The sequence below is a fragment of the Sphingobium sp. TA15 genome (assembly GCF_037101235.1).
In the GTDB taxonomy this organism is placed as follows: domain Bacteria; phylum Pseudomonadota; class Alphaproteobacteria; order Sphingomonadales; family Sphingomonadaceae; genus Sphingobium; species Sphingobium indicum.
In genome coordinates, this window is record NZ_AP025355.1 from 1,684,102 (window position 1) to 1,739,753 (window position 55,652).

A 55,652-nucleotide genomic window follows, 5' to 3' on the forward strand; every position below is an offset into this window, starting at 1 on the left:
CGTTGCCAAGGTTTGCGGCGACCTGAGCGGGCGTGCCCTGGAATTCCGTGATCCTGCTGTCGAGCAGCGTCCCACCCGCTTCCAGGCGGAGGCTGTGCCGATCATTGTCGAACAGGCTCAGTCCGACCTGCAAATCGACGCCGTAGAGGATCGACTTGCCGACATTGATGCGGACGTTCGGCGTGTTGGGCGCAACGATGGTGAATGCCTGCAATTCCGACAGGTCGTAATAGAAACCGTCGACCGATGCATAGAAGCCGGCGGCGGTCGAAACCTTGAAGCCTGCCTCATAGGCCTTGACGTTTTCAGGCTTGAGCGGCAGCGCCTCCACCGCGCTGAAGATCGACGATCCGTCGAAGCCGCCGGCCTTGTAGCCCGTGCCGTAGGACGCGTAGACCTTGATCTCCTCGATCGGCTTGTAGGACAGCGTCAGCCGTCCCGACACATTATTGTCGTGCGCCCGGTTGTCGAAGAACACGGGCACCGCGGGAAAGCGGCTGGCGCCCTGCGAGATGCCATAGGGATTGAGGTCGATCGTCGATCCGGCGAACCGCGCCTTGTCGTCCGTGTAGCGAAGGCCGCCGGTAACGGTGAACTTGTCGGTGATCGGCCATTCGACCTGGCCGAAGACGGCGCGGCTTTTGCGCGTCTGGGTATAATTGGTCCGGACGCGGGTCGCCGCGACATCGGTATAGTCCAGATCGGTCATGAATTTGACCTTGTCGTTGATCGCATAGACGCCGACCACCCAGTCGATCGGGCCAAGGTCGCCCGCCAGGCGGGCTTCCAGCGACTTCTGCCGCACGCGGTCGTTGAAATCCCAATCGAATACGCGCGCCGGGCCGCCGGTGGCCCCCTCCACGAAGCGCTTGCCATATTGGTAGCCCAGGATGGTGGTGAGCGTGATGTCATCGGTCAGCGGCTGCTCATAGTTCAGCGAACCGCCATGCATCCGGATGTCGCGCATCGGATAGCGGGACGAATAGAAGGTGTAGGGATCGTTGTCGGGTTCCAGCCAGCCGTTGTTGTTGATGCCCTGGACGCTGTCGGTGATCTGGTTCTCGCCCTTGTCGCGACTCATGAAGGCCTTGAGCTTCAACTTGCCGCCGGTGGGCATGGTCCAGAGCAGCGTGCCGCGCAGGGCCAGCATGTCGCGGTCGCCCCATCCGCTGCGAGCGCCCGGATCGGGAACCACCGGCGTGCCCGCGAAGACCCGCGTGCCGGCGAGCGAGCCGGCGCCCTTGCCGTTCATGTAACCGCCGCCCCATTCGCGCAGGACGGCGATGCGGGCGGAAATATCCTGCGTGATCGCACCGCCGACCGCGCCCTCGATGCGATAGCGTTCGTAACTGCCCAGTTCGGCCGTCACATAGCCGTCGAGATCCTTGCCCGGATCGCGCGTGAGCACGTTGATCACGCCCGCCGTGCTGTTGCGGCCGTAGAGCGTGCCCTGCGGCCCCTTCAGCACCTCCACGCGCTCCACGTCGAAAAAGGGAAGCGAGAGGAAGAGATTGGACGTCTGGTAGACGTCGTCGATATGCAGCGCCGCCGACGAACTGCCGTTCGGGCGATAATCGTCGCTGCCGCCCAGGCCGCGAACCGAAATCACCTTGGACGCGCTGCCCCCGAAATCGGACGTGATGCTGACGCCGGGCGTCTGCTCCACGATCCCTTCGAAGTCGCTGACGCCGCGCTCCTGGATATATTGGCCGCTGAAGGCGGAGATCGCGGCCGGGACGTCCGACAGGCGCGACGCGCGCTTCTGCGCGGTGACGACGATGTCCTGACTTGAATCCCTGGGGGCATCGGCGCCGCCCGGAACGGCGTCCGACTGCGCATGGGCCGGCATGGCGCCCACCAGTGCAATGGCGGCCGACGCCGCCGCAAAGACCAGCCTGCCCCGCAAATGAAGATTCGCCCTTTCAGTCATGTCCATCTCCCACTTCCCCTTTATACATTATTCCCTGGCCCCAAGGCGGCCACGCGCATTTCCAGACGGAAAACCGGCGCCGCGCCGACCTTCGGCGGCAATGCGCAAAAAATGCCTTGGCGTTCATCCATAAAATGAACTTTCTATCGTTTATAGTTTCATATATCGAAACTGTCAAAGAGATTTCGACGATATATTAAATTAACATTGCGCATGAAAGCAGGGCAAAGGAGCCGCCGCCCATTGCCTGCCGCGCACATGGCGCGATCTTCGCTGCCAGCCTGACGAAGCCCCTTCCCGCTTCCGCCGAGAGCATTGCCGTTACATCGGGATCAATGGCGGCGGCGCGCTCTTCAACGTTCCGGCGGCCGTTTTCCGCAGGGCGGATGGACGTTCGTTTCCCTAAAATCGGATGGAGACCAGGGAGCCGCGCTTCCGGGGCTTGTCGGACCTCGACGGCCGCATTGAGAACCCTATGCCTGCTTCGCCATCCTTGCGGTCAGATCGGCCCTCAGTTCGTCGCGCAGCGGCTTTGCCTGCCCGTCCGTGCGGCATATGATGACCGTATCGCAGGTCGCGATGATGCGGCCGTTCTGGAACATCGCCTGATGGATCGTCCAGCTCGTGCGGCCAAGGCGGCCGAAGCCCGACGCGATATGGACGAGATCGGGAAAATTGCCTTCGCCCAGATAGCTTATGTGGAGGTCGCCAACCACAGTGCGCTCGTTCGACGGCCGGTTGGCCAGGGCGTCGACCTGCCGGTTCAGCATGACGCGGCCGCCCTCGAACAGCGCGGCGAAGGCGACATTGTTGATGTGGCCATTGACGTCCAGGTCCTGGAACCGCGTCTGGAAGTCTCCGCGCACCGGGTAATTGCCGGGGTCGAGCCGCCAGCCTTCCGGCTTGGTCATGATCAGCGCGCCCCCATATGACCGTCGCTCCGCCGCGCATGCCAATCGGCGATGGCGCCGCGGACGTTGTCGACGTGCCGGCGGGCCACCGCCTCCGCCAGCGCCGCATCCTTCTTCATGACGGCGGCCGCCATATCGGCATAGTCGCGGCGCCGGACCTTCTGGAGTTCGGGCATCGAATATTGAACGTGGATGATGTGCATGCCCACGGATGGAAAGAGCCTGCGCAACTCGCGATTGTCGCCGATCCGCAGCAGCACGCGATAAAATTGACGCCGCGCCGCGTTGAAGGCCCCCTCCTCCCGGTCGGCCGCCGCCATGTCGAGGCGCTGCAGCACGTCGCGCAGGAGCTTCGCGTGCAGGCGCTCCACATATCGGCCGGCCGCGGTGCGGGCGGCGAGCGCCGTCATCGCCTCCGCGACGTCGAGCACCTCCATGCTCTCGGCCAGGTCGAGCTTCCGGATCGAGGGCGACCGATTGGCCTCCAGTTCGATGATCCCGCGCACCGACAGATGCTGCATGGCCTCCCGCACCGCGTTACGGCCGACGTCATAGCGAAGCGCGAGGTCCGTTTCCGCAAGCCGCTGGCCGGGGACGAGTTGCCGCTCGTCCAGCCCGGCCAATATGCCCAGGACCACCTTGCGCGCCGTGCCAGCAGGCTCGAACTCCAAACCGGCCTCCATAGGACCCCTCTTGATTGTTCTACAATCATGTTCCATACATGCTTTGGCCGGGAGTGCCTAGCGGCAAGACGGCGCCCGCGATCGCCGCCCCGCATTCCGACGCCCACATATCGCCGCCGCCGATAGCGGCACCACCTCAGCAGCATGCGAGTCCAACGACATGGCGAGAAAATTTCACGACACGGCCAGCGAGGCTCTTTCGGGCCTGCTTTTCGACGGAATGACCATCGCGGCGGGCGGCTTCGGCCTCTGCGGCATTCCCGAAACGCTGATCGACGAGATCCGCCGCAGCGGCGTCAAGGATCTTACCGTCATTTCGAACAATGCGGGCGTCGACGATTTCGGCCTGGGCCTGCTGTTGCAGAGCCGGCAGGTGCGCAAGATGATCTCCTCCTATGTCGGGGAGAATAAGGAGTTCGAACGCCAATATCTGACCGGCGCCCTGGAACTGGAATTCAATCCGCAGGGCACGCTGGCGGAGCGGCTGCGCGCGGGCGGCGCGGGGATCGCCGGCTTCTACACGCGGACGGGCGTCGGGACGATCGTGGCGCAGGGCAAGGAGGAAAAGATATTCGGCGGCGAGCGCTATATCCTGGAGACCGGGCTGACGGCCGACCTTGCCATCGTCAAGGCATGGCGCGGGGACGAGAAGGGCAATCTCGTCTATCGCAAGACGGCGCGCAACTTCAACCCGATGGTGGCGACGTCCAGCCGCGTCACGGTCGCGGAGGTCGAGGAGCTGCTTCCCGCCGGCGCGATCGATCCCGACCATGTCCACACGCCCGGCATTTTCGTGCAGCGCCTGATCATTGCCGAACGGAACGAGAAGCGCATCGAAAAGCGCATCGTGCGCAAGGAGGTTTGACATGCCCTGGACCCGCAACGACATGGCCGCCCGCGCCGCGCGCGAACTGCGCGACGGTTTCTACGTCAATCTGGGCATCGGCATTCCGACCCTGGTCGCCGACAATATTCCCGCAGGCATGGACGTGACGCTGCAGTCGGAAAACGGCATGCTGGGCCTTGGCCCCTATCCCGATGCCGCGCATGTCGACGCCGACATCATCAACGCGGGGAAGGAGACGATCACCGAACTCGCCGGCACCAGCTATGTGTCATCGGCCGACAGTTTCGGCATGATCCGCGGCGGCCATATCGACCTTTCGGTCCTGGGCGCGATGGAGGTCGCGGAAAATGGCGACATCGCCAACTGGATGATCCCCGGAAAGATGGTGAAGGGCATGGGCGGCGCGATGGACCTGGTCGCGGGGGTCCGGCGCATCATCGTGCTGATGGACCATGTCTCGCGGGACGGCACGCCCAAGTTCCGCAAGAGCTGCACCCTTCCCCTGACGGGATCGGCGGTGGTCGACATGCTGATAACAGACCTGGCCGTCTTTGCGCGCGCCGATCGAAGCGCCCGCTTCCGCCTGATCGAATGCGCGCCCGGCGTCGACCTCGATCAGGTCCGCGCCCTCACCGAAGCCGACTTCGACGCATGAGCGCGGCCGATCCGACGATTGCGGATGCCTGAACGGACGGAAAGCGCCGTTTGAGACGGCCTTTCCATGGGCGCGAAGTCCTTTCCGCTTTGACCTGCCGCGCTTGCCCGGCAGATCGGCTTCGCCCGTCCAGCGACATGTGGCGGCGCGGACATGGCTTCCACGCCTGCGCATCGGCACCGATGCGGCAGATGGACGAAAAATCCCCGAATGCCTGCCTGTCGGGTAGGAATCCAGGACTGATCTGGAAAATGGTGGAGCCGAGGGGGATCGAACCCCTGACCTCGTCATTGCGAACGACGCGCTCTCCCAGCTGAGCTACGGCCCCGTTAAGGAGCGCTGCCTATAAGCGACGGATTGCGGCCATGCAACGGTCTTTTTGCGCAAAAAATGGAGCCGCCCTCCATCCTCCGGCGCGGCCGGTCTGCCGGGGCAAAGGCGGGACATTACTCCTGCGTAACGCCCGGAACGATGCGGCGGCATGCTCATTGGTGCGGTGACGGCATCTCAAAGGGACGTCGTGCAGAAGCAGACGCAAAGGCAGACAAGGAGACGGACAATGGGTTACCAAGGCGGACGTCGCTATGGTGACGGCGATCGTAACTGGACGGACTGGGACCGGGATTCCGACCGTTACCGTGCGCGGCGCGACTGGCGGGACGATCGCAGCTATCGATATGGCACGCGCGGCCAGTTCGGCGGGCCGGGATCGGGATATGGCGGGTCGGGCAACCGGCGTCCGGCGGATGATTATGATCCGGACGAACGGGGCTTCCTCGACCGCGCCGGTGACGAGATCCGGAGCTGGTTCGGCGATGAGGAGGCGGAGCGCCGCCGCGAATATGACGATTATTACAACCGTCCCTATGGCGATCCGCGGGACCAGAGCAGCCGGATCGGCTACGCCTCCGCCGCCAATACGGGCCGCTACCTGCCCAATCGCGGCTACGCGCCCTATACCGGCGAACGCAGCGGCTTCGGCAGCGAGGATCATGGCTATCGCGTGCGCGCCTATGGCCCGAACCATGATTATGGCGAGCATCACGACGCCAATTACCATGCCTGGCGCCAGCAGCGGATCGACGAACTGGACCGCGACTATGCCGAATATCAGCGCGAAAACCGCGAACGCTTCAACAATGAGTTCGGCAGTTGGCGCACGCGTCGCGGCGAGCAGCGTCAGGCGGTCCAGCAGGTGCGCGAGCATATGGAAGTCGTCGGCAGCGACGGCGAACATGTCGGCACGGTCGACAAGCTGCGCGGCGACCGCATCATCCTGACCAAGAACGACCAGGAGTCGGGCGGCGTCCATCATTCGATCCCGTCATCCTGGATCCGGTCGGTGGACGCGCAGAAGGTGACGCTGGAAAAGACCGCGGAACAGGCGCAGACCGCATGGCGCACCGAGCGGGAGCAGCAGGCCCTGTTCGGATCGCAGGACGATGACGCCCAGGCCCGTTTCAGCGGGGCTAGCGGTTCGACCCACGAAAAGGGCCGCTACCGATAAGGTCGCCCGGAAGCAGGAGGGCCCGGCCGCAATGCCGGGCCTTTCTTCATTGGGCGGCGGCCAGCACCCGCTGCGCCTGGATGAGATGGGGCCGGTCGATCATCTTGCCGTCCAGTTTCAGCACGCCCGCGCCGGGATTGGCGGCGAAGGCGTCGATTACCGCCCTCGCCCGCGCGATCTCCGCATCGGTGGGGGTGAAGCCTTCGTTGATGGCGGCGACCTGAACCGGGTGGATCGCCATCATGCCGGTGAAGCCGTCGCGCCGCGCACGTCCGATATAGGATTTGAGATCGTCCATCGCCTCGATCCGGGGGAAGACCGTGTCGATGGCGGGGACGCCCGCGGCATGGGCGGCGAACAGCGTCAGGCTGCGCGCCATTTCGAAGGGCGCGGTGTAGCGGCCATCCTCCTCGCGGGAGGTCGACGCGCCGATGGATGCGGGCAGATCCTCCGCCCCCCAGGTCAGGCCCGCCAGCCTGTCGCGCACCTGGCGGAAGCTGCCCAGTTCGAAAAGGGCGGCGGGGGTTTCGGTCGCGATGGGCAGGATCGGCGGCACAGGCGCGCCGCCGGACAGGGCGATCATCGCCTGGACGCTCGCCGCCCCCTCCGCCTTGGGCAGCATGATGCCGTCGGGCGAGGCGGGGAGCACGGCGGCCAGATCGGCGGCCGTGTGGTCGCCGTCCAGCGGATTGACGCGGACGAAGGCCACGCCGTTACGGGGCGACGCCAGCCATTCCGCTATCGCGTCCCGCCCATAGGCCTTGCGTTCCGGGGCGACCGAATCCTCCAGGTCCAGGATGATCGCGTCGGCGCCGCTGGCGGCCGCCTTGGCGAAGCGTTCCGGGCGGTCGGCGGGGACGAACAACAGCGAACGGAGCTTCATGCGGGCCTCTTCTTCAGCAGCGCCATGCGCAGGCATTGGCAGACGATTTCGTCCCGCTGGTTATAAAGGCGATGGGTGAATGTCACGATGCCCGCTTCGGGGCGGGAGCGGCTTTCCTTGAGGTCGGTGACTTCGGTTTCGGCCCGCATCGTGTCGCCGATGAAGACGGGCTTGGGCATGACCAGCCTGTCATAGCCCAGATTGGCGACCAGCGTGCCCAAAGTCGTGTCGCCCACCGACAAGCCCACCATCAGCGCGAAGGTGAAGGTGCCGTTGACGAGGATCTGGCCGAATTCGGAGGCTTTCGCGGCTTCGGCATCCAGATGCAGCGGCTGGGGGTTGTGGGTCATCGTCGAGAAGAGGAGATTGTCGGTCTCCGTCACGGTGCGGCGGATTTCATGGTCAATCCGGTCGCCGATGGTCCATTCGTCATAATAGCGGCCCGCCATCAGTCTTCCCCCCGTTCCACCAGCACCAGCAGCGTGCCTTCGCTGACCTGGCCGCCTTCGGTCGCATCCAGTTCCGCCACCACGCCGTCGAAGGGCGCGGTGAGGCTATGTTCCATCTTCATCGCCTCCAGCGTGACCAGTTTCTGGCCCTTGGCGACCCGGTCGCCCTTCGCCACGGCGACGGCGATGATGCGGCCCGGCATGGGGGAGAGGATCGCGCCGTCGGATGCGGCGGCGCCGCCCGCCTTGACCGGCGGGGTCTGGCTGAAGAACCAGCTTTGCCCCGCCTGGGTGACGATGATCGTGCCGTCGCGCTCCATGGCGGAACGCAGGTCGGTGCGCAGGTCGCCGGACGCGGCGTCCGCGACGACATGGCGGCCGTCCACGAACAGATCGACATGGGTCTTCGGCGCTGCGTTGAGGCGGAAGCCGAACAGCCCTTCCCTGTCCTCGCGGCCCGTCCAGTCCTTGCGGAAACGCTGTCCGGCGGCGGCGAGAACGCGGTCGGACGGGCAGTCGACAGCGGTCAGCGCCTCCCCCTGCCGCTCGATCAGGCCGGTGTCGAGGCGGCCCTCGGCAAAGTCGGCCATGGACAGGCAGGCATGCAGGAAAGGCTTGTTGGTGTGCAGCGGGCCGACGAAGCTGCCGTCCAGCCAGCGGAGCAGATCGGTGCGCGCCGCCTCCCGATCCGGGCCGCGGCAGATGACCTTGGCGATCATCGGGTCGTAGAAGGAACTGACGGTATCGCCTGCCTCCACGCCGGTTTCCACGCGCGCGCCGCTGTCGAACAGCAGCCGGTCGATGCGCCCCGGGCTGGGCAGGAAGCCTTTGGCGGGGTCTTCGGCATAGAGGCGGGCCTCTATGGCGTGGCCGTTGATCGACAATTGCTCCTGCTTCTTCGGCAGGGGTTCGCCGCTGGCCACGCGGAGTTGCCATTCGACCAAGTCGACGCCGGTAATTTCCTCCGTCACCGGATGTTCGACCTGGAGGCGGGTGTTCATCTCCATGAACCAGATGCGGTCGGCGCGCAGGCCCCCACCTTCTTTGGCGCTGGCGTCGGCGATGAATTCGACGGTGCCTGCGCCGACATAGTCCACCGCCTGCGCGGCGCGAACGGCCGCGCCGCAAATGGCTTCGCGGGTGGCGGCGTCCATGCCGGGCGCGGGGGCTTCCTCGATCACCTTCTGGTGGCGGCGCTGGAGCGAGCAGTCGCGTTCGAACAGGTGGACGACCTGGCCGTGGCTGTCGCCGAACACCTGCACCTCGATATGGCGGGGCGAGAGGATATATTTTTCGATCAGCACCTGATCGTTGCCGAAGCTGGACGCCGCCTCCCGCTGGCAGGAGAGGAGCGCGTCGGCGAAGGCTTCCGGCGCGTCGACGCGGCGCATGCCCTTGCCGCCGCCGCCCGCGACCGCCTTGATCAGCACGGGATAGCCGATGGCGTCGGCTTCGGATTGCAGGCGCTCTGCGCTCTGATCCTCGCCCAGATAGCCGGGGGTGACGGGGACGCCCGCTTCGGACATCAGCTTCTTGGCGGCGTCCTTCAGGCCCATGGCGGTGATGCTGGCGGGATTGGGGCCGACCCAGATGAGACCGGCGTCGATGACGGCCTGCGCGAAGGCGGCGTTTTCCGAGAGGAAGCCGTAGCCGGGGTGGATGGCCTGCGCGCCCGTCGCCTTGGCGGCGGCGATGATGCGGTCGCCGATGAGGTAGGATTCGCGGGCCGGGGATGGGCCGATATGGACGGCTTCGTCGGCTTCGCGGACGTGGAGCGCCCTGGCGTCGGCGTCGGAATAGACCGCGACGGTGCGGATGCCGAGGCGGCGGGCGGTGCGGATGATGCGGCAGGCGATCTCGCCGCGATTGGCGATGAGCAGGGACTGGATCACATGCGGAACACCCCGAAGCGGGGCGCCTCCTCTACCGGGGCGTTGAGCGTGGCGGCGAAGGCGAGGCCCAGCACGTCGCGGGTCTGGGCGGGGTCGATCACGCCGTCGTCCCACAGGCGGGCGGTGGCGTGATAGGGGTTGCCCTCATCCTCATATTTCTGGCGGATCGGCGTCTTGAAGGCTTCGGCTTCCTGCGGCGTCCATTTGGCGGCGTCGCGGTGGACGGTCGCCAGCACGCTCGCCGCCTGTTCGCCGCCCATCACGGATATGCGGCTGTTGGGCCAGGTGAAGAGGAAGCGCGGGCTGTAGGCGCGGCCGCACATGCCGTAATTGCCCGCGCCGAAGCTGCCGCCGATCAGCACGGTGATCTTGGGCACGCTGGCGGTCGCGACCGCCGTCACCAGCTTCGCGCCATGCTTGGCGATCCCCTCCGCCTCATATTTGCCGCCGACCATGAAGCCGGAGATATTCTGGAGGAACAGCAGGGGAATGCGCCGCTGGCAGGCGAGTTCGATGAAATGCGCGCCTTTCTGCGCGCTTTCGCTGAACAGCACGCCGTTATTGGCCAGGATCGCGACGGGCATGCCCCATATATGGGCGAAGCCGCAGACGAGCGTGGTGCCGTAGAGCGCCTTGAACTCGTGAAATTCGCTGCCGTCGACGATGCGGGCGATGACTTCGCGCACGTCATAGGGGGCGCGGACGTCCTGCGGGATGATGCCGTACAGTTCTTCGGGGTCGTATTTCGGCGCCTTGGGTTCGCGCAGGTTGAGGTCGATTTCGGGCGCGGGCTGGAGCGTCGAGACGATGTCGCGCACGATGGTCAGCGCATGTTCGTCATTTTCCGCGACATGATCGACCACGCCGGAGCGGCGGCCGTGCACTTCCGCGCCGCCAAGGTCTTCGGCGGAGATGACTTCGCCCGTCGCGGCCTGCACCAGCGGAGGGCCGGCGAGGAAGATCGTGCCCTGGTTGCGCACGATCACCGTTTCGTCCGACATGGCGGGCACATAGGCGCCGCCCGCCGTGCAGCTTCCCATGACGCAGGCGATCTGGGGGATGCCCCGCGCCGACATCTGCGCCTGATTGTAGAAGATGCGGCCGAAATGCTCGCGGTCGGGAAAGACCTCCGCCTGGTTGGGCAGGTTCGCGCCGCCGCTGTCGACCAGATAGACGCAGGGGAGGCGGTTCTCCATCGCGATTTCCTGGGCGCGCAGATGCTTCTTCACGGTCAGCGGATAATAGGTGCCGCCCTTCACCGTGGCGTCGTTGCAGGCGATCATCACCTGCCGCCCCGACACGCGGCCGATGCCCGCGATCATGCCCGCGCCGGGCACTTCGCCATGATACATGCCGTTGGCGGTGAGTTGGCCCACCTCCAGGAACGGGCTGCCCGGATCGAGCAGCCGCTCCACCCGGTCGCGGGGGAGCAGCTTGCCGCGGGCGACATGCTTGGCCCGCGCCGCTTCGCTGCCGCCGAGCGCGGCGTGGGCGACCTTTTCGCGCAGTTCGTCGCGCAGGGCGCGGTTATGCGCGGCGTTGGCGCGGAAGCTTTCGCTCTCCGCCGAAAGCTTCGTATCGAGAACGGGCGCACTCATGCCCTTGCGCTCCCCTGCCCCGTGGTTGCATATCCAGGGCCATCCATGCCGACCATCCTGCTCCTCACCATTTCCAACCTGTTCATGACCGCCGCCTGGTATTGGCACCTGAAGGGCGGGATGAACAAACCCCTGTTCGCCGTCATCCTGATCAGTTGGGGCATCGCCTTCGTCGAATATTGCTTCGCCGTGCCCGCCAACCGCATCGGCTTCGCCCATGGGTGGAGCGCGGGCCAGCTCAAGATCGCGCAGGAGGCCATCGCGCTGATCGTCTTCGGCGGGTTCATGGTGACGGTGCTGGGTGAGCCGCTGCACTGGCGCCATCTCGCCGCTTTCCTGTGCATCATCGCGGCGGTGGGCTTCCTGTTCGTGGGGCGATCCTGAGAGTGCGGCGTGCTCCTGCGGAGGCAGGAGCCTAGTCCCGCCGTCTGAACTGGGTTCCTGCCTTCGCAGGAACACGTAACAGGCTTGGGCAAGGTCAGGGCCACATTCACGCGCCGATCAGTTCGCGGCCGATCAGCATGCGGCGGATCTCGTTCGTGCCCGCGCCGATGTCGAGCAGCTTGGCGTCGCGCATATAGCGTTCGACCGGCCAGTCCTTCGTATAGCCCGCGCCGCCCAGCGCCTGCACCGCCTCCAGCGAGACCTTCATCGCATTCTCGCTGGCCAGCAGGATCGCGCCCGCAGCGTCGAAGCGTGTTGTTTTCCCCCGGTCGCAGGCCTGCGCCACGGCATAGACATAGGCCCGCGCCGAATTGAGCGCGACATACATGTCCGCCACCTTGGCCTGCATCAACTGGAAGGCGCCGATGGGCTGGCCGAACTGCTTGCGTTCGCGCACATAGGGCAGCACCACGTCGAGGCAGGCCTGCATGATGCCGAGTTGGATGCCGGAGAGCACCGCCCGCTCATAGTCGAGGCCGGACATCAGCACGCCGACGCCGCCGTTGAGGGGGCCCATGACATTATCCTCCGGCACCTCGCAATCGTCGAAGACCAGTTCGGCGGTGGGGGAACCGCGCATGCCGACCTTGTCGATCTTCTGGCCGATGGAGAAGCCCTTGAACCCCTTTTCGATCAGGAAGGCGGTGATGCCGCGCGCGCCCTCGCCCGTCTTGGCGTAGACGACCAGCGTGTCGGCATAGGGGGCGTTGGTGATCCAGAATTTCGTACCGTTGAGGATATAGCGGTCGCCGCGCTTTTCGGCGCGCAGCTTCATCGAGACGACGTCCGACCCCGCGCCCGCCTCCGACATGGCGAGCGAACCGACATGTTCGCCGGAAATCAGCTTCGGCAGATAGCGCGCCTTCTGTTCCGGCGTGGCCCAGCGGCGGATCTGGTTGACGCAGAGATTGGAGTGCGCGCCATAGCTGAGACCTATGGAGGCGGACGCCCGCGCCACTTCCTCCTGCGCGACCACATGTTCCAGATAGCCAAGGCCAAGGCCCCCGTCCGCCTCCTCCACGGTGACGCCGTGCAGGCCGAGCGCGCCCATTTCGGGCCACAGGTCGCGGGGAAACCAATCTTTTGCGTCGATCTCCGCCGCCAGCGGGGCGATGCGGTCGGCGGCGAAGCGGGCCGTCGTGTCGCGGATCATCTCCGCATTCTCGCCCAGGGCGAAATCGAAGTCGGGCATGGCGAACTCTCCTTGGCGCGCATCCTAACGTGCAACGGCGTTCAGGAAAAATTGAAACGGCGCGGGATAATGTATAGTTTCTGTCTATGATCGAACGCTATCTGCTCCGCTATTTCCTGGCCGTCGTGGACCAGGGCAATTTCTCCCGCGCCGCCGCCCATTGCCTGGTGTCGCAACCGACGCTGTCGGTGGGAATCGCCAAGCTGGAGCAGGCGGTCGGCGCGCCGCTGTTCCTGCGGAGCAACCAGCGGGTGGAACTGACCGAGGCGGGGGCGCGGCTGCTGACCCATGCCAGGCGGATCGAGCGCGAATTCAACCTGGCCGAAATGGCGGGGGAAAAGGCGGAGCAGGCCCCCGTGCTGCGCATCGGCGTGCTGCTGAGCATTGCGGGAGAGCTGGTCGCCCGCGCCATTGCGGACGGCGCCATGCCCAGGGAAGGCCGGACCGAGATCGTTCCCGGCAGCGAGCGGGAGCTGCTGGGGCGGTTGGACGCGGAGCGGATCGACGTGGCGCTCACCCTGATCAGGCCGGGCGCGGACCGTTTCCCGACGCAATCGATCATAGAGGAAGGCTATGGCATCGCCATGGCCGCCGACCATCCGTTGGCGGGACGGGCCATGGTGGCGGCCGAAGAACTCGCCTCCGAAACGATGATCGTGCGCCGCCATTGCGAGGCGCTCTCCGCCACCAGCCGCTATTTCGTCGATCGCGGCGTCCGCCCGCATTTCGCCTTGCGCTCGACCAATGACGAGCGCGTGATGCAGATGGTCGCGGCGGGGCTGGGCATCACGGTCATGCCGGACAGCTATCGCTGGCCCGGCATGGCGCGGGTCGCGCTCAAGGATTTCGGCGAGCGGCGGACTGTCGGATTTCTCTATGGCGCGCGGGCGGCAGGGCTGCGGGAAGCGCCCGCGCTCAAGGCGCTGGTGGCGTCTTTAGGGGCGGACGGCCGCCAGACCTGACCGGCGCGCGCGTCACCCGCCCGAACAATATCTGATAGACGTCGTCGCCGCCGCCCTCTTCGAAAGCCGCCATGACGCGGCGCAGGTCGCGGGGAGGAAGCGGCTTTCGCCCCTCGCTCGGCACCACGGCGCCGATGCCCTTGAGATGGGCGATCAGCCCCCTCGCGTCGCCGCATGGCAGGGCATATTCCTCGTCGAAAGCGAAGGCGTCGTCATGGCGCGCCAGTATCGATCGCAATGCTTCCAGCGAAGGATAGTCGGGGATGCCGGCGCTCAACCCGGCGGCCCGATGGGCCGAACGCCAGCGGGCGAAGCTGCCCTGCCCCATGGTCGAGAAAAGCAGGCTGCCCGCCGGTCGCAGCAATCCCGCCAGCCGCGCAACCGCGCTTTCCAGATCGTCGAACCATTGAAAGGCCAGGCTGGAAAGGATGAGGTCGAACCATTCGCCCTCGAAGATCGGCGCTTCCCCATCCATCGCCAGGAAGGTGCCCGCGACCAGTCCGCCCGTGGCGGCGCGGGCCAGCATGTCGGGCGAAAGATCCGTCACCACCAGTTCGGCGCCCGGCCAGCGCGCCTGGATGTGGCGCGTCAGGAAGCCCGTGCCGCAACCGATCTCCAATATCCGGCCGACGCCATCGGGCCTTTGCCGCTGCGCGAGATCGGCCACCAGCGCGGCGGCCAGCCGCTGCGGCCCGGCATGATCGTCATAATGCCCCGCCGCCGCGCCGAAGGCGTCGCTTATTCGTTGCTTGCGGTGGCCGTTCATGGCTAGTCGCATTGGCAGAGCCGCACCTTCTTTTCCAGCCCTTCAAAGGACAGCGCCGACCGATGACCGCCCCTTCCGCCCGGATTCCCGCCATGGACGTTCTGCGCGGCTGCGCGGTCATGGGAATCCTCTGGATGAACATCGCGGCTTTCGCCCTGCCCGAACAGGCCTATTTCAATCCCGCGGCGGCGGGGCCGCTCTCGAGGGGAGACATCGCCTTCTGGACGGTCAGCTTCATGGCTGTCGACGGCAAGATGCGGGCGCTGTTCTCCATGCTGTTCGGCGCGTCGATGCTGCTGCTGATCGACAGGGAGGAAATGGCCGGCCGCGACGGACGACGGGCGCAGGTGATCCGGGCCGGCTGGCTGTTCGTCTTCGGCCTGGCCCATTATCTGCTGCTGTGGTGGGGCGACATATTGATGATCTATGCGCTGGTCGGGCTGGCGGCGCTGCCGTTCGCGCGCAGGGATCCGCTGTCGCTCGTCAAATGGGCCTTTTTCTTCTTCCTCGCGCATTTCCTGATCTGCGCCGGCTTCGTCGGCACGCTCTACGCATGGGGCCATGCCGCCGCCGCGCCCGGCGCCCCCGGCCATGTCGGTGCGGGTTTCGCCAATTTCATCGCGTCGCTTTCCGACCCCGACCATCCGGCCATTCGCAGCGAATATGAAATCTATCGCGGCGGTTTTGCCCGCATCTTCCTGCATCATGTCGCGCTGTTCGGCGGGCAATGGCTGACCACCCTGCCGTTCGTCGCATTCGACACGCTGGGGTTCATGCTGCTGGGCATGGCGATGTTGAAGGGCGGATTCCTGACCGGCCGTTGGGAGGCTGAGCAATATTGGCGGACCGCGCGCCATTGTTTCCTGATCGGGCTGATTCCGATGGCGGCGCTCGCGGCATGGGTCATCTCCAGCCGGTTCGCTCCACTGACGGCTTTGGGATCGGCGCTGGCATGGTCCTTCCCCTTCCGCATTCCGCTGGCGGTGGGATGGGCGGCGCTGATCCTGTGGCTGTTCACGCGCCATCGCGGCGCGGCCCTGACCGCGCGCGTCGCCGCCGCGGGCCGGCTGGCGCTCAGCAACTATCTGGGCAGCAGCCTCCTCATGTGCGCGATTTTCTATGGCTGGGGACTGGGGCTATTCGGCCATGTTCCGCACCATAGGCTGCCGCTGTTCGTGATCGCGGCATGGGCGATGATGCTGATCTGGTCGCCGCTGTGGCAGCGCCGATTCGCGCTGGGACCGGCGGAGTGGCTGTGGCGCAGCCTTGCGAGGGGCCAAACGCAAAAGATTCGCAACAGCGACTGAATTCCTATTGCGACCTATTATCATCTGCGCTATCTCCCCTTTCAGGAGATTTGCATGGTTGTCTGTGTCTGCAATGCCATCCGTGAGAAGGATCTGAAACAGGTCGCCCGCGAAGGTTGCGCAACCCCGTGCAGCGCCTATGCGCGCCTTGGCCGTCGGCCCAAATGCGGCCAGTGCGTCCCCTTCGCCCGCACCATCATAGCGGCCGAACGCGCCTCCATTTGAAGTGATTGCGAATCAAGCGCATCGGATTGACGCGAACTTGACGCAATAGCGCAGCGAAAAATGGCGGATTTCTGCGGCTTTCCGGATTAACAAACGGAAGCGAAACGCTTATGCTCCCGGCACTTTCCCTACAGCCGGAGAAGAACGCCATGAAGGGCGACGCCAAGGTCATCGAATATCTGAACGAGGTTCTCAAGAACGAGCTGACCGCGATCAACCAATATTTCCTCCACTATCGCATGCTCAATCATTGGGGCATCGAGAAGCTCGCCAAGTTCGAATATGAAGAGTCCATCGACGAGATGAAGCATGCCGACAAGCTGGCGGAGCGCATCCTGTTCCTGGACGGGCTGCCCAATTTCCAGTTGCTCGGCCGCCTGAAGATCGGGGAGACGGTGGAGGAAATCCTGAAGGCCGACCTGGAACTGGAATATGAAGCCCTGCCCGTGCTGAAGGACGCCATCGCCCATTGCGAATCGATTCGCGACTATGTGAGCCGCGACCTGTTCCAGCACATCCTCGAAAGCGAGGAGGAACATGTCGACACGCTGGAAACCCAGTTCGAGATGATCGAGCGCATGGGCATCCAGAATTATATACAGCTACAGAGCAAGGCTGCGGAGGAATAAGCCCTCGACCGCGGGCCTGGCTCATATGGCGCGCCGGCCCGTCACCTCGCGTCAGATCAGCGAATCGAGCAGGCCGATCAGCGGCAGGTCGGCCGGCGGCATCTCCAGCGCATACATTTGCGCCGGCCTGACCCATCGCAGCGCGGTCGCATGCCGCGCTTCGGCTATGCCCCGCCATTTACGGCAGACATAGAGCAGCAGCAGCAGATGGCGGTCGCCCAAGGGCTCGCTCGCGAAGGTCGCGGGCGCCAGGCAACTCGCATGGGTGTGGATGCCCAACTCCTCCTCCAGTTCCCGGATCAGCGCGGTTTCGGGCGCCTCCCCCGGTTCGACCTTGCCGCCGGGAAATTCCCAGAGATGCGCCATCGGCTTGCCCGGCGGCCGCTGCTGCAACAGCACGCGGCCATCCGCGTCGACCAGGGCGGCGGCGACCACCAGCAGAGGAGAATTTATCGTCATAATGGTCCCGCTTGAGGGGTTTGTTAACTCTGCCCCTTTTACAAGGGTATCAGGGGCTGTGTGTAAATGGGGTGCGGCATGCGGGCATTATTCAAAAATTTCAGCTTCTGGAAGCTGATCTACTGCCAGCGCGGAGCGACGGCGGTGGAATATGGCCTGATCCTCGCCCTTATCTGCCTGGCCATTGTCGGCGCCCTGTCGAACGTTGCCAACAAGACCATCGGCATGTGGAACAATGTCGCGACGGAAGTCCTGGCGCATTAACCATCAATATCTGACAGATGGTTTGCTCCATTAAATCTTTATCAACCGACACCCTCTAAACCATCCGAAGCTGACCTTCATTCAAGCGGGGGGACGGCCGGGTAGTTAAACGTGAAATTTGACGCAAGGAGACTTCCAATGCAGTTCATCCGCAAGATGATGAAGAACGAGAAGGGCGCGACCGCCATCGAATACGGCCTGATCGCTGCGCTTATCGCCGTCGCCGCCATCGGCGCCATGTCCAGCCTGGGCGGCAAGCTCGGCAACACCTTCAACAATGTCTCGGGCAACCTGAAGTAAGCTCGAACCACATTGAAGAAAAAGGGGCGACGGAAGCAATTTCGTCGCCCTTCTTATTGGTCTCGACGTCTACCAGGTGATGATCTTGACCCGCTGGCCCGGCCGCAGCACGCTGTTCGCCGTCAGCGCATTGATCGTCAGGAATCGGTCCAGCGGATAATCGGTATAAGCCATGCGCTTGGCCAAGGACTGGACTGTGTCGCCAGCCTTTACAGTCACGACATCGACCCGGCGGAGCTTGATCGCGGCCGCCTCCTGCGTCGACAGGCGCTGCACCGACTGCACCATGGTGGAAAAGGGACCGATCCCCTGCCCCGCCGCAGTCAGCAGCAGGAAGTGATAGGCCTTTCCCCCGCCGAAATCATAAGCGAAGACGGTGGCATCGACCTGGCTGGACTGGGTTCTGGCGCGGATGGTGCGCCAGGCCGCGGGCAGCCCGTTAACGGTAGTGCGCCGAATCTCGCCCGGCGGAACGCCGCCATTGCCGCCGCCCAGCTTGGCGAACACCGAATCGATATAGGCGGACAGATCGCCGGAATAGGGTGCTGCGCTGAACTGCGCCTGGCCTCCCGATCCCGCGATCGTGACGGCGCTCGCACCATTTTCCATGCCGAAGCCCGATGGCGCGGCGAAGCTCACCCGCAAATCGGGATGGCGGAAGCGGCTGCCCTCGATCACGCCCTGTTTCGGATCGTCGCCATAGAGGACGCCGTTGAGCGCGTTCAGGAACGCGTCGCGGTTGCGGACCGTGCTCCTGGATCCGCTGGCGGCTGCATTGCGGGAAGCGCGCCCAACGCGCGAGGCGGGATCCGGATGGGTGCTTGCCCATTCCGGCAACGACCGGGAACTCCCAGTGACGCGGGCATCCAGGCTGCTTTGCGCCGCCAGCGAGGCCAGCATGGACGACAGGGCCTTGGGATCGTAACCGCCGGAGGCGAGATAGCGGATGCCCAGATCGTCCGCCTCATATTCCTGGCTGCGCGAGAATTTGAGCGTCAGCAACTGGCTGCCCTGCCCGATCCCCTTTTGCAGCAGGCCGGTTAGCGCCGAATCGCCCAGCAGGGCGCCCGTCAGCACTTGCAGCAGGGTGCCGCCAATGGCGTTGCGCTGCGCCGCCTGTTGCCGCCTTTGACCGTGCTGCGCCGCGACATGGCCGATCTCATGACCCAGCACGCCGGCCAGTTCCGCCTCATCGTTCATCAGCGCCATGAGCTGGCGCGTCACATAGACATAGCCGCCAGGAATGGCGAAGGCGTTGTTCACCGGCGAATTGAGCAGGGTGACGGTGAAGTCCCTCTGCGCATTGGACAGGCCGGACTGGACCGCGATGCGCCGTCCCACGCCCTCCACATATTTCGCCTGCGGTCCGGCGTAAGCGCCGCCGAATTCGTTGAGCAACTGGGGATGCTGCTTGGCGCCGGCTTCCTTTTCCTGCGGGCTGATCGACGAAACGGTGCGAATCGCCCGCTGCTGACCTTCCACAGACGGCGCGGCCGCCAGGACGGTCAGGCCCAGCCCGGCGGCAGCAAGAGATGATATTCGTTTCACGGCGCCTCCTGCATCCCTGTTACCTTCGCGTAACGAGCAATAGCAGGCGGATGTTCCCCGAAACAGAGGATGGCGCGGTCAGACGCCGATGGCCAGGAACTTGTCGGCGCGATCGGTCCGCAGCGCATCGGCGCTGAGGCCCGCCAGCGAATCCAGTTCCTCCCCGATCGCCGCGCCCAGATTGGCGATTGCTTGCACCGGCTCGCGATGGGCGCCGCCGACCGGCTCCGGCACGATGCGGTCGATGACGCCGAGAGATTTCAGATGCTGCGCCGTCACCTGCATCGCGGTCGCCGCGTCGCTGGCCTTTTCCGCCGTGCGCCAGAGGATCGACGCGCAGCCTTCGGGCGAGATCACTGAATAGACCGCATGTTCGAACATCAGCACGCGATTGGCCGCCGCCAGCGCCACCGCGCCGCCGGAGCCGCCCTCGCCCACCACGGCCGCCACCATCGGCACGCCCAGCGCCAGGCATTGTTCGGTGGAGCGGGCGATCGCCTCCGCCTGTCCGCGCTCCTCCGCCTGCACGCCGGGGAAGGCGCCCGACGTATCCACCAGCGTCACCACCGGCAGGCCGAAACGGTCGGCCAACTGCATCAGGCGGATCGCCTTGCGATAGCCCTCGGGCTTGGCCATGCCGAAATTGTGGCGGACGCGGCTGGCGGTATCGTCGCCCTTTTCATGGCCGATCACGACCAGGCGCCGTTCGTCCAGAGTGGCGAAACCACCGATGATCGCCTGATCGTCGGCAAAGGCGCGGTCGCCGGCCAGCGGCATGAAATTGTCGAACATGCCCGCGACATAATCCTTGAAATGCGGGCGGTCGGGATGGCGGGCGACCTGCGTCTTCTGCCAGGGGGACAGTTTCGCATAGGTGTCGACCAGCATTTTTGAGGCGCGCTGCTCCAGCTTGTCGATCTCGCCGCTGATGTCGATGTCGCCCGCATTGGCGGTGGCGCGCAGTTCGATGATGCGGGCTTCCAGTTCCGCGATGGGCTTTTCGAATTCGAGAAAACTAACCATGGGGCATGGCGTTAGGGCGGAGAAACGTCGCCGTCAACGCGGCGATGCGTCATGCCGGCCAGCGGATGGCGGCTGTTGACCAGTTCGACCAGGCGGCGGCTGTCGACATGGGTGTAGATTTGCGTGGTGCCGATATCCGCATGGCCCAGCATCGATTGCAGGGCGCGCAGGTCCGCCCCGCCCTCCAGCAAATGGGTGGCGAAGGCGTGGCGCAGCACATGGGGACTGACCCGTTCGGGCGCGATCCCGGCAGCAGCGGCCAGCGCCTTCACCATCTGGTAGAGGCGGATGCGGCTGACATGGCTCTTGCCGGAGGGGAAGAGCCAAAGGCTGTCGGCGGGCACATGGTGCAGCCAGGCGGCCACGGCGGCGCGGGCGCGGTCCGAAATCGGCACCAGCCGTTCGCGGGCGCCCTTCCCCTTCAGGATCAGGAAGGGCCGGTCGGACGCCAGCGCCCGGCGCGGCAGCGACACCAGTTCCGTCGCGCGCAGTCCCGATCCGTAGAGCAGCTCGATCAGCGCCGACAGCCGCAGGTCGAGCGGCGCGGGATGTTCGACGGCCAGCTTGCCCGCGATCAGCGCGAACAGCGAATCGACCTCCTGAGTGGAGAGGATCTTGGGCAGGGAGCGGCGCGTCACCGGGCGCGGCAGGGCGGACGAGGGATTGTCGGCCCGCAGCCCCTCCTCCTCCAGAAAGGCGTAGAAGGCGCGCAGGGCGGAGGATTTGCGCGCCACCGAGGATGCGGCCAGTTCCGCCCAGGCCGTCGTCAGCTCGGCCAGGCGGTCCCTGGTCGCGCTGGAGAGGCCGCCGACAATCTCCCCCGCGCCGGTCAGGTCAGCGCGATAGGCCAGCAGCGTGTTGCGGGACGCGCCCCGTTCGGCCGCCATCATCTCCAGAAAACGGTCGATAAGGGCGGCGTCGTCGCCCATCAGAGCCGCGTCATCGCCTCCGCCGCGATCATCCGCGCCTCCGGATCGAGGCCGACGCGATGCAGCGCCGCGACGATATGATAGAGGTGGAAGGCGGGCAGGCGGTTCCAGTGGGCGGTCTGCATGCCGACCGCCGCCAGCAGCGCCACGCTGCCCTTCTCGCCCCGGCCCGCCGCCGCGTCGATGGCGCGGGACCAGCGGCTGGCGGCCCCCAGGTTGAAGCCATGATCCTGCGCCAGCGACGCGCCGTCCTGCGCATCGATGCGGGAAAGGCCCGCCAGCGCGGCGATCAGCATCTGCGTCTTGCGCGGGTCGGCATCCCTGGCGAAGGAGGAGACCCGGCCCGAACCGATCTCCACGACAGGGCTGGGCGCGCCGACCGCCAGCAAGGCCCAAAGGTCCGCCGCGCCGTCCCCATCCGCCTGCGCCGCAAGGCGCGACCATTGCGCCGCGCTGCGGTCATAACCTGCGGTGAACATGGCCGCGACCAGATTGGCCGCATCGCGCGCGCTGAGCTGCGAAACCGGCAGAGCCGCCGCAGCCCGCGCCGTCGCGATCAAGCCGACGAAATCCGGCCGCGCCTCATTCTGCCAGAGCGTCCGCATAGCCTGGAGCCGCTCGTCCGTCCCCGTCCCCGCATAGGCGGTGCGCAGCGCATCCACCCGGTCGGCCGCATTGGCGGGCAGGTCGCCGTCGGACTGCAACTGGCCGTAGAAACCGACCAGCGCCCTTGAGGAAAAGACGCCGAGCCGAGCCGCCACTTCGGCGCCCGGCAGGCGACGAACCGCCGACAGGGCAGGTGCGCGCGCTTCCCAGGCGCGGACATGCGGACCGACCGTGGCATAGAGATCGTCCGGAATCTCGACATTGAGCGCTGTCGCCAGGCCGAAGCGCCAGGCGGTCAGCCGGTCGACCGCGTCCCACTCGATCTTGACCGAGCGGCGGGCGTTGAAGCCGGTGCCGACCACCTTTTCCGCCAGGCGATAGTCGATGCCGCGCACCACGCCGCGCCGCTGCGCCTGGTTGAGCGCGCCGCTGGCCAAACCCTGATCCCCCGAAAGCGCCGGGCAGATGGCCCGCGTCATGTCCCAGCCCGGCTCCTTGCTGAACCGCAGCGCGCCCGCAGACAGCGGACACAGGCCCGCCGGATCGGCCGTCGCCAGATAGGTCTGCATGGCGATGGCGTAGAGGCGCGGAGTAAAACGGTCGGAATCGACGCTCTGCACCAGCAGGCGGGCGCTGTCCGCCTCCCCCATGCGCAGCAGCAGCCAGGCGCGTTCGGCGACCCAGTCGGCGCCGTCGATGTCGCGGGGCGTATCGGTCGCGGACAGCAGCGCCCGGCGCAGCAGGATCGACGCCCAGCGCGAGGTGATCGGCGCCCGCGTCTCCTTCATCAGGGTGGCGAGGAACCGGCCCGATTGCGCGCCGAAGGCGTTGGGCGCCATGCCCTGCCGCTCCGGCGTCAGCGGCCCTATGCGGTCGAGCGAGCGGCGCGCATTTTCGGGCAGGTCATATTTCTGCTTTTCGGCGGCGAGTTCCTCCTCGCTCATCGCTTCCGCTGCATTGTCCCCCGCTTCTTCCGTGACGGCGAAGCTGGGCGGCAGGATCGGCGTCGCGGGCGCGGGGCCGACGGGCGGCGCAGGCGTGCCAGGGGCGGGACGCGGCGGCTGCGCGCCGGGTTGCGGCGCTTCGGGCGCATCGCCGAAGCCGGGCGGCAGGAGCGATTCGGGCGTCTCCTGCGCGACCACCGGCAGCGCCAGCGCGAGCGCGAGCGTGCCCAGCGCCCCTTTCGCATTCACCCGCCGCTGCTGCATGCCCTTTACTGGCCCAGCTTTTCGGCGGGAATGACCTTTTCCACGCGGGCCTGCGGCTTTTCGCCGCCGCGCGACCAGAGCAGGGCGAGGATCGCGACCAGCACGGCAACCGCGACGATGGGAAGGATCGGCAGGGATGCCTTGCGGCGGCGCGAGCTGCCTTCAAAGCTGCTGTAGGAACGATTGCGCTTCATGAGTCCTGTTCTGGCCGGGCTGGGCATAAGGAAAGTTGCGATTTGCCTTGTCGGCGCGGGGATGTATAGCCCCGCTCGCCATGCAGCGAAACAGCAAATCCGCCGATGCGCGAGCGAAGCGCGGCCCCATCGTCCTGGTGGGCATGATGGGCGTGGGCAAATCGACCGTTGGACGGCGGCTGGCGGCGCGGCTGGACGTGGATTTCGTCGATGCGGACGAGGAGATCGAAAAAGCCGCGGGCATGACGATCAGCGAGATGTTCGAGCGCTATGGCGAGGCCTATTTCCGCGACGGCGAACGGCGCGTGATCGCCCGGCTGATGGACGGCGAGCCCAAGGTCATCGCCACCGGCGGCGGCGCCTTCATGCAGGAGGAGACGCGGGCGCTGATCCTGGATCATGCGCTGGCGATCTGGCTGAACGCCGACATCGACACGCTAGTCGACCGGGTGTCGCGCCGCGAGGGGCGACCGCTGCTGAAGGGCAAGGATCCGCGCGCCGTGCTGACCGAACTGGCGGCGATCCGCAACCCGGTCTACGCGCTCTGCCCCATTCACGTGAAAAGCGCTGCCGCGCCGCATGACGTCGCGGTCGACAGCATCATGGAGCAGCTTTCCCAATGGCCATAGTCCGCGTCGCGCTGGATTCGCGCAGTTACGACATCGTGATCGAACAGGGCGTGCTGGACCGGGCGGGTTCCCATCTGGCGCCCCATGCGCGAAAAGGACGGCTGGTGGTCGTGACCGACCGGCATGTCGCCGCCGCGCAGCTTCCCCGGCTGGAGGCCAGCCTGCGCGGCGCGGGCGTGGCGGTGGAGCCGGTGATCCTGCCGCCTGGCGAGCAGACCAAGAGCTGGCGCCACCTGGAGGAACTGCTCGACGCGCTGCTGGCGCTGGAGATCGAGCGCGGCGACCATGTGGTGGCGCTGGGCGGCGGCGTGATCGGCGACCTGGTGGGCTTCGCCGCCTCGATCCTGAAGCGCGGCTGCCATTTCATCCAGGTGCCGACGACCCTGCTGGCGCAGGTGGACAGTTCGGTCGGGGGCAAGACCGCGATCAATAGCAAGGCGGGCAAGAATCTGGTCGGCAGCTTCTACCAGCCGTCGCTGGTGCTGATCGACCCCTCGACGCTCGACACGCTGCCGGCGCGAGAGACGCGGGCGGGCTATGCCGAGGTGGTGAAATATGGGTTGATCGATGACCCGGATTTCTTCGCCTGGTGCGAGGCGAAGGGGCATGACCTGCTGGCCGGCGACGCCCAGGCACGCGAATATGCCATCGAGCGCAGCGTGGCCGCCAAGGCGGCGATTGTCGCCGATGACGAGCGGGAAACCTCCGGAAGGCGGGCCTTGCTGAACCTTGGCCATACTTTCGGCCATGCGCTGGAGGCCGACACCGGCTTTTCCGACCTTCTGCTCCATGGCGAAGGCGTCGCAGCGGGCATGGCTCTTGCCTTCCGCTATTCGGCGCGGCTCGGCCTGTGCCCGGCGGAGGATGCGGAGCGGGTGACGACGCATCTGAAGGCCGTCGGCCTGCCGCACGACCTTGCCGGCGCGCATGTGAAGGCGGACGGCGCAGCGCTGGTCGCGCACATGCTGCACGACAAGAAGATGGCGGCGGGCACCCTGCCCTTCCTGCTGGCGCGTGGAATCGGGCGGACCTTCCTGTCGAAGGATGTCGTGCTGGACGATGTCGCCGCATTTCTGGACGAGGAGCAGGCGGCGGCTTGATGCCTGGGATGGCTGATGGGCGGTTAGCCGTCACTCCCCCTATTCGTCACCCCGGACTTGATCCGGGGTCCCGCTTTCTTTCGGGTGCACGCCTGGAAAAGGCAGCGGGACCCCGGGTCAAGCCCGGGGTGACGGAAAACTGATGACAGGAACTGACCAAAACCCACTCCCCCACACAAACAAAAAGGGCGCCCCTAGAGGCGCCCTTTTCTGTCCTGCCTTTGGAAAGCCGATTACTTCTTCAGCGTCAGGCCGCCGAAGCGCTTGTTGAAGCGCGCTACCTGGCCGCCCTGCTCAAGCTGGCGGGTGCCGCCGGTCCAGGCCGGGTGCGACTTGGGGTCGATGTCGAGCGCCAGCGTGTCGCCTTCCTTGCCCCAGGTGGAGCGGGTGCGGAAGGTCGTGCCGTCGGTCATCTGGACGGTGATGAAGTGGTAATCGGGATGCGTATCGGCCTTCATGGGTCTGCTCCGTCTATGGGCCGGTTTCCGACCGGCCATGGATGCGTAAAACTAGCGAAGGCGCGCCGTTACATGGGAATGCGCGCAAAAGCAAGGGGTGGAGCGGCCTTTCCCGACCACATCGATCCGTCTTCCCGCCTGCGCGGGAATGACGGGATATTCCGAGCGCCGCGGCGTCTCAATCCACCGGCGGGTCGGCGATCATCGCGACGAAGCTGGCCTCGGCGCAGAGCTTGCCCTCCACCATCGCCTTGCCCGTGAACTTGCAGACGCGGCCGCGAATCTGGACCAAGTCGACATGCAGGTCGAGCAGGCAGCCCGGCTCCACCGGGTTGCGGAACTTCGCCCCATCGATGCTCATGAAATAGACGAGCTTGCCCGAACCGCGCAGGTCCATCGTCTCGACCGTCAGCACGCCGGCGGCCTGGGCCATCGCTTCCACGATCAGCACGCCGGGCATGATCGGCCGGCCGGGGAAATGCCCCTGGAAGAAACCCTCGTTGATCGAAACCGCCTTGACCGCGTGGATCGTGCTGTTCGGCACGAGCGAAATCACGCGGTCGACGAGCAGCATCGGATAACGGTGCGGCAGCGCCGCCATCACCCCACGAATATCGATGGGGCCGACGGCGGCGGCATGGTCAACCTGATCCGTCATCCGGCGATCAGCGCGAGGCCGGCTGCTGCGACGGATTGGCGGGCGCAGCGGCAGGGGCGGCAGCGCCCTGGCCCTGACGGCCCGGCTGCCAACCGGCCGGCGGCGTAATGCCGACGCTGGGCACCAGCGCGTTGAGTTCGGCCACCACCGATTGGGTGATGTCGACGGTCGGCTGATAGGACACGGTCGCGTCGGGCGACAGGATCAGGTCGACCTTGGCCTTGGTCATGGCGGATTTCAGCGCGTCCGACAGCTTGGCCGAAATCTGCTCCTCGACATAGGCGTTGGCGAGCGCGATCGGCTGGCCCAGGCGCTGCAATTCGGCCTGGCCGTCCTGACCGGCCTTCTGATAGGCCTCATATTGCGTCTGGATCGCCGGGGTCGGCTTGCCGCCGGCGGCCTTCATCGCGGCTTCCAGGGCCGTGCCCTTGGCCTTGAGGTCGGCGTCGATGGCGTTCTTGCGCGCGGTGAAGCCGTCGATCTGCGCCTTGTAGGTGGTCTGGATCTGCGTGCGCGCGGTCGAATAGGCCGAGCTGGTGGCGACGGCGCGTTGCAGGTCGACGACGGCGATGCCGGTCTTCGACTGGGCGGCGGCCGGGACGCTGGTCAGCGCCATGGCGGTCATCGGCGCCAGAACCAGCGCGGCGGCCTTGAAAATGGTCTTCATCAGAATTGAGTCCCTACGTTGAAGCTGATTAGCTGAGTGTCGTCCCCTGGTTCCTTGAGCAGGGCCTTGGCGATGTCGATGCGGAACGGCCCGAAGGGCGAGTTCCAGTTGACGCCGAAGCCCACGGCGACGCGCGGTTTCAGCGTATCGCCCAGATATTCTTCCTCGAACGGCCCGATCAGGAGGGTCTGGCCGGTTCCGCATGTGCCCGGAGTACCCGCTTCGCTGCGCGAGCCGGTCGTGTTGTCGGCGCAGATGCCGTTCGAATCCGTCGTGCGGGGATTGCGCAATCCCGCGACCGCGCCGACGTCGGCGAAGATCGACGGGCGCAGGCCCATTTCGCGAGCGCCCGATCCCAGCGGAATTTCCATTTCCGCCCGCGCCAGATAATAGGCCTTGCCGCCCAGCGCGTCGTCGGAAACATTATTGTTCCCCTCGCCCCGAACATAGGTGATGCTGCCGTCCGGGTTGGTTTGCGACTGCAGGTAATAGCGCTTCACGCGAGGCCCGATGCCGCGAATATCGAAACCGCGAATCTGCGGATTGCCCAGGAAGAATCGGTCGGTCAGGCGAACCTTGTCGACCAGTTCGTTCGAAGCGTCGCGACGGTCGCCCTCAAGGCTGTGGATATAGCCGCCCTCCGCCGAGACGGAGAAGATGAACCCGCCGCCGACCGGCCAATATTTGGAGCCGTTCAACCGCGTGCGCACATATTTGACGCTGCCGCCCAGACCAGCGAAGTCCTGGCTCAGAACCACATTATGGCCCCGCGTTGGGCGAATGCGGTTGTCGCGGGTATCGTAGATCAGCGAATAGCCCAGGGACGACGTCGTCCGCTTGCCGATGGCGTCGCAAAGATAGCGGCCGGCGAGCAGCGGATCGCACTGAAGCCCCAGCGGACCCGCGCCGTCGGGATCGGAGTAGTAACTGTCCTTGTCGAGCGTAACATCGTCCAGGTTCAGCGTGTAGCGCAGCGCCAGCGACATATATTCGGTGATCGGCACGCCAGCGCGAAGCTGGAAGCCGGTCGTCGTCTGCTCATAGGTGGTGTCGCGGTCGTTATTGTTCAGATAACGGAAGCTGTTGAGGTCGCGGCGGTAGATGTCGCCGCCCAGCGCGATGTTCCTGTCCATGAAATAAGGCTCGGTGAAGCCCACTTCCACCGACTTGGAATAAGCCGAATAGTTGACGCTGGTGCGCAGTTCCTGCCCCTTGCCGCGGAAGTTGCGCTGGGTGATCGACGCCGAGACGATGAAGCGCTCCAGCGAGGAGAAACCGGCGGACAGCGACAGTTCGCCGGTCGATTTTTCCTGCACATTGGTTTCCAGGACGATGCGGTCGGGCGCGGAGCCGGGCTTCTGCTCGATGTCCAGCTTTTCCTGGAAGAAGCCGAGCGAATTGATGCGGTCCTTCGACCGCTTGACGAGGAAGCTGTTGAAGGCGTCGCCCTCCGCCAGGCGGAATTCGCGGCGCACGACCTTGTCCTGGGTCAGCGTGTTGCCGTTGATGTCGACCCGCTCGACATAGACGCGGGGCGCGTTGGCGATGCGGAAATCGATCCCCATCGTCAGCGTGTCCTTGTCGCGCTGGAAGTCCGGCTGGACGTCCGCGAAGGCATAGCCGAACAGGCCCGCCGTCTCGCTCAGCGTGTCGACCGTATCCTCGACCTGCTTGGCGTTGTACCAGTCGCCCTTCTTCATCGGCAGCATCCTGGTCAGCGAATCGCCGGACAGGTCGCGAATGTCGCTGTTGACCTTCACGTCGCCGAATTTGTAGCGCTGCCCTTCCTCCACCACATAGGTGATGATGAAGTCCTGCTTGTCCGGCGTCAGTTCCGCCACGGCGGAGATCACGCGGAAATCGGCATAGCCTTCGGTCAGGTAGAATTGGCGCAGCTTCTGCTGGTCATAGGCCAGCCGGTCGGGATCGTAGCTGGTGCCGGAGGAGAAGATGCGGAACCAGCGCGACTGCTTCGTCACCATCTGGCTGCGCAGCTCGCCGTCCTTGAACTTCTCATTGCCGATGATGTTGATCTGGCGGACCTTGGATTTCGGCCCTTCGGAGATTTCGAAGACGATGTCGACGCGGTTCTGGTCGAGCTGCACCATCTTCGGTTCGACCGTGGCGGCGAAGCGGCCCTGGCGGCGATAGAGTTCGATGATGCGGGCGACGTCGGCGCGCACCTTCGACCGGGTATAGATCTGGCGCGGAGCCAGTTTTATTTCAGGACGTATCTTGTCTTCCTTGAGGCGCTTGTTACCTTCAAGGACGATGCGGTTGATGACCGGGTTTTCCTTCACCTCGACGGTCAGCGCGCCATTGTCGTTGCGGATCTGGACGTCGGCGAACAGTTCCGTCTCGTAAAGGTCGCGCAGCGCCTGGTCGAGCGATTCCTGGGTGAAGGACTGGCCGATCCGCAGCTTGGTGTAGGACAGCACCGTGTCCGGTTCCAGCCGCTGCTGGCCGGTGACGGAGATGGCGCGGATCGTGCCCGCGGGCGCGACGGCGGGAACAGGCGCGGGCGCGGCAGCCGGCGGGGCATTTTGCGCCATCGCAGGCACGGCAGACATGCCCGCGATCATCGTGGTCGCCAACAGGGCCACGACGACCGGGCGCTGCCTGTTGCTGCTCATCATCGCTGTCACCCGCTCCACCTTCTACAAAAAAGCAACATATCGTTCACGTCGGGAAAAAAGGCGTGAAATCGCGTCCTCCTGCCCGATACGGCTCAGCCGATCAAGCCGGACAGACGATCCCAGAGACCGAAAGAGGATAAATCGTTGAACGTTACCAGCACCATCATCGCCAGCAGGACCGCCAGTCCCGACCGATAGGCCCATTCCTGCACCTGCGGGCTGACCGGCCGCCGCTGTATCGCCTCCACCCCGTAGAACAGCAGATGGCCGCCATCCAGCATGGGGATTGGCAAGAGGTTGATGAACCCCAAGTTAATCGAGATGAGCGCCATGAAGAAGACGAAGCTCTCCACCCCCAGAGTCGCCGCCTGACCCGAAACCTCCGCGATCTTGAGCGGCCCGCCCAGTTCCTTGACCGACCGGCCGCCGCCGACGATCTGGCCCAGCGTCTCCACCATGGTGCGGATGATCTGGCCGGTGCGTTCGATGGCGACGACGGGGGCGCGGATCAGGCTAACCGGCTCTATCACCGGCTCGCCCGGCGCGATGCCGAGACGGCCGATGCGGAATTTGTTGCCGAAGCCGTCATCTTCCTCGACCGCGCCGACCCTGCCCTGTTTTTCGAACAGCCTGCCCTGCCGGTCGATCAGGATGGTGACGGGTTCGCCGGGGCGGATCTGCGCGAACAGGCGGATATCGTCGAAGGTCGCCATTTCCCGGCCGTTGAGCGAGACGATGCGGTCCCCGGCGACGATCCCCGCAGCGGCGGCGGCGCTGCCCGGCTGCACCTGCCCGGCGACCGCGGGCGTGCGGCTCTCGCCATGGACGAAGGCGAAGGCGGCCAGGATCAGGATGGCGAAGAGGAAATTGATCGCGGGGCCAGCCGCGACGATTGCCGCCCGCTGCCACAAGGGCTTGGCCGGGAAGCTCTCGGCCCGTTCGGCGGCGGGCATTTCCAGCCAGCGCGGATCGGCCTGGCTCGCCGCGTTCATGTCGCCCTTGAACCGCACATAGCCGCCCAGCGGCAGCGCCCCCAGGCGCCAGCGCGTGCCGCGCCTGTCGGTCCATGCGGCGATTTCCGGGCCGAATCCGATGGAAAAGGCTTCCGCCTTCACGCCGCACCAGCGGCCCACCAGATAATGGCCCAGCTCATGCACGAAGACGAGCGGTCCGATGACCGCCACGAATGCGACTACGGTCAACAGGAAACCCGGATTCTGGATCAAGCGGTCAATCTTTCCATCACTTGTGCAGCCATATTACGCGCCTGCGCATCCGCTTCCAGCACATCGTCGATCCGGCGGGGCACAGGCGCGCTATAGCGGTTCAGGACATCCTCCACAATCATGGCGATATCAAGGAAGCCTATGGCCCCTTTCAGGAAGGCGGCGACGGCGACCTCATTGGCCGCGTTCAATATGGCCGGCGCGGCGCCCCCCGCCTCCGCCGCCTGCCGGGTCAGCCGCAGCGCGGGAAAGCGGCCCTCATCCGGCGCCTCGAAGTCCAGGCGGCCGATCCGGGCGAGGTCCAGCGGCTGGCAGGGCGTGGCGATCCGGTCCGGCCAGGCCAGCGCATGGGCGATGGGAATGCGCATGTCGGGCGAACCGAGCTGCGCCAGCGTGGATCGGTCGCGATATTCGACCATGGAATGGATGACGGATTGCGGATGGACGAGTATCTCGATCCGGTCCAGCCCGACCGGGAAGAGGTGCGCCGCCTCGATCAGTTCCAGCCCCTTGTTCATCATCGTCGCGCTATCGACGCTGATCTTCGCGCCCATCGACCAGTTGGGATGGGCGACAGCCTGCGCGGGCGTGATGCCGCGCATCTCCTCCCGGCTGCGGGTGCGGAAGGGGCCGCCGCTGGCCGTCAGCGTGATCCTTGCCACATCCTCCAAGCGGCTGCCCGCAAGGCATTGGAATATGGCGTTATGCTCGCTGTCGACCGGCAGCAGCGTCGCGCCCGATGCGCCGACGGCGTCCATCATCAGCGCGCCCGCCGACACCAGCGATTCCTTGTTGGCCAGCGCCACCGTGCCGCCCGCCTTCAACGCCGCCATGGTCGGGCGCAGCCCGGCGCAACCGACGATGGCGGCCATGCTCCAGTCGGCGCCGGCGCCCGCCGCGTCGACCAGCGCGCCTTCGCCCGCCGCCGCCTCCGTCCCGGAACCGCGCAGCGCGTCCTTCAACGCTTCATAATGCGCCTCGTCCCCGATCACCGCGACGGCGGCATTGCTCTGCCGGGCTGCGGCGGCCAGGCCCGCCACATCGCTGTGCGCGGTCAGGGCGACGACCTGATAACTGTCCGGATCGCGCTGGATCAGGTCCAGCGTGGACATGCCGACCGATCCGGTCGCGCCGAAGATCGACACCTTCCTCATGGCAGTTGCACCAGGATCATATAGCAGATCGCGGCCAGCGGCGCGGCGGCGACCACGCCGTCCAGCCGGTCCATCACGCCGCCATGGCCGGGCAGCAGCGTCCCGCTGTCCTTGACGCCTGCCCGGCGCTTCATCCAGCTTTCCAGCAGATCGCCCAATTGCGCCGCCACCGCCAGCAGGCCGCTCGCCGCCGCGAGCTGAACCGGCAGGTCGGCGAACCGATGGAGCAGGAAACCCACCGTCAGCGCCGCCAGCACGCCGCCGCCCAGGCCCGCCCAGGTCTTGGACGGGCTGACGCGCGGCGCCAGCTTCGGCCCGCCGATCGACCGGCCGGCGAAATAAGCGCCGATGTCCGTCGCCCAGACAAGGCCCAGCGCCCACAGAGTCAGCAGCAGCCCCTGAAGATTGGGCGCCTGTTCGCGCAGGAACAGCAGCGCCATCACCGGCACGACGATATAGGGAACGCCCAGCGCCAGCCTGATCGACCGACCAACCAGCGCGACGAAGAAGAAGGCCGCCGCCATCAGCGTGAAGGCAAGCCAGGACACGCCGGCCGCCACGGGGCAAAGGATCGCCAGCGGCACCGAGACGGCGAACATCGCCAGCTTGCGGTTCTCCGGCGTGGCTCCGGTCAGGTCGCCCCATTCCCCCTGCATCAGCACGCCCGCCACGGACAGCAGCATCCAGAACAGGAAACCGCCCGAAAACAGGGCTGCCAACGCTACAAGGATGAGCACGACGCCGACGATCGCGCGGGTGCGAAGCTCGCTCGACATGCCGGTCACAGCCCGCCGAAACGGCGGTCCCTCAGGCGGAAGGCGTCCAGTGCGGCGGCCAGCGCCCGCCCATCGAAATCCGGCCACAGAATGTCCGTGAAGTAAAGCTCCGCATAGGCGGCCTGCCACAGCATGAAGTTGCTGAGCCGCTGTTCCCCCGACGTCCGGATCATCAGGTCCAGCGGCGGCAGGTCTGCGGTGTAGAGCGCCGCATCGACATCGGCGATGCCGATCTCCTCCGCCGCGATCTCGCCGGCGGCCACGCGGCGCGCCAGCGTCTGCGCCATGCGCACCAGCTCGTCCTGCGCGCCATAGTTCAGCGCTATGGCAAGGATCGGCCCGCTGTTCCCGGCGGTCCGCGCCACCGCATTGTCGATCAGATCGACGAGCGAAGGGTCGAGCGCCCGATAATTGCCGATGATGCGCAGCCGCACGCCATTGGCATGGAATTCATCGAGGTCGGACTGAATGAAATGGCGCAAAAGGCCCATCAGGTCCGTGACCTCGCTGGCCGGGCGCTTCCAGTTTTCCGAGGAAAAGGCGTAGAGCGTCAGGCATTCCAGGCCCAACTCCCGCGCGGCGCGGGCGACGCGGCGCACCGCCTCCACCCCGGCGCGATGCCCGGCGATGCGCGGCAGGAAGCGCTTTTTCGCCCAGCGTCCGTTGCCGTCCATGATAATAGCAACGTGACGAGCGCCATGGTCCGGCGCGCCGCTGGTCAGATCGGGTTTGGCTTGGGTGGCCATCAGACAGGAATGCGTGCTTTGGCCGCGAAAGGAAAGCCCCGGATCACTGACCGAGAATTTCCTTCTCCTTCGCCGCAGTCGCCGCGTCGATGTCCGCTATGGTGCTGTCGGTCAGCTTCTGAACCTCGGTTTCCTTGCGCTTGCGCTCGTCCTCGCTGATCTCGCCCTTCTTCTCGTCGGTCTTCAGGCTGTCCATGCCGTCGCGGCGGACATTGCGGACGGCGATGCGGGCGCCCTCCGCATATTTGCTGGCGAGCTTGGCCAGTTCCTTGCGGCGTTCCTCCGTCAGGTCGGGGATAGGCAAGCGCAGCGTCTGGCCGTCGACAATGGGGTTGAGGCCCAGGCCCGCCGAACGGATCGCCTTGTCCACCGGCCCGACATTGCTCTTGTCCCACACCTGCACGGAAAGCATGCGCGGTTCGGGCGCGGAAACGGTCGCGACCTGATTGAGCGGCATATGCGCGCCATAAACCTCGACCGTCACCGGATCGAGAAGCTGGATATTCGCCCGGCCGGTGCGCAGGCCCGACAGATCGCCCTTCAGCGATTCGACGGCGCCCGCCATGCGGCGTTCGAGGTCGGCCTTGTCATATTGAGCCATTTTCTTTCAGCGCTCCTGATTTTGCACGATCGTCGCCACACCGTCGCCAGCCAGCACCTTCGCCAGATTGCCGGTTTCGCGGATGTTGAACACGACGATGGGAATATTGTTTTCGCGGCAAAGGGCAATGGCGCTTGCGTCCATGACCTTCAGATTGTCGTTCAGCACGCGGTCGAAGCTGATCTCCTCATAGCGAGCCGCGTCCGGCACCTGCTTGGGATCGGCATTGTAGATGCCGTCGACGCTGGTGCCCTTGAACAGCGCATCGCAGTTCATTTCCGCCGCCCGCAGCGCCGCCGTGGTGTCGGTGGTGAAGAAGGGGCTGCCGGTGCCCGCCGCGAAGATGACGATCCGGCCCTTTTCCATGTGCCGCACCGCCTTGCGCCGGATATAAGGCTCGCAGACGGAGGCCATGGGGATGGCGGACTGGACGCGGGTGTCGTAGCCCAGCTTTTCCAGCGCATTCTGCACCGCCAGCGCGTTCATGACGGTGGCCAGCATGCCCATATAGTCGGCGCTTGCCCGGTCGAAGCCCTTGGCGGCGCCCGCCAGGCCCCGGAAGATATTGCCGCCGCCGACGACGACGCACAGTTCGAAGCCCGCATCCTTGGCCGCCGCGATCTCGCCCGCGACGCGGTTCACCGTCTCCGGCTCTATGCCGAACTGCCCCTGCCCCATCAGCACTTCGCCCGAAAGTTTCAGCAGGATGCGCTTGAAGGCTGGGCGAGACATGCGGGGCAATATTCCTTTTATATTCGGGCAAGGAAATGGCGCGCACCTTAAGCAGCGCGCGCCATTATGGGAAGCGGGGTTTTAAGTCCCGAACTTCCTTAGCGTTCGCTTCCGGCTTGTCGAGCGGCCTCAGCCTCCCGACACCGCCCGAAGCGAACCGTCTATCGGATCAGACGCCCGCGGCCGCGGCCACTTCGGCGGCGAAGTCGCTCGTTTCCTTCTCGATGCCTTCGCCGAGCTGGAAGCGGACATAGTTTTTCAGCGTGATCGACGCGCCGGCTTCCTTCGCCGCCTTGGCGACGACATCGGCGACCGGGGTCTTGTTGTCCATCACGAAGAGCTGGCTGAGCAGCGCCTGCTCCTTGGCGAACTTGGCGACCGCGCCGTCGACCATCTTGGCGACGATCTCGGCGGGCTTGCCCGATTCGGCGGCCTTTTCGGCGGCGATGGCGCGCTCGCGCTCCAGCAGGGCGGGGTCGATGTCGGCGGCCGACAGGGCCAGCGGGAAGGCGGCGGCGATGTGCATCGCGATCTGCTTGCCCAGCGGCTCCAGAACGTCAGCCGGGGCGTCACCCTCCAGCGCGACCAGAACGCCGATCTTGCCCAGGCCCGGAGCGGCGGCGTTGTGGACATAGGGAACGACCACGCCCTGGCTCACCTCGACCTGGCCGACGCGGCGCAAGGTCTGGTTCTCGCCGATGGTGGCGATGTTGGCGACCAGCTTTTCAGCGACGGTGCCGCCCGAAGGATAGGCGGCGTTCGACAGCGCGTCGGCATCGGCCACGCCCTGTTCCAGCGCGATGGCCGACACGGTGCGGACGAAATCCTGGAACTGGTCGTTCTTGGCGACGAAGTCGGTTTCGCTGTTCACTTCGACGGCGACGCCCTTGGTCCCGGCGACGGCCACGCCGACCAGGCCTTCGGCGGCGGTGCGGCTGGACTTCTTCTGCGCGGCAGCCAGGCCCTTGGCGCGCAGCCAGTCGGTCGCGGCCTCGATATCGCCATTGGCTTCGGTGAGCGCCTTCTTGCAGTCCATCATGCCCGCGCCCGAACGGTCGCGCAGTTCCTTGACGGCGGCAGCGGTAATTTCGGCCATGTTTCGGCTCCTAAATGTTTCGGATGGTTCAAATATGCGGGAGGGCGCATCTCCGGAAGAGTGCGCCCTACGCCGTCAATCTTTCAGTTCGAAGTCTCCGTTTCCCGTCTCCGTTCGCCCTGGGGGCCGCGCCTCTTCAAATGAAGAAGAGGGCTTCGACAGGCTCAGCCCGAACGGGAAAGGAAATCTCAGGCTTCGACAACGACCTCTTCAGCGGCGGGCTCGTCCAGAGCGCCGAGGTCGACGCCCGAAGCCTGCTGCGCGCCGCGGTTGCCCTTGGTGGCGGCGGCGGCGATGGCGTCGCAATAGAGGCGGATGGCGCGGCTGGCGTCATCGTTCGCCGGAACCGGGAAGGCGATGCCGTCGGGCGAGACGTTCGAATCGAGGATCGCGACGACCGGGATGCCCAGCGTGTTGGCTTCCTTGATCGCCAGCTCTTCCTTGTTGGCGTCGATCACGAACATGACGTCGGGAATGCCGTTCATGTCGCGGATGCCGCCCAGCGACAGTTCCAGCTTCTCGCGCTCGCGAGTCATCTGGAGCACTTCCTTCTTCGTGAAGCCGTGGGTGTCGCCCGACAGCTTCTCTTCCAGGGTCTTCAGGCGCTTGATCGAACCGGAAATGGTCTTCCAGTTGGTGAGCATGCCGCCCAGCCAGCGATGGTTGACGAAATGCTGGCCCGACTTGCGGGCGGCTTCGGCGATGGGGTCCTGCGCCTGGCGCTTGGTGCCGACGAACAGCACCTTGCCGCCAGCGGCGACGGTCGCGGAAACGAAGTCCAGCGCGCGGCCGAACAGCGGCACGGTCTGCGACAGGTCGAGGATGTGGATGCCGTTGCGCTCGCCGAAGATGTACGGCTTCATGCGCGGGTTCCAGCGGTGGGTCTGGTGGCCGAAATGGGCGCCAGCCTCGATCAATTGGTGCATGGTGACGACAGGTGCCGCCATAATATTTCTCCTTCCGGTTTGACCTCTGGGAATCAGGAACTGAGCGTCGCGCCGCAGCACCGGATATGTCGATTCCCATGTGGAATGGGCGCGCCTTTAGCGGGCCGGGAAAAGCAATGCAAGGGGTTGACTCGCCGTTCCGGATGGAACATAAAGAGAACATCGGGAACAAACAGCGGATTCACGCGGTTTGCGCTGGGTATAGTGAGCCATGCCGTGAAAATGGCAAGACAGAAAGTGATCTGCTTATGTTCGCACTGGTCGCAGCATTTGTGTTCATCGGATCGTTCCTGCTGGCGGCGGGAACCATCGTCGGCATGCTGATGCTCTATCATGACAAGATGGTCGCGGCGCTGACGTTCGAACCCATCCCACGGGAGGTGCCGGTCTATCGGCTGCGGATCAGCCGCCGGCGCGCCGCCCCTTCGACCCGGCGGGCGGTTCCGGTGCTGGCCGCCGCCCTGGCTGCCTGAAGATCAGGCCGTCCCCTCGCCCGCCCGCTGCCGCCGCACCCTGGCGTAGGAGAGCATGCCGAAGGGGATGAGGGCGAGGTAGAAGGCGCACAGGGCCAGCAGCGTCAGCCAGGGATCGGTGATCAACAGCGCGGCCAGCAATCCGGCGAGGGCAATCGCCTCCAGCCTGATGCGCTTGCGCAGGCGCAGCGCCGACCAGCTATAGGTCGCGATGTTGGAGATCATCAGGAAGGCGGTGAAACCGGCCCAGGGCGCCACCACATACCATGCGCGGAACAGCGGCTCGCCCGTCACCAGCCAGAGATAGAGCGGCACGAAGGCCAGCCCGGCCCCGGCGGGCGCGGGAACGCCGGTAAGGAAACCGGCCGATTTATGCGGCTGCACGTCCGCATCGATATTGGCGTTGAACCGCGCCAGCCGCAGCGCGCAAGACAGGGCATGGGCCAGCGCGAAGATCCAGCCGAATTTCGGCATGGCGTGGAGCGACCAGAGATAGAGCACCAATGCAGGCGCCACGCCGAAAGCGATGGAGTCCGACAGCGAATCCAGTTCCGCGCCGAAGCGGCTTTCGCCCCGCAGCAGCCGGGCGATGCGGCCGTCCAGCCCGTCCAGCACCCCGGCAATCAGGATGGAGAGCACGGCCCGCTCCCACTCGCCGGAAATGCCGTAGCGCACGCCGGTCAGGCCGAAGCACAGCGCCATCGCCGTCACGGCGTTGGGCGCCACCATCCGCAGGGTGATCCCCCGGCGCAGGCCTCGCGGAATGGCGCGCCGCCGTCGCATTATTGCTGAATCCCCGAAATCACCCGCATGTCGCCCATCTGGCCCAGGATCGTCTCGCCCGCGACGGTGCGCTGGCCCAGCACGACGCGGGGCGCGGTTCCGGCGGGCAGATAGACGTCGACCCGGCTGCCGAAGCGGATCAGGCCGATGCGCTGCCCCGCCGCGACCATGTCGCCCGGCTTCACGAAGGGCACGATCCGCCGCGCCACAAGGCCCGCAATCTGGGTGAAGCCGATGCGCGCGCCGTCATGCCGTTCGACCAGGATATGCTGCCGCTCATTATCCTCGCTCGCCTTGTCGAGATCGGCGTTCAGGAACTTGCCGGAAATATAGACGACCGACTTCACCGTCCCGCCGATGGGCGTGCGGTTGATGTGCACGTCGAACACGCTCATGAAGATCGACACGCGGATCATCGGCTGGTCGCCCAGGCCGTCCGGCCCCGCCATTTCGCGCGGCGGCGGCACCCGCTGGATCAGCGTCACCAGCCCGTCGGCGGGTGCGACGATGGCGCGCTCGTCCTGCGGCACGGCGCGGACCGGATCGCGGAAGAAGGCCAGCACCCAGATCGTCACCATCACCATCAGCCAGCCGAGCACTTCCCAGCCGACCAGGAACAGCAGCGCCGTGATGGCGGCCGCGATCAGGCCGAATTTGCCCCCCTCCGGATGCACCGAAGGGAAACGCCATTTCACATTGCCGCCCAGCGCGACGGTCAGTTCGTCATTTTCCATGGCATCGTCTTTAGGCACAGTCGGTTGGAGTGACAACGTCCGATGCTGGCGAGAGGGTCATGAAATGATCCTGACCCAAGCGAGGGGGCATCCGGTCGAGGTCTATAGTTGCTCCTGCTTCGCAAGAGCAGGGAAGTTGGGGCCAAGACTGCTCATTTCCGGTCGAATCCGCACACAGCCGGTTGAACATTGCCGCCGCTTTGCCTAGTGCGGACCCAAATTCCACCCGAACGAAGAAAGCGGAACAGGCGCTATGGCTAAGATCAAGGTGAAGAACCCCGTCGTGGAGATCGACGGCGACGAAATGACGCGGATCATCTGGCAGTGGATTCGCGAGCGCCTCATCCTCCCCTATCTCGACATCGACCTGAAATATTACGACCTGGGTGTCGAGAAGCGCGACGAGACCAACGACCAGATCACCATCGATTCCGCCAACGCGATCAAGGAACATGGCGTCGGCGTGAAGTGCGCCACCATCACCCCGGACGAAGCCCGCGTCGAGGAATTCGGCCTGAAGGAAATGTGGAAGTCGCCCAACGGCACCATCCGCAACATCCTGGGCGGCGTGGTGTTCCGCGAACCCATCGTGATCCGCAACGTGCCCCGTCTGGTCCCCGGCTGGACCGACCCCATCGTCATCGGCCGCCACGCCTTCGGCGACCAGTATCGCGCCACCGATTTCCTGGTCCCCGGCCCCGGCAAGCTGCGCATGGTGTGGGACGGCGCCAATGGCGAGAAGATCGAGAAGGACGTCTTCAACTTCCCCAGCTCCGGCGTCGCCATGGGCATGTACAATCTGGACGATTCGATCCGCGATTTCGCCCGCGCCAGCATGAACTATGCGCTGGGCCGGGGCTGGCCGCTGTATCTTTCGACCAAGAACACCATCCTCAAGGCCTATGACGGCCGCTTCAAGGATCTGTTCCAGGAAGTGTTCGACAATGAATTCGCCGACCAGTTCAAGGCGGTGGGCGCGGTGTACGAACATCGCCTGATCGACGACATGGTCGCGTCCGCCCTGAAGTGGAGCGGCAAGTTCGTCTGGGCCTGCAAGAATTATGACGGCGACGTCCAGTCGGACACGGTGGCGCAGGGCTTCGGCTCGCTGGGCCTCATGACCTCCGTCCTGCTCTCGCCCGACGGCAAGACGGTCGAGGCCGAAGCCGCGCACGGCACCGTCACCCGCCACTACCGCCAGCACCAGCAGGGCAAGGCGACCTCGACCAACCCGATCGCCTCGATCTTCGCCTGGACCCAGGGCCTTTCCTATCGCGGCAAGTTCGACGAGACGCCGGAAGTCACCAAATTCGCCGAAACGCTGGAGAAGGTCTGCGTCGAAACCGTCGAAAGCGGCGCGATGACCAAGGATCTGGCCCTGCTGATCGGTCCGGAACAGGCGTGGATGACCACCGAGCAGTTCTTCGAGGCGATCCGCGTGAACCTGGAAGAAGCCATGGGCCAGTGGAAATAAGCTTCTGGAACTGATCCGCACTTCCTAGGTTCAATACGGTAACGGAACGAGGCGGCGCCGCATCCCGGCGCCGCCTTTTCCATATCCGGGCAAACCGCCCTCCCGTTCGTTTCGAGCGGCAATTATATTCTGGATGAAGGCACCAGGAGGCGACCAGATGACGACAACCAAGAAGCGCCTGGAGGTTCGGGCGGCGGTCCCGGCGGACGTGCGCGGAATCCAGCGGCTGATCGCCCGCGTCTATCCCGGAATGCCCAATTATTCGCTGGCCACGCTGCGCGGCCAGATCAACAATTTCCCGACCGGCTGCTTCGTCGCCCTCTATGACAACAAAATCGTGGGCTATTGCGCAACCATGCGGGTCAGCAAGAGCATGGCCTTTTCCGCCCATGACTGGGAGGAGATCACCGCCAACGGCTTCGGCACGCGGCATAGCGCGGCGGGCGAGTGGCTCTATGGATATGAGATGGCCGTGGACCCGAAGCTGCGCGGGCTGCGGATCGGACAGCGCCTCTATGACGAGCGCAAGGAACTGGCCGAGGAACTGGACCTGCACGGCATCGTCATCGCGGGGCGCATGCCCGGCTATGCCCGCGCCCGGCGGCGCGTCGACGGCCCGGCCGATTATCTGGACAAGGTGGTGCACGGCAAGCTGCGCGACCAGGTGATCAGCTTCCAGCTCAAGAACCAGTTTGAGCCGCTGGGGGTGCTGGAAAATTACCTGCCGGAGGACAGGCAGTCGGACGGGCACGCCGCCCATCTGGTGTGGCGCAATCCCTATGTCGATCCCGACGAAGCGCCGGAAATGCGGGTGCCGCGCGGGGTGGAGAGCGTCCGCCTCGCCACCTGCCAGTTGCAGGCCCGCGCCGTGCAGGATTTCGACGAATTCATCCGCAACATCGAATATTTCGTCGACGTCGCGGCGGATTATCGGTCGGACTTCATCGTCTTTCCCGAACTCTTCACCCTGCCGCTGCTTTCCTACGAGACGAAGAAGCTCTCCCCGACGGAGGCCATCGACAGGTTGACCGGCTATACCCCGCGCCTGACCCGCGAACTGGAGCGGATGGCGCTGGAATATAATATTAACATCATTGGCGGCTCCCACCCGACGCGGGCCGAGGATGGGGATATCCAGAACATCGCCTATGTCGCCCTGCGCGACGGATCGCTGCACACGCAGGAGAAGATCCACCCGACGCCCAACGAAGCCTTCTGGTGGAACATCAAGGGCGGGGATTCGCTGGACGTAATCCAGACGGACTGCGGGCCGATCGGCGTGCTGATCTGCTATGACAGCGAATTTCCGGAACTGGCGCGGCGGCTGGTGGACCAGGGGGCGCGGATCATCTTCGTGCCCTTCTGCACCGACTCGCGGCTCGGCTATATGCGCGTGCGCTATTGCGCGCAGGCGCGGGCGATCGAGAACCAATGCTATGTCGTGATGTCGGGCAATGTCGGCAACCTGCCGAACGTCGACAATATGGACATTCAATATGCCCAGAGCGCGATATTGACGCCCTGCGACCTGCCCTTCGCGCGGGACGGGATCGCGGCGGAATCGACGGAGAATGTCGAGACGCTGACCATGGCGGACGTGAACCTGGCCGACCTGAGCTGGGCGCGGGCGGAGGGCACGGTGCGCAACCTGCGCGACCGGCGGTTCGACCTCTATCATATCGACTGGGACAGCAATCCCGACCATGCCCATGCGCCGAGCGGGGGGCCGGTGCCGGCGGGCGGGCATAATGCGCCTGGGGGCGGGTGATGGGTGGTTTTAAGGCATTCCCCTCCCGCAGGCGGGAGGGGTTAGGGGTGGGCGCGAGCGAAGCGAGCTTCTGACTTTTCGGCTAGGAAAGATCGCCGCTGGCGCGGCGACCCACCCCCGGCCCCTCCTGCCTGCGGGAGGGGAGAAGAATGTCAAAAACCCACCTCACTCGACAGTAACGGACTTGGCGAGGTTCCTTGGCTGGTCGACGTCGGTGCCCTTGGCCACCGCCACATGATAGGCGAGCAACTGCACCGGCACGGCGTAGACCATCGGCGCGATCAGCGGGTGGACCTTGGGCATGGTGATGGTCGCCATGCAGCCCTCCCCCGCCGCCTGCACGCCGTCATAGTCGGAGATCAGCACCACCTTGCCGCCCCGCGCCTGCACTTCCTGCATGTTGCTGACGGTCTTTTCGAACAGCGGCCCGCTGGGCGCCAGCACGATGACCGGCACCTTGTCGTCGATCAGCGCGATGGGGCCGTGCTTCATCTCGCCCGCCGCATAGCCCTCGGCATGGATATAGCTGATTTCCTTGAGCTTCAGCGCGCCCTCCAGCGCCAGCGGATAGTCCGGGCCGCGCCCCAGATAGAGCACGTCCCGCGCCCCCGCGATCAGGTGCGCCATCCCCTCGATGGATTCGTCATAGGCCAGCGCGCCGTTGAGCGCGGCAGGCGCTTCGGACAGGTGACGGACCAGTTCCTTCTCCGCCTTCGCGTCCAGCCGCCCCTTGGCCCGCGCCAGGTTCGCCGCGAACGCCGCCAGCACCGCCAACTGGCAGGTGAAGGCCTTGGTCGAGGCGACGCCGATTTCCGGCCCCGCATTGGTGGGCAGCAGCAGGTCGGCCTCCCGCGCCATGGTGCTGGTGGGGACGTTGACGACGGCGGCGATCTTCTGCCCCTCGGCGCGGGCGTGGCGCAGCGCGGCCAGCGTGTCGGCGGTCTCGCCCGACTGGCTGATGACGATCATCAGGCCGCCCTCCTCCATCACCGGGGCGCGGTAGCGGAATTCGCTGGCCACATCGATGTCGACGGGGACGCGGGCGAACTGTTCGAACCAATATTTGGCGACCATGCCCGCATAATAGCTGGTGCCGCAGGCGACGATGGTGACGCGGCGGATCGACCCCAGGTCGAAATCCGGGATCGGCAGCGACACCTGGTCCTCCATCCGGCGCAGATAGGAACGCAGGGTCTGGGCGACGACCACCGGCTGCTCGTAGATTTCCTTGAGCATATAGTGGCGGTGATTGCCCTTGGAGATCAGCTCGCCGGTCACGCCGCTGATGGTGACGGGGCGTTCGACCGGGTTGTTGTCCTTGTCGAAAATCTCCGCGCCGTCGCGGGTGATGACGACCCAGTCGCCTTCCTCCAGATAGGCGATGCGTTGGGTCAGCGGGGCGAGCGCCAGCGCGTCGGAGCCGAGATAGGTCTCCCCCTCCCCATAGCCCACCACCAGCGGCGAACCCAGGCGCGCGCCGATGAGGATTTCCGGATGGCTGCGGAACAGGATCGCCAGCGCGAAGGCGCCGTGCAGGCGGGGCAGCACCTGCGCCACCGCGTCCTTCGGGGATGCGCCCTGCTCCACCAGTTCGCTCACCAGATGGGCGACGACCTCCGTATCGGTCTGGCTGTCGAACACGCGGCCCCGCGCCGTCAGTTCCTCGCGCAGCGGCTTGAAATTCTCTATGATGCCGTTGTGGACCAGCGCCACTTCCTTCGTGGCGTGGGGGTGGGCATTGCTGGTCGTCGGCGCGCCATGGGTGGCCCAGCGGGTATGGGCAATGCCGGTGGTGCCCGGCAGGGGCGCGGCCTCCAGTTCCTTCACCAGATTGGCGAGCTTCCCCTCCGCCCGGCGGCGGTCGATCCGGCCGTCATGGACGGTCGCGACGCCCGCGCTGTCATAGCCGCGATATTCGAGGCGCTTGAGGCCCTCGACCAGCCGCTCCGCCACGTCGTCCTTGCCGATGATTCCGATGATGCCGCACATGGATAGTCAGTCCCAAAGCCCGTGAAAACTCTATGCTTATGCCGCCTATGCCACGATCATGCGGCAGGCGACAGGGGTACCGCATCAACGTGGACGAATATTAACCAGCCAGACATCCGGGGGCGCAAGCATGCGGATCGGCAGGCCGCTGGTGCCCAGGCCCGCCGACACGACCAGGGTCCGCTGCCCCTCCCGATATGCGCCGCAGGCATAGCGGGTGCCGTAGCGCGAGGGCACATAGACGATGCCCGCGAAGGGCAGGGCCACCTGCCCGCAATGGGTATGCCCCACCAGCGTCAGCATCGGCCGGCCGGGCAGCAGCGGAAAGGCGTCCGGCCCGTGGGACAGCATCAGCGGCGCGCCGCCCAGCGCCTGCATCGCGTCCAGCGTCCTGGGGATGTCGGGCCGCCCGGTATAGATGTCGCGCAGTCCGCCGACGGCCAGCGGCCCCCGCCGCACCGCCTGATTGTCGAGCAGGCGGATGCCGATCCGGGCGAACAGATCGCCCCATTCGCGGCGGCTGATCCCCGCATGCTTGCGCGCATCATGATTGCCCAGCACCGCCACCACCCCCAGCGGGGCGCGCAGGGCGGCGAAGGGGGCGATGCTCTGCGCCGGGTCATAGGTCGCGCCGCCCTTGTCATCGCCGATATAGTCGCCGCCCAGCAGGATCATGTCGGGCCTGAGGCCGTTCACCAAGGCGACGATCCGCGCCATCCGCTCCGGGCTGTTGTCTGGTCCCGACAAATGGCTGTCGGTCAGCAGCGCCACCGTCACCGGGCGGCGCGGCGCGTCGGCCGGAAAGGGCAGCGCGACGTCCAGCCGCCGCACGACCGGCATCGCCCGTGCATTGGCGAAGAGCCGGACGGCCGTTCCCACCGCGAGGAGCGAAAGGACCAGCAGCGCGGTCAACCAGCGCCGCCTTCGGAAGAAGGCCGTCACTTGGCGGCTTTGCGCGCCTGCATCCGCGCCCGGAAACGGGCCGCCCAGCCGGGTTTCGCCTCCTGCTTCGGCCGGACGAGGCAGAGCGCGTCGGCCTCCACCGCCTGCGTCACCACGCTGCCCGCCGCGACGATGGCGCCGTCGCCGATCTTCACCGGCGCGACCAGCGCGCTGTTGGAGCCGATGAAGGCGCCCGCGCCGATCTCCGTCCGATATTTGAAGAAGCCGTCATAATTGCAGGTGATGGTGCCCGCGCCGATATTGGCCCCCGCCCCCACGCTGGCGTCGCCGATATAGGACAGGTGGTTGGCCTTGGCGCCCTCGCCCAGTTCGGCCTTCTTCACCTCGACGAAATTGCCGACCTTGGCCTTGGCGCCGATCTTCGCGCCGGGGCGCAGCCGGGCATAGGGGCCGATGTCCGCGCCCTTGCCCACGGTCGCGCCCTCCAGGTGGGAAAAGGCGTGGATGGTCGCATCGTCCGCCACGCTGACGCCGGGGCCGAAGACGACGTTGGGCTCTATCGTCACGTCGCGGCCCAGCAGCGTGTCATGCGCGAAGAACACGGTTTCCGGCGCGATCAGCGTCGCGCCATCGCGCATCGCCTCCGCCCGGCGGCGGTCCTGCCAGACGGCCTCCACCCCCGCCAGTTCGGCGCGGCTGTTGACGCCCGCCACTTCCCACGCCTCCGCCTCTATCACCGCGCTCTGGGCGCCGGGCAGCATGACGATGTCGGGAAGATAATATTCGCCCGCTGCATTATCATTGCCGATCTGGTCAAGCAGCACGAACAGGTCGGTGGAGCGCACCGCCATCAGCCCCGAATTGCAGAGCGTCACCGCCCGCTCCTCCGCATTGGCGTCCTTATATTCGACCATCTTTTCGATCACGCCCTGGTCGCGGGCGATGATCCGGCCATAGGCGGCGGCATCCTCCGGACGGAAGCCCAGCACCACGGCGCGCGGCTCGTCGCCCCAGTTCAGGCGGTCCAGCATGCTCCGCAGCGTTTCGGCGCGCACCAGCGGCACGTCGCCATAGAGGATCAATATGTCGCCCGCGAAACCGGCCAGCGCGTCATGCGCCTGCGCCACGGCATGGCCGGTGCCGAGTTGCTGTTCCTGCACGGCGATGACGGCGCCGCTGCCCTCCACCGCCCTTTCCACCTGTTCCCGCCCGGCGCCGACCACCACGACCTGCCGTTCGGGCTGCAGCTCCGCCACGCTGGCGAGCAGGTGGAGCAGCATCGGCCGCCCCGCAATCGGGTGCAGAACCTTGTGTCTGGCCGACTTCATGCGCGTGCCCTGCCCGGCGGCAAGGATGATCACGGCCAGGGGGCGAGCGGGGGAGCGGCTGGAGGTCACGGGGGCATCCTTCACGAAAGGGCCAAGAATCTGAGCGCTCTCTGCCATGTTTGACTTGCCTTTGCCACTACCCAGGCGGCATGAGCCGGGCATGGTTTCCATTCCCTTCGACATTGTCGGCTTCGACCTTGACGGCACCCTGCTCGACACCAGCGGCGACCTGGCGGCGGCGGTCAACTACGCCATCGCCACCGACGGGCGGCCGCCCTTTCCGGTCGAGGCGATCCATCCCTTCGTCGGCAAGGGGGCGAAGGTGATGCTCCAGCGGGCGCTGGACGCTTCGGGCGGCTATGACGAGGCGATGCTGGAAAGGATGCTGCCGATCCTGCTGGACTATTATGAGCAGAATCTGGCGATCCATTCCCTGCCCTATCCCGGCCTGATCGCGGCGATGGACGCGCTGGCGGCGGCGGGCGTGAAGCTGGCCATCTGCACCAACAAGGCGGAGCGTTTCACCATTCCGCTGCTGCACCAGATCGGCCTGTCGGACCGTTTCGCCAGCGTCGTCGGCGGCGACACGGTGGGCATCGCCAAGCCCGATCCCGCGCCGATCCACGCGATGATCGAGCGCGCGGGCGGCGGGCGGACGATCTTCCTGGGCGACACGATCAACGACATCGCCGGGGCGCGCAATGCGGGCATCCCCAGCATCGCCGTCAGCTTCGGCTTCCTCGACGGGCCGGTGGAGGAGCTGGAGGCGGACGCCGTCATCCACCATTATGACGATCTGGTGCCGCTGCTGGGAGGCTGGCCGACATGACGTTGCGGCTGGAACGGGAGGGCGCGGTCGCCACGCTGCTGATCGACCGGCCCCGGCAGCATAATGCCATGAGCCAGGAAATGTGGGAACAATTGCCGCGTCTGGTGCAGGAGGCGATGGCGGACGAGGCGATCCGGGTGCTGATCCTGACCTCGGCGACGCCCGGCCTGTTCTGCGCGGGGGCGGACATCCACGAATTTGCGCGCTGTTCGGGGGATGAGGAATGGCGCGTCGCCAACCAGGCCGCGATCCGCGCCACCCAATATGCCCTGGCCCATGCCGAAAAGCCGGTGATCGCGGCGATAGAGGGGGATGCGGTCGGCGGCGGATGCGGGCTGGCCATCGCCTGCGACCTGCGCATCGCCTCCCCCGCTGCCAGGCTGGGCATCACCCCGGCCAAGCTGGGCATCGTCTATGGGCTGTTCGACACCAAGCTGCTGGTCGATTTGGTCGGACCGGCGCGGGCCAAGCGCATATTGTTCACCGCCGCGCTGCACGATGCGCAGGAGGCGCTGGCCATCGGCCTGATCGACCAGATTTCGCCTGCTCCGCTGGAGGCGGCGATGGCACTGGCCGAAAGTATTGCCGCCAATGCCCAGCATTCGATCCGTTCGTCCAAGGCGATCATCCGCCGCATCCTGGATGGGCAGGCGGACGACGACGGGGAAACGCTGGCCATGTTCCGGGACGCCTTCACCCTGCCCGACTTCCGGGAGGGCGTGCAGGCCTTCCGCGACAAGCGTCGTCCCTGCTTCTGACCCGCTCGCCGCAGCTTCATCCATATCGGATGAACATCTCACCCGATATGGAAGTATTTGTTAAGGATCGGCTTTTACCCGTCGCCCCATAGGGACGCCGCGCCGGATCGCCCCCGAAAAGAGGAACAGGCACAATAAGCGTGGGAGAAAATTTCGCCTTCTTCCTGCCCGTCATGATGGCAAGTTTCGGCGTGGTTTTCGCCTTCGTCTGGACCCTGGGCATAAGGGCGGCCGGATATTGGAGCGCCGCCTATCTCTGCGTCGCGGGCGGCTTTGCGGTGCCGGCGGGATTCGCGCTGCTGCCGACGCCCCTTTGGGGCTTTGTGGCGGATTTGCTGTTCGCCAGCGGATTCCTGCTGTTCAGCCAGGCCCTGCTGGAACGCTGGCGACCCAACTGGCTGCTGCGGGCGCGGATCGCGATCTGGGCGCTTTCCGTGCTGCTGTGCGCCATGTCCCTCCTGCTGGACAACCTGCCCTTCGAACTGGTGTCGTCCGATTTCGGCTGCTTCCTGCTGATCGGCCTGCCGCTGATCGCCGGCAGGGATCGCCTGGACAACTGGTCGGACGGCACCCTGTTCGGCGCGGCGGCTTTGGTCGCGCTGGACAATCTGATGCGCGGCAGCACCGTGCCGCTGACGCTGTCGAGCGATAGTTTCCTGAACAGCGACTATGCCTTTCTGATGCAGGCGCTGGCCTGCGTGCTTGGCCTGTTCCTGGCCTTGGCGGCGCTGGCGGCGAACATGCTCGACCTGCTCGCCCGCTATCGGCGCGACGCGCTGCACGATCCCCTTTCCGGCCTGCTCAACCGCCGCGGCTTTGACGACGCCATCGGCCAAAGAACGCGCAAGCTGCCGACGCAGGGCAGCCTGATCGTCTGCGACATCGATCATTTCAAGACGATCAACGATGCCCACGGCCATGCGCTGGGCGACCGCGTGATCGTCGCGCTGGCGCGGATATTGATGGAGTTCGCGCCCGCCGACGCCATCACGGCGCGCTTCGGCGGGGAGGAATTCATAATGTTCCTGCCCGACGCCGACGCGGCCCGGGCCGCCACGACCGCCAACGACATTCGGGAGAGCGTCGCGCGGGAGGTCGCCAGCCACCTCGGCCTTTCGCGCCCCCTTACCGCCAGTTTCGGATTGTCGGCCGTCCAGCCCGGCGATGCTGCGATCCACGACGCCATCGCGCGAGCGGATGCGGCCCTCTATGAAGCCAAGATGCATGGCCGCAATCGGGTTTGCGTAAGGCGGGCGCTCGCCGTGCCGGATGCGCCCGCCGCCAGCCTGAAGTCCCGCGCCCGGAGCGGATAGCGCTTCCCCCATTCAGGCCGAAACGTGTTCCTGCGAAGGCAGGAACCCAGTCCAGACGCCGGAACTGGATTCCCGCCTTCGCAGGAATAAGCTGTGCTTCAATTAACCGGCATAACCCCAATGATCCATAACGTCATGAAAAAGGCCGTCCCTAAGGACGGCCTCTTCATTGTCGCGATCTCATTCCCGCGCAGGGCGGGAAGGGATCACATATGGATGGGCTTGCCCGTCACGGCCATGGCCGCTTCCTTGATCGCCTCGCTGTGCGTCGGATGGGCATGGCAGGTATAGGCAATGTCCTCGCTCGATGCGCCGAACTCCATCGCCTGCGCCGCCTGGGCGATCATCGTGCCCGCGACCGTGGCGATGATCCAGACGCCCAGCACCTTGTCGGTTTCGGCATCGGCGATGATCTTCACGAAGCCGTCCGGCTCATGATTGGTCTTGGCGCGGCTGTTCGCCAGCATCGGGAATTTGCCGACCTTGATCGCGCCCTTCTCCTTGGCGGCCTCTTCGGTCAGGCCGACGCCCGCGATTTCCGGCTTGGTATAGACCACCGACGGGATCACGTCATGGTTCACGATGCCGGTCAGGCCCGCGATATTCTCGGCCACGGCGATGCCTTCGTCCTCGGCCTTGTGCGCCAGCATCGGGCCGGGGATGACGTCGCCGATGGCCCAGACGCCCGGAACCTTGGTCGCGAAGTCATGATCGGTCTCGATCTGGCCGCGGGCGTTGAGTTCCAGGCCGATCTTGTCGAGACCCAGCCCTTCGGTGTTCGGACGGCGGCCGATGGACACCAGCACGACATCGGCCTCGATCTTCTCTGCCGCGCCCCCGGCGGCGGGTTCGACGGTCAGGGTCACGCCCTTCTTGCCGACTTCCGCGCCCGTGACCTTGGTGCCGAGCTTGTACTCGAAACCCTGCTTCTTGAAGATCTTGTTCGCTTCCTTGCGGACTTCGCCGTCCATGCCGGGCAGGATCTGGTCGAGATATTCGACCACCGTGACCTTGGCGCCGACGCGCCGCCATACCGAGCCCAGTTCCAGGCCGATGACGCCGCCGCCGACCACGACCAGATGGCCCGGCACCTTGTCCAGTTCCAGCGCGCCGGTCGAATCGACGATCCTGCCGCCTTCATTGTCGACCTGCACACCCGGAAGGGGCGTCACCGACGATCCGGTGGCGATGACAATATTCTTCGCGGTGACGGTCTTGCCCGCGACCTGCACGGTGTTGGCGCCGGTGAAGCTCGCCAGCCCCTTCAGCCAGTCGACCTTGTTCTTCTTGAACAGGAATTCGACGCCGCCGGTCAGGCCCTTCACCGCATCCTTGCGCTGGCCCTGCATGGTGTCGAGGTCCAGGCTCATCTTGTCGATCTTCACGCCCAGCTTGGCGAGCGCGCCGTTCGCGGCCTCCTCATAGAGTTCCGAGGCGTGCAGCAGCGCCTTGGACGGGATGCAGCCGACATTGAGGCAGGTGCCGCCCAGCGTCTCCCGGCTTTCGGCGCAGGCGGTCTTGAGGCCAAGCTGCGCGGCGCGGATCGCCGCGACATAGCCGCCCGGACCGGCGCCGATCACCAGAACGTCATAATCGAAGTCTGCCATTTCTCACTCCATTGCCGTGCTCCCGCGAAAGCGGGAGCCCAGGGCGTCGTCAGAACAGCGTTTCGAACAAATCCCGGCATTGTGGATTATCGCGTTCGATCAGCTCGATCTTCCAGGCGCGTTTCCATTTCTTCATCCGCAGTTCGCGATGCCGTGCTTCCTGCAGATCCTCATATGCCTCAAACCAGACCAGCAACTTACAATCATGGTCCTTGGTGAAACCGTCAATCAAGCCGTTGCGATGTTGATATGTCCTGGCCGCCAGATCGCTGGTGACACCCAGATATAAGGTGCCGTTGCGCCTGTTCGCCATAAGATAGACATAGCCGGCTCGCGTAGCGCGTCTCCACCCTGGGCTCCTGCCTCCGCAGGAGCGCTGGTCACATCTTTACAGGTCGATCAGCAGGCGGGTCGGATCCTCGATCGCGTTCTTCACCGCGACCAGGAAAGTCACCGCCTCGCGACCGTCGATCAGGCGATGGTCGTAGCTGAGGGCGAGATACATCATCGGGCGGATGACGATCTGGCCGTTGCGGACGACCGGACGGTCCTCGATCCGGTGCAGGCCCAGCACCGCCGACTGCGGCGGGTTGATGATCGGGCTAGACAGCAGCGAGCCGAAGACGCCGCCATTGGAGATGGTGAAGGTGCCGCCCTTCATATCCTCCATGGTCAGCGTGCCTTCCTTGGCCTTCTTCCCGAAATTGCCGATGGTCTTTTCAATATCGGCAACGCTCAGCGATTCCGCGTTGCGGATGACCGGCACGACCAGGCCGTTCGGGGCCGACACCGCGACCGAGATGTCGGCGAAGTCGTTATAGACGATCTCGTCGCCCTCGATCTGCGCGTTGACGCCCGGAATGTCGCGCAGCGCCATGCAGACGGCCTTGGTGAAGAAGCCCATGAAGCCCAGGCGGACGCCATGCTTCTTCTCGAACAGGTCCTTGTACTTCGCCCGCGCCTCGATGACGTTGGTCATGTCCACGTCATTATAGGTGGTGAGCAGCGCCGCGTTGTTCTGCGCTTCCTTGAGCCGCTTGGCGACGGTCTGGCGCAGGCGGGTCATCTTGACGCGTTCCTGCGCGCGGCTGGGACCGGCGGCGGGAGCGGCGGCGGGAGCGGCGGCCGGGGCCGAAGCGGCGGCCTTGGCGGTGCCCGCGGCGGCAGCGGCAACGACATCGTCCTTGGTCAGGCGGCCGTCCTTGCCCGTGCCCTTGATCTTGCTGGGGTCCAGGCCATGTTCCAGCACCAGGCGGCGGACCGCCGGCGACAGGGTCAGGTTGCCGCCTTCCTCGTCATCGGCCGGAGCCGAAGCGGCGGGAGCCGGGGCGGCCGCCTCCGCCTTGGCGGCGGGGGCGGGAGCAGCGGCGGGAGCGGCCGCGGCGGCCGCGCCTTCGTTCACATAGGCCAGCAGCGCGCCGACCTCGACCGTGTCGCCTTCCTTGGCGACGATGTCGCCCAGCACGCCGGCGACCGGCGCGGGCACGTCGACCGCGACCTTGTCGGTTTCAAGGGAGACGATGGGCTCGTCGGCCTTCACCGCCTCGCCGGGCTTCTTCAGCCACTGGCCAACGGTTGCTTCGGTAACGGATTCGCCCAGAGTAGGGACTTTGACTTCGGTAGCCATGAGCTTGTTCAGCCTTTCTTCTGGCGACGGATTTCTTCACGCACGCTGTGACCCAGCGCATCGGCGACGAGGGCGCCCTGTTCGGCGACATGGCGCTTGGCAAGGCCCGTGGCGGGCGACGCCGACGCCTTGCGGCCCGCATAGCGGGCGCGCATCGGCGCCTTGCCGGCGGTGGCCAGCGCTTCCTCGATATAGGGCTCCACGAAGAACCAGGCGCCGTTGTTGCGCGGTTCCTCCTGACACCAGACGACCTCTTCCAGATGCGTCATGCGCTCTATGCGCTTGGCGAGGGCGTCGGTCGCGAACGGATAGATCTGTTCGATGCGAACGATCTGCACGTCCGTGTCGCCAGCCGCGTCGCGGGCCTCCATCAGGTCGTAGAAGACCTTGCCGGAGCAGAGCACCAGGCGGCGGGTATCCTTGTCGGCTGCCCCATTGGGGTCCGACAGGATGCGCTTGAAGTGCGTTTCGCCCAGGAAGTCCTCCGCCTTGCTGACCGCCAGCTTGTGGCGCAGCAACGACTTGGGGGCCATGATGATCAGCGGCTTGCGGAAGGGCCGCAGCATCTGGCGACGCAGGACATGGAAGTAATTGGCCGGGGTCGTGATGTTCGCGACCTGGATATTTCCTTCCGCGCAAAGCTGGAGATACCGCTCCAGACGCGCCGAGCTATGTTCCGGACCCTGGCCTTCATAGCCGTGCGGCAGCAGGCAGACGAGACCGTTGGACCGCAGCCACTTGGTCTCCGACGACGCGATATACTGGTCGAAGATGATCTGCGCGCCATTGGCGAAGTCGCCGAACTGCGCTTCCCAGAGCACGAGGCTCTTGGGATCGGCCAGCGCGAAGCCATATTCGAAGCCCAGCACGCCATATTCGGAGAGCGGCGAGTCCAGCACCTCGAACCGGCCGTGCGGCACGGTGGAGAGCGGGACATATTTCGATTCCGTATCCTGGTCGGTCCAGACGGCGTGACGCTGGCTGAAGGTGCCGCGTCCGGAGTCCTGACCCGACAGGCGGACGCCATAGCCCTCCGACAGCAGCGATCCGAAAGCCAGGGCCTCGCCGGTCGCCCAGTCGAAATTCTCGCCGGACTTGAACATCTCCGCCTTGGCGTCGATCACGCGCTTGAGCGTCTTGTGGACGTTGAGGCCCTCCGGAATCGCGGTCAGCGTCTTGCCCAGGCTGTCAAACAGCTTCTGGCTGATCGCGGACTCCACGCTCTGGCGGGTGGTCTCGGCGTCGGCGGGCTTGTGTAGGCCCGACCAGCGGCCGGCGAACCAGTCCGCCTTGTTGGGCTTGTAGCTCTTGGCCGCCTCGAACTCTTCCTCCAGATGATTGACGAAATCGCCCGTCACCTGATTGACGAAGGCGTCGTCGACGACGCCTTCGGCCTTCAGCCGCGCCGAATAGACGTCGCTGACCGGCGGATGCTGGCGGATCTTCGCGTACATTTGCGGCTGGGTGAAGGACGGTTCGTCGCCTTCATTATGGCCGAAGCGGCGATAGCACCACATGTCGATCACGATGTCGCGATGGAAGGTCTGGCGATATTCCATCGCCAGCTTGCACGCGAAGGTGACGGCTTCCGGATCGTCGCCATTGATGTGCAGGATCGGCGCCTGCACGCCCTTCGCCACGTCGCTGGGATAGGGCGAGCCGCGGGAGAATTGCGGGCTGGTGGTGAAGCCGATCTGGTTGTTGACGATGAAGTGGATGCAGCCGCCGGTATTGTAGCCGCTGACGCCGGAAAAGCCGAGGCATTCCCAGACGATGCCCTGCCCCGCGAAGGCCGCGTCGCCATGGATCAGCACGGGCAGCACCTGCTCATGCCTGGTCAGGTCGTCGCGGAAGGTCTGCTGCGCGCGGACCTTGCCCAACACCACCGGATCGACGGTTTCGAGGTGCGACGGGTTGGGGACCAGCGACATATGGACCTTGACGCCGTCGAACTCGCGGTCGGTCGAGGTGCCGAGGTGATATTTCACGTCGCCTGAACCGCCGACATCCTCCGGATTGGCGGTGCCGCCGGAAAATTCGTGGAAGATGACGCGGAAGCCCTTGGCCATCACATTGGCCAGCACGTTCAGGCGGCCGCGATGGGCCATGCCGTAGACGATCTCGCGAACGCCCTGCGCGCCGCCATATTTGATGATGGCTTCCAGCGCGGGGATCATCGATTCGCCGCCGTCCAGGCCGAAGCGCTTGGTGCCGACATATTTGCGGCCCAGGAACTTCTCATATTGCTCGGCGTGGATCACCTTGGCCAGGATCGCCCTCTTGCCTTCCGGCGTGAAGTGGATTTCCTTGTCCTTGCCCTCCAGGCGCTCCTGGAGGAAACGGCGTTCCTCCACGTCCGCAATGTGCATATATTCCAGGCCGACATTGCCGCAATAATTGGCGCGCAGGATCGCCACGATCTCGCGCACGGTGGCATATTGCAGGCCCAGCGTGCCGCCCAGATAGACCTTCTTGTCGAGGTCGTTCAGGCCATGATATTCCGGCGTCAGGTCGGCCGGCAGGTCGCGCTGGGTCAGCCCCAGCGGGTCGAGATTGGCGGCCAGATGACCGCGCACGCGATAGGTGCGGATCAGCATCTGGGCGCGGATCGCGTCGTCGGCGGCGCTGACGGCGTCGGCGTCGGAAACCGCCTTGCCATTGGCCTTGGCGGCGGCCTTCACGGCCACCTGCATCTGCGTGGGGTCCAGCGCCCCGGTCAGGTCGTCGGTGTCGATCGGCGGCCAGTTGGTGCGCGCCCAGCTCGGTCCGTGCTCGATGTCCCCAACGCCGTCAAAAACTTCCTGGTTCTCGTAACCCATTTCTCTCGTCCCATGCCAACCGCGTGCAGTCGCGGAGCGGGGTAACCGATGGCCGGGGTGCAGCCCGGCCATCGCTTTCGGCCGATCAGCCCTTCAGCACTTCCAGCAGGGTCGTGCCCAGTTCGGACGGGCTGGCGGCGACCTTGATGCCGGCCGCTTCCATCGCGGCGATCTTGCTTTCCGCATCGCCCTTGCCGCCCGACACGATCGCGCCGGCATGGCCCATGCGACGGCCCGGAGGCGCCGTGCGGCCCGCGATGAAGCCGGCCATCGGCTTCTTGCGGCCCTTCTTGGCCTCGTCGATCAGGAACTGGGCGGCCTGTTCTTCCGCGTCGCCGCCGATTTCGCCGATCATGATGATCGATTCGGTGGCGTCGTCGGCCAGGAACAGTTCCAGCACGTCGATGAAA

The 55,652-nt window shown here is 65.6% G+C and carries 54 protein-coding genes, 1 tRNA gene and 1 pseudogene (2 of these 56 only partly in view); 18 read left to right on the forward strand and 38 right to left on the reverse strand.

The window, feature by feature from the left end:
- From Sj15T_RS08355 to Sj15T_RS08365, 3 genes are all read right to left on the reverse strand, one after another.
- A protein-coding gene (locus Sj15T_RS08355; protein WP_253720652.1) for a TonB-dependent receptor crosses the window boundary here: on the reverse strand, positions 1-1,930 show its 5' portion. It extends 323 nt beyond the left edge of the window; the window shows 1,930 of its 2,253 coding nt (coding positions 1-1,930); its start codon is at positions 1,928-1,930; its stop codon lies beyond the left edge, outside the window.
- 473 nt (positions 1,931-2,403) lie between these two features.
- Positions 2,404-2,841 (reverse strand): acyl-CoA thioesterase, encoded by a 438-nt coding sequence (locus tag Sj15T_RS08360; protein WP_013040605.1) that lies wholly within the window; start codon positions 2,839-2,841, stop codon positions 2,404-2,406.
- Positions 2,842-2,843: 2 nt separating this feature from the next.
- On the reverse strand, positions 2,844-3,524 hold the full coding sequence (locus tag Sj15T_RS08365) for a GntR family transcriptional regulator (protein ID WP_013040606.1): 681 nt from the start codon (positions 3,522-3,524) through the stop codon (positions 2,844-2,846).
- Between the two features lie 160 nt (positions 3,525-3,684).
- On the opposite strand from Sj15T_RS08365, the gene Sj15T_RS08370 reads away from it, so the two are divergent.
- Positions 3,685-4,389 (forward strand): CoA transferase subunit A, encoded by a 705-nt coding sequence (locus Sj15T_RS08370; protein ID WP_007682752.1) that lies wholly within the window; start codon positions 3,685-3,687, stop codon positions 4,387-4,389.
- Position 4,390: 1 nt separating this feature from the next.
- Positions 4,391-5,026 carry a 3-oxoacid CoA-transferase subunit B gene (locus Sj15T_RS08375; protein ID WP_013040607.1) on the forward strand — a complete coding sequence of 212 codons (636 nt, stop codon included), beginning with the start codon at positions 4,391-4,393 and terminating at the stop codon, positions 5,024-5,026.
- Positions 5,027-5,278: 252 nt separating this feature from the next.
- Here the strand turns inward: Sj15T_RS08375 and Sj15T_RS08380 are convergent.
- Positions 5,279-5,354, reverse strand: a tRNA-Ala gene (locus Sj15T_RS08380).
- A gap of 231 nt (positions 5,355-5,585) precedes the next feature.
- On the opposite strand from Sj15T_RS08380, the gene Sj15T_RS08385 reads away from it, so the two are divergent.
- Complete coding sequence (locus tag Sj15T_RS08385) at positions 5,586-6,533, forward strand: DUF2171 domain-containing protein (protein ID WP_013040608.1); 948 nt, start codon at positions 5,586-5,588, stop codon at positions 6,531-6,533.
- Positions 6,534-6,579: 46 nt separating this feature from the next.
- Here the strand turns inward: Sj15T_RS08385 and Sj15T_RS08390 are convergent, their stop codons facing one another.
- The 4 genes from Sj15T_RS08390 to Sj15T_RS08405 are packed head-to-tail and all read right to left on the reverse strand — an operon-like array spanning position 6,580 to position 11,355.
- Complete coding sequence (locus Sj15T_RS08390; protein ID WP_013040609.1) at positions 6,580-7,416, reverse strand: CoA ester lyase; 837 nt, start codon at positions 7,414-7,416, stop codon at positions 6,580-6,582.
- On the reverse strand, positions 7,413-7,865 hold the full coding sequence (locus tag Sj15T_RS08395; protein ID WP_013040610.1) for a MaoC family dehydratase: 453 nt from the start codon (positions 7,863-7,865) through the stop codon (positions 7,413-7,415). The genes Sj15T_RS08390 and Sj15T_RS08395 overlap by 4 nt, the downstream gene beginning before the upstream one ends.
- The gene (locus tag Sj15T_RS08400) at positions 7,865-9,757 is read right to left on the reverse strand and encodes an acetyl/propionyl/methylcrotonyl-CoA carboxylase subunit alpha (RefSeq protein ID WP_013040611.1); all 1,893 of its coding nucleotides are present in this window, start codon (positions 9,755-9,757) and stop codon (positions 7,865-7,867) included. Before Sj15T_RS08400 ends, Sj15T_RS08395 begins: the two co-directional genes overlap by 1 nt.
- Positions 9,754-11,355: a carboxyl transferase domain-containing protein gene (locus Sj15T_RS08405; protein ID WP_013040612.1), complete on the reverse strand. Its 1,602-nt coding sequence runs from the start codon at positions 11,353-11,355 to the stop codon at positions 9,754-9,756. Before Sj15T_RS08405 ends, Sj15T_RS08400 begins: the two co-directional genes overlap by 4 nt.
- Positions 11,356-11,400: 45 nt before the next feature.
- Between Sj15T_RS08405 and Sj15T_RS08410 the strand changes: the two genes are divergently transcribed.
- On the forward strand, positions 11,401-11,739 hold the full coding sequence (locus Sj15T_RS08410) for a DMT family protein (RefSeq protein WP_013040613.1): 339 nt from the start codon (positions 11,401-11,403) through the stop codon (positions 11,737-11,739).
- 106 nt (positions 11,740-11,845) lie between these two features.
- On the opposite strand, the gene Sj15T_RS08415 is transcribed toward Sj15T_RS08410, so the two are convergent.
- Positions 11,846-12,991 carry an isovaleryl-CoA dehydrogenase gene (locus tag Sj15T_RS08415; RefSeq protein WP_013040614.1) on the reverse strand — a complete coding sequence of 382 codons (1,146 nt, stop codon included), beginning with the start codon at positions 12,989-12,991 and terminating at the stop codon, positions 11,846-11,848.
- 86 nt (positions 12,992-13,077) lie between these two features.
- Between Sj15T_RS08415 and Sj15T_RS08420 the strand changes: the two genes are divergently transcribed.
- On the forward strand, positions 13,078-13,953 hold the full coding sequence (locus Sj15T_RS08420; protein ID WP_013040615.1) for a LysR family transcriptional regulator: 876 nt from the start codon (positions 13,078-13,080) through the stop codon (positions 13,951-13,953).
- Here Sj15T_RS08420 and Sj15T_RS08425 read toward each other — a convergent pair.
- On the reverse strand, positions 13,907-14,719 hold the full coding sequence (locus Sj15T_RS08425; protein ID WP_013040616.1) for a methyltransferase domain-containing protein: 813 nt from the start codon (positions 14,717-14,719) through the stop codon (positions 13,907-13,909). The two genes, Sj15T_RS08420 and Sj15T_RS08425, sit on opposite strands and share 47 nt — an antisense overlap.
- Before the next feature lie 62 nt (positions 14,720-14,781).
- On the opposite strand from Sj15T_RS08425, the gene Sj15T_RS08430 reads away from it, so the two are divergent.
- The 3 genes from Sj15T_RS08430 (at position 14,782) to bfr (ending at position 16,880) form a co-directional block, all read left to right on the forward strand.
- On the forward strand, positions 14,782-16,026 hold the full coding sequence (locus Sj15T_RS08430; protein ID WP_013040617.1) for a DUF418 domain-containing protein: 1,245 nt from the start codon (positions 14,782-14,784) through the stop codon (positions 16,024-16,026).
- Positions 16,027-16,080: 54 nt separating this feature from the next.
- Positions 16,081-16,251 carry a (2Fe-2S)-binding protein gene (locus Sj15T_RS08435; RefSeq protein ID WP_007682776.1) on the forward strand — a complete coding sequence of 57 codons (171 nt, stop codon included), beginning with the start codon at positions 16,081-16,083 and terminating at the stop codon, positions 16,249-16,251.
- A 149-nt stretch (positions 16,252-16,400) separates the two neighbouring features.
- The gene (gene bfr, locus Sj15T_RS08440; RefSeq protein WP_007682778.1) at positions 16,401-16,880 is read left to right on the forward strand and encodes a bacterioferritin; all 480 of its coding nucleotides are present in this window, start codon (positions 16,401-16,403) and stop codon (positions 16,878-16,880) included.
- A gap of 51 nt (positions 16,881-16,931) precedes the next feature.
- Here bfr and Sj15T_RS08445 read toward each other — a convergent pair whose 3' ends face one another.
- Entirely contained in the window at positions 16,932-17,339 is a 408-nt protein-coding gene (locus tag Sj15T_RS08445) for a (deoxy)nucleoside triphosphate pyrophosphohydrolase (RefSeq protein ID WP_007682779.1), read from the reverse strand.
- Positions 17,340-17,417: 78 nt separating this feature from the next.
- Between Sj15T_RS08445 and Sj15T_RS08450 the strand changes: the two genes are divergently transcribed.
- Together Sj15T_RS08450 and Sj15T_RS08455 are read left to right on the forward strand one after the other, a co-directional pair.
- Positions 17,418-17,603, forward strand: a complete 186-nt coding sequence (locus tag Sj15T_RS08450; protein ID WP_013040618.1) for a Flp family type IVb pilin — start codon at positions 17,418-17,420, stop codon at positions 17,601-17,603.
- 138 nt (positions 17,604-17,741) lie between these two features.
- Positions 17,742-17,903: a Flp family type IVb pilin gene (locus Sj15T_RS08455; RefSeq protein ID WP_013040619.1), complete on the forward strand. Its 162-nt coding sequence runs from the start codon at positions 17,742-17,744 to the stop codon at positions 17,901-17,903.
- A 69-nt stretch (positions 17,904-17,972) separates the two neighbouring features.
- On the opposite strand, the gene Sj15T_RS08460 is transcribed toward Sj15T_RS08455, so the two are convergent.
- The 5 genes from Sj15T_RS08460 to Sj15T_RS08480 form a co-directional block, all read right to left on the reverse strand.
- Positions 17,973-19,451: a M48 family metalloprotease gene (locus Sj15T_RS08460; RefSeq protein ID WP_013040620.1), complete on the reverse strand. Its 1,479-nt coding sequence runs from the start codon at positions 19,449-19,451 to the stop codon at positions 17,973-17,975.
- A gap of 78 nt (positions 19,452-19,529) precedes the next feature.
- Complete coding sequence (locus tag Sj15T_RS08465; protein ID WP_013040621.1) at positions 19,530-20,474, reverse strand: acetyl-CoA carboxylase carboxyltransferase subunit alpha; 945 nt, start codon at positions 20,472-20,474, stop codon at positions 19,530-19,532.
- Positions 20,475-20,485: 11 nt separating this feature from the next.
- A complete protein-coding gene (locus Sj15T_RS08470) occupies positions 20,486-21,403 on the reverse strand; it encodes a tyrosine recombinase (RefSeq protein WP_013040622.1) in 918 nt (305 codons plus the stop codon).
- A complete protein-coding gene (locus tag Sj15T_RS08475) occupies positions 21,403-23,217 on the reverse strand; it encodes a hypothetical protein (RefSeq protein ID WP_013040623.1) in 1,815 nt (604 codons plus the stop codon). Before Sj15T_RS08475 ends, Sj15T_RS08470 begins: the two co-directional genes overlap by 1 nt.
- A gap of 5 nt (positions 23,218-23,222) precedes the next feature.
- Positions 23,223-23,411, reverse strand: coding sequence for a hypothetical protein (locus Sj15T_RS08480; RefSeq protein ID WP_013040624.1), 189 nt, complete (start codon positions 23,409-23,411; stop codon positions 23,223-23,225).
- Between the two features lie 80 nt (positions 23,412-23,491).
- Between Sj15T_RS08480 and Sj15T_RS08485 the strand changes: the two genes are divergently transcribed.
- Both Sj15T_RS08485 and aroB read left to right on the forward strand, forming a co-directional pair.
- Complete coding sequence (locus Sj15T_RS08485) at positions 23,492-24,040, forward strand: shikimate kinase (RefSeq protein ID WP_007687035.1); 549 nt, start codon at positions 23,492-23,494, stop codon at positions 24,038-24,040.
- Positions 24,031-25,140: a 3-dehydroquinate synthase gene (gene aroB / locus Sj15T_RS08490; protein WP_013040625.1), complete on the forward strand. Its 1,110-nt coding sequence runs from the start codon at positions 24,031-24,033 to the stop codon at positions 25,138-25,140. Before Sj15T_RS08485 ends, aroB begins: the two co-directional genes overlap by 10 nt.
- 233 nt (positions 25,141-25,373) lie before the next feature.
- Here the strand turns inward: aroB and rpmE are convergent, their stop codons facing one another.
- From rpmE to rpsB, 12 genes are all read right to left on the reverse strand, one after another.
- Positions 25,374-25,598: a 50S ribosomal protein L31 gene (rpmE, locus tag Sj15T_RS08495; RefSeq protein WP_007687040.1), complete on the reverse strand. Its 225-nt coding sequence runs from the start codon at positions 25,596-25,598 to the stop codon at positions 25,374-25,376.
- 178 nt (positions 25,599-25,776) lie between these two features.
- Entirely contained in the window at positions 25,777-26,256 is a 480-nt protein-coding gene (gene fabZ, locus Sj15T_RS08500; RefSeq protein WP_013040626.1) for a 3-hydroxyacyl-ACP dehydratase FabZ, read from the reverse strand.
- A 7-nt stretch (positions 26,257-26,263) separates the two neighbouring features.
- Complete coding sequence (locus Sj15T_RS08505) at positions 26,264-26,923, reverse strand: OmpH family outer membrane protein (RefSeq protein ID WP_007687044.1); 660 nt, start codon at positions 26,921-26,923, stop codon at positions 26,264-26,266.
- Positions 26,923-29,559, reverse strand: a complete 2,637-nt coding sequence (gene bamA, locus Sj15T_RS08510) for an outer membrane protein assembly factor BamA (protein WP_007687045.1) — start codon at positions 29,557-29,559, stop codon at positions 26,923-26,925. Before bamA ends, Sj15T_RS08505 begins: the two co-directional genes overlap by 1 nt.
- 92 nt (positions 29,560-29,651) lie before the next feature.
- Entirely contained in the window at positions 29,652-30,785 is a 1,134-nt protein-coding gene (gene rseP, locus Sj15T_RS08515; protein WP_013040627.1) for an RIP metalloprotease RseP, read from the reverse strand.
- Entirely contained in the window at positions 30,782-31,939 is a 1,158-nt protein-coding gene (locus Sj15T_RS08520; RefSeq protein ID WP_013040628.1) for a 1-deoxy-D-xylulose-5-phosphate reductoisomerase, read from the reverse strand. Before Sj15T_RS08520 ends, rseP begins: the two co-directional genes overlap by 4 nt.
- The gene (locus tag Sj15T_RS08525) at positions 31,936-32,715 is read right to left on the reverse strand and encodes a phosphatidate cytidylyltransferase (RefSeq protein ID WP_041386480.1); all 780 of its coding nucleotides are present in this window, start codon (positions 32,713-32,715) and stop codon (positions 31,936-31,938) included. The genes Sj15T_RS08520 and Sj15T_RS08525 overlap by 4 nt, the downstream gene beginning before the upstream one ends.
- Before the next feature lie 5 nt (positions 32,716-32,720).
- On the reverse strand, positions 32,721-33,461 hold the full coding sequence (locus tag Sj15T_RS08530) for an isoprenyl transferase (RefSeq protein ID WP_013040630.1): 741 nt from the start codon (positions 33,459-33,461) through the stop codon (positions 32,721-32,723).
- 43 nt (positions 33,462-33,504) lie between these two features.
- The gene (frr, locus tag Sj15T_RS08535) at positions 33,505-34,062 is read right to left on the reverse strand and encodes a ribosome recycling factor (RefSeq protein WP_007684308.1); all 558 of its coding nucleotides are present in this window, start codon (positions 34,060-34,062) and stop codon (positions 33,505-33,507) included.
- Positions 34,063-34,068: 6 nt separating this feature from the next.
- On the reverse strand, positions 34,069-34,794 hold the full coding sequence (pyrH, locus tag Sj15T_RS08540) for a UMP kinase (RefSeq protein ID WP_007684307.1): 726 nt from the start codon (positions 34,792-34,794) through the stop codon (positions 34,069-34,071).
- 169 nt (positions 34,795-34,963) lie between these two features.
- Positions 34,964-35,890, reverse strand: coding sequence for a translation elongation factor Ts (gene tsf / locus Sj15T_RS08545; RefSeq protein WP_013040631.1), 927 nt, complete (start codon positions 35,888-35,890; stop codon positions 34,964-34,966).
- A 188-nt stretch (positions 35,891-36,078) separates the two neighbouring features.
- Positions 36,079-36,837 carry a 30S ribosomal protein S2 gene (rpsB, locus tag Sj15T_RS08550; protein ID WP_007684303.1) on the reverse strand — a complete coding sequence of 253 codons (759 nt, stop codon included), beginning with the start codon at positions 36,835-36,837 and terminating at the stop codon, positions 36,079-36,081.
- Positions 36,838-37,085: 248 nt separating this feature from the next.
- On the opposite strand from rpsB, the gene Sj15T_RS08555 reads away from it, so the two are divergent.
- A complete protein-coding gene (locus Sj15T_RS08555; RefSeq protein ID WP_007684301.1) occupies positions 37,086-37,310 on the forward strand; it encodes a hypothetical protein in 225 nt (74 codons plus the stop codon).
- 3 nt (positions 37,311-37,313) lie between these two features.
- Here Sj15T_RS08555 and Sj15T_RS08560 read toward each other — a convergent pair whose 3' ends face one another.
- Together Sj15T_RS08560 and Sj15T_RS08565 are read right to left on the reverse strand one after the other, a co-directional pair.
- A complete protein-coding gene (locus Sj15T_RS08560) occupies positions 37,314-38,093 on the reverse strand; it encodes a phosphatidylcholine/phosphatidylserine synthase (protein WP_013040632.1) in 780 nt (259 codons plus the stop codon).
- Complete coding sequence (locus tag Sj15T_RS08565) at positions 38,093-38,827, reverse strand: phosphatidylserine decarboxylase (protein ID WP_013040633.1); 735 nt, start codon at positions 38,825-38,827, stop codon at positions 38,093-38,095. The genes Sj15T_RS08560 and Sj15T_RS08565 overlap by 1 nt, the downstream gene beginning before the upstream one ends.
- Positions 38,828-39,080: 253 nt before the next feature.
- Between Sj15T_RS08565 and Sj15T_RS08570 the strand changes: the two genes are divergently transcribed.
- Together Sj15T_RS08570 and Sj15T_RS08575 are read left to right on the forward strand one after the other, a co-directional pair.
- On the forward strand, positions 39,081-40,301 hold the full coding sequence (locus Sj15T_RS08570) for an NADP-dependent isocitrate dehydrogenase (RefSeq protein ID WP_013040635.1): 1,221 nt from the start codon (positions 39,081-39,083) through the stop codon (positions 40,299-40,301).
- 157 nt (positions 40,302-40,458) lie between these two features.
- Entirely contained in the window at positions 40,459-42,069 is a 1,611-nt protein-coding gene (locus Sj15T_RS08575; RefSeq protein WP_013040636.1) for a carbon-nitrogen hydrolase family protein, read from the forward strand.
- Positions 42,070-42,234: 165 nt separating this feature from the next.
- On the opposite strand, the gene glmS is transcribed toward Sj15T_RS08575, so the two are convergent.
- The 3 genes from glmS to glmU form a co-directional block, all read right to left on the reverse strand.
- On the reverse strand, positions 42,235-44,058 hold the full coding sequence (glmS, locus tag Sj15T_RS08580) for a glutamine--fructose-6-phosphate transaminase (isomerizing) (RefSeq protein ID WP_013040637.1): 1,824 nt from the start codon (positions 44,056-44,058) through the stop codon (positions 42,235-42,237).
- Positions 44,059-44,142: 84 nt separating this feature from the next.
- Positions 44,143-44,970, reverse strand: a complete 828-nt coding sequence (locus Sj15T_RS08585; protein ID WP_013040638.1) for a metallophosphoesterase — start codon at positions 44,968-44,970, stop codon at positions 44,143-44,145.
- Between the two features lie 26 nt (positions 44,971-44,996).
- Positions 44,997-46,289 (reverse strand): bifunctional UDP-N-acetylglucosamine diphosphorylase/glucosamine-1-phosphate N-acetyltransferase GlmU, encoded by a 1,293-nt coding sequence (gene glmU, locus Sj15T_RS08590; RefSeq protein ID WP_253720713.1) that lies wholly within the window; start codon positions 46,287-46,289, stop codon positions 44,997-44,999.
- Between the two features lie 160 nt (positions 46,290-46,449).
- Here glmU and Sj15T_RS08595 point away from each other — a divergent pair, with 160 nt between their 5' ends.
- From Sj15T_RS08595 to Sj15T_RS08605, 3 genes are all read left to right on the forward strand, one after another.
- Positions 46,450-47,118 (forward strand): HAD-IA family hydrolase, encoded by a 669-nt coding sequence (locus tag Sj15T_RS08595; RefSeq protein ID WP_013040640.1) that lies wholly within the window; start codon positions 46,450-46,452, stop codon positions 47,116-47,118.
- On the forward strand, positions 47,115-47,876 hold the full coding sequence (locus tag Sj15T_RS08600; RefSeq protein ID WP_013040641.1) for an enoyl-CoA hydratase-related protein: 762 nt from the start codon (positions 47,115-47,117) through the stop codon (positions 47,874-47,876). The genes Sj15T_RS08595 and Sj15T_RS08600 overlap by 4 nt, the downstream gene beginning before the upstream one ends.
- Before the next feature lie 140 nt (positions 47,877-48,016).
- Entirely contained in the window at positions 48,017-49,189 is a 1,173-nt protein-coding gene (locus Sj15T_RS08605; RefSeq protein WP_013040642.1) for a GGDEF domain-containing protein, read from the forward strand.
- A 206-nt stretch (positions 49,190-49,395) separates the two neighbouring features.
- Here the strand turns inward: Sj15T_RS08605 and lpdA are convergent, their stop codons facing one another.
- From lpdA to sucD, 5 genes and pseudogenes are all read right to left on the reverse strand, one after another.
- The gene (gene lpdA / locus Sj15T_RS08610) at positions 49,396-50,796 is read right to left on the reverse strand and encodes a dihydrolipoyl dehydrogenase (RefSeq protein WP_013040643.1); all 1,401 of its coding nucleotides are present in this window, start codon (positions 50,794-50,796) and stop codon (positions 49,396-49,398) included.
- Between the two features lie 49 nt (positions 50,797-50,845).
- Positions 50,846-51,118: pseudogene (locus Sj15T_RS08615) on the reverse strand (GIY-YIG nuclease family protein); the annotation flags it as partial.
- 66 nt (positions 51,119-51,184) lie between these two features.
- Positions 51,185-52,423, reverse strand: coding sequence for a 2-oxoglutarate dehydrogenase complex dihydrolipoyllysine-residue succinyltransferase (gene odhB, locus Sj15T_RS08620; protein ID WP_013040645.1), 1,239 nt, complete (start codon positions 52,421-52,423; stop codon positions 51,185-51,187).
- A gap of 8 nt (positions 52,424-52,431) precedes the next feature.
- Complete coding sequence (locus Sj15T_RS08625) at positions 52,432-55,242, reverse strand: 2-oxoglutarate dehydrogenase E1 component (RefSeq protein ID WP_013040646.1); 2,811 nt, start codon at positions 55,240-55,242, stop codon at positions 52,432-52,434.
- A gap of 85 nt (positions 55,243-55,327) precedes the next feature.
- Positions 55,328-55,652, reverse strand: the end of a protein-coding gene (gene sucD, locus Sj15T_RS08630) for a succinate--CoA ligase subunit alpha (protein ID WP_007684281.1). 560 nt of this gene lie beyond the right edge of the window; the window shows 325 of its 885 coding nt (coding positions 561-885); its start codon lies off the right edge, out of view; its stop codon occupies positions 55,328-55,330.

Coding starts and splice junctions, on each gene's coding strand:
- Sj15T_RS08360 (WP_013040605.1), bottom strand. CDS start 2,841: ATGACCAAGCCGGAAGGCTGGCGGCTCGACCCCGGCAATTACCCGGTG.
- Sj15T_RS08365 (WP_013040606.1), bottom strand. CDS start 3,524: ATGGAGGCCGGTTTGGAGTTCGAGCCTGCTGGCACGGCGCGCAAGGTG.
- Sj15T_RS08370 (WP_007682752.1), top strand. CDS start 3,685: ATGGCGAGAAAATTTCACGACACGGCCAGCGAGGCTCTTTCGGGCCTG.
- Sj15T_RS08375 (WP_013040607.1), top strand. CDS start 4,391: ATGCCCTGGACCCGCAACGACATGGCCGCCCGCGCCGCGCGCGAACTG.
- Sj15T_RS08385 (WP_013040608.1), top strand. CDS start 5,586: ATGGGTTACCAAGGCGGACGTCGCTATGGTGACGGCGATCGTAACTGG.
- Sj15T_RS08390 (WP_013040609.1), bottom strand. CDS start 7,416: ATGAAGCTCCGTTCGCTGTTGTTCGTCCCCGCCGACCGCCCGGAACGC.
- Sj15T_RS08395 (WP_013040610.1), bottom strand. CDS start 7,865: ATGGCGGGCCGCTATTATGACGAATGGACCATCGGCGACCGGATTGAC.
- Sj15T_RS08405 (WP_013040612.1), bottom strand. CDS start 11,355: ATGAGTGCGCCCGTTCTCGATACGAAGCTTTCGGCGGAGAGCGAAAGC.
- Sj15T_RS08410 (WP_013040613.1), top strand. CDS start 11,401: ATGCCGACCATCCTGCTCCTCACCATTTCCAACCTGTTCATGACCGCC.
- Sj15T_RS08415 (WP_013040614.1), bottom strand. CDS start 12,991: ATGCCCGACTTCGATTTCGCCCTGGGCGAGAATGCGGAGATGATCCGC.
- Sj15T_RS08420 (WP_013040615.1), top strand. CDS start 13,078: ATGATCGAACGCTATCTGCTCCGCTATTTCCTGGCCGTCGTGGACCAG.
- Sj15T_RS08425 (WP_013040616.1), bottom strand. CDS start 14,719: ATGAACGGCCACCGCAAGCAACGAATAAGCGACGCCTTCGGCGCGGCG.
- Sj15T_RS08430 (WP_013040617.1), top strand. CDS start 14,782: ATGACCGCCCCTTCCGCCCGGATTCCCGCCATGGACGTTCTGCGCGGC.
- Sj15T_RS08435 (WP_007682776.1), top strand. CDS start 16,081: ATGGTTGTCTGTGTCTGCAATGCCATCCGTGAGAAGGATCTGAAACAG.
- bfr (WP_007682778.1), top strand. CDS start 16,401: ATGAAGGGCGACGCCAAGGTCATCGAATATCTGAACGAGGTTCTCAAG.
- Sj15T_RS08445 (WP_007682779.1), bottom strand. CDS start 17,339: ATGACGATAAATTCTCCTCTGCTGGTGGTCGCCGCCGCCCTGGTCGAC.
- Sj15T_RS08450 (WP_013040618.1), top strand. CDS start 17,418: ATGCGGGCATTATTCAAAAATTTCAGCTTCTGGAAGCTGATCTACTGC.
- Sj15T_RS08455 (WP_013040619.1), top strand. CDS start 17,742: ATGCAGTTCATCCGCAAGATGATGAAGAACGAGAAGGGCGCGACCGCC.
- Sj15T_RS08465 (WP_013040621.1), bottom strand. CDS start 20,474: ATGGTTAGTTTTCTCGAATTCGAAAAGCCCATCGCGGAACTGGAAGCC.
- Sj15T_RS08470 (WP_013040622.1), bottom strand. CDS start 21,403: ATGGGCGACGACGCCGCCCTTATCGACCGTTTTCTGGAGATGATGGCG.
- Sj15T_RS08475 (WP_013040623.1), bottom strand. CDS start 23,217: ATGCAGCAGCGGCGGGTGAATGCGAAAGGGGCGCTGGGCACGCTCGCG.
- Sj15T_RS08480 (WP_013040624.1), bottom strand. CDS start 23,411: ATGAAGCGCAATCGTTCCTACAGCAGCTTTGAAGGCAGCTCGCGCCGC.
- Sj15T_RS08485 (WP_007687035.1), top strand. CDS start 23,492: ATGCAGCGAAACAGCAAATCCGCCGATGCGCGAGCGAAGCGCGGCCCC.
- aroB (WP_013040625.1), top strand. CDS start 24,031: ATGGCCATAGTCCGCGTCGCGCTGGATTCGCGCAGTTACGACATCGTG.
- rpmE (WP_007687040.1), bottom strand. CDS start 25,598: ATGAAGGCCGATACGCATCCCGATTACCACTTCATCACCGTCCAGATG.
- fabZ (WP_013040626.1), bottom strand. CDS start 26,256: ATGACGGATCAGGTTGACCATGCCGCCGCCGTCGGCCCCATCGATATT.
- Sj15T_RS08505 (WP_007687044.1), bottom strand. CDS start 26,923: ATGAAGACCATTTTCAAGGCCGCCGCGCTGGTTCTGGCGCCGATGACC.
- bamA (WP_007687045.1), bottom strand. CDS start 29,559: ATGATGAGCAGCAACAGGCAGCGCCCGGTCGTCGTGGCCCTGTTGGCG.
- Sj15T_RS08520 (WP_013040628.1), bottom strand. CDS start 31,939: ATGAGGAAGGTGTCGATCTTCGGCGCGACCGGATCGGTCGGCATGTCC.
- Sj15T_RS08525 (WP_041386480.1), bottom strand. CDS start 32,715: ATGTCGAGCGAGCTTCGCACCCGCGCGATCGTCGGCGTCGTGCTCATC.
- Sj15T_RS08530 (WP_013040630.1), bottom strand. CDS start 33,461: ATGGCCACCCAAGCCAAACCCGATCTGACCAGCGGCGCGCCGGACCAT.
- frr (WP_007684308.1), bottom strand. CDS start 34,062: ATGGCTCAATATGACAAGGCCGACCTCGAACGCCGCATGGCGGGCGCC.
- pyrH (WP_007684307.1), bottom strand. CDS start 34,794: ATGTCTCGCCCAGCCTTCAAGCGCATCCTGCTGAAACTTTCGGGCGAA.
- tsf (WP_013040631.1), bottom strand. CDS start 35,890: ATGGCCGAAATTACCGCTGCCGCCGTCAAGGAACTGCGCGACCGTTCG.
- rpsB (WP_007684303.1), bottom strand. CDS start 36,837: ATGGCGGCACCTGTCGTCACCATGCACCAATTGATCGAGGCTGGCGCC.
- Sj15T_RS08555 (WP_007684301.1), top strand. CDS start 37,086: ATGTTCGCACTGGTCGCAGCATTTGTGTTCATCGGATCGTTCCTGCTG.
- Sj15T_RS08560 (WP_013040632.1), bottom strand. CDS start 38,093: ATGCGACGGCGGCGCGCCATTCCGCGAGGCCTGCGCCGGGGGATCACC.
- Sj15T_RS08565 (WP_013040633.1), bottom strand. CDS start 38,827: ATGGAAAATGACGAACTGACCGTCGCGCTGGGCGGCAATGTGAAATGG.
- Sj15T_RS08570 (WP_013040635.1), top strand. CDS start 39,081: ATGGCTAAGATCAAGGTGAAGAACCCCGTCGTGGAGATCGACGGCGAC.
- Sj15T_RS08575 (WP_013040636.1), top strand. CDS start 40,459: ATGACGACAACCAAGAAGCGCCTGGAGGTTCGGGCGGCGGTCCCGGCG.
- glmS (WP_013040637.1), bottom strand. CDS start 44,058: ATGTGCGGCATCATCGGAATCATCGGCAAGGACGACGTGGCGGAGCGG.
- glmU (WP_253720713.1), bottom strand. CDS start 46,289: ATGAAGTCGGCCAGACACAAGGTTCTGCACCCGATTGCGGGGCGGCCG.
- Sj15T_RS08595 (WP_013040640.1), top strand. CDS start 46,450: ATGGTTTCCATTCCCTTCGACATTGTCGGCTTCGACCTTGACGGCACC.
- Sj15T_RS08600 (WP_013040641.1), top strand. CDS start 47,115: ATGACGTTGCGGCTGGAACGGGAGGGCGCGGTCGCCACGCTGCTGATC.
- lpdA (WP_013040643.1), bottom strand. CDS start 50,796: ATGGCAGACTTCGATTATGACGTTCTGGTGATCGGCGCCGGTCCGGGC.
- odhB (WP_013040645.1), bottom strand. CDS start 52,423: ATGGCTACCGAAGTCAAAGTCCCTACTCTGGGCGAATCCGTTACCGAA.
- Sj15T_RS08625 (WP_013040646.1), bottom strand. CDS start 55,242: ATGGGTTACGAGAACCAGGAAGTTTTTGACGGCGTTGGGGACATCGAG.